Genomic DNA, 40,513 nt, shown 5'->3' on the forward strand with positions numbered 1-40,513 from the left:
GCCACGAAGGGATTGCGGTCGATCGTGGCGTCAAAATCGAGGATCGCCTGCTGATGCATGCCCTGGCGCTGGTAGAGCAGGCCGCGGGCATGAAGCGCCTCGGCCGATTCCGGCAGCAGACGGATCGCCACGCTCAGGTCGCTGAGAGCTTCCTGGTATTGACTCTGCGCACGCAGGAGATTGCCGCGGCCGATATAGGCCGGGCCGTAATTCGGGTCGGCCTGAATGGCGCGTGTGAAATCGGCCAGAGCCTGATCGTTGCGGTTGGTCTGGCGGAAGGCGAGCGCCCGGTTCGCATAGGCCGGGGCGTAGTTGGGATCGAGCTGAACCGCCTTGTTGAAATCGGCGATGGCGTCGCTGTAGCGGCCGACGCGGGCATAAGCGGCGCCGCGGGTGTTGTAGGCGCTCGGATCGCTTGGGTTGCGGTCGATCACGTCCGACAGGGAGGCGATGTTCACCTTGCTCGTGCCCTGCGTATCCTCCTCCACCACCGCGATGCGTCTGGCGGGGCCGCCGCCGACGGTTTCGCAGCCTGCGAGGCCAAGGGCGAGAAGGGTCAGGGTCAGGGGCGCGAATCGGCGAATCGTTGAGGCGAGCACCATCGTCTCCAGCTCAATTAATGGGGTGGGTTACGCTAACTGGTAAACCTTAACAGCCACGAAATAAAGCAGCAGAGACGGCAAGAGGGGTCCCTGACATGCAATCAGCGCCCCGCTTGCGCAGACGGGCGCCGATACACAATCGATAGACCAAAATTTTTTAAGCTTGCTGAAAAGCTTAGCGGGCCGGGCGGCCGGGAGCGGCGACCGTGCGGGGCTTCGAAGGCAGGAGGCCTTCGCGCTGCATGCGCTTGCGGATCAGCTTGCGGGCGCGGCGAACGGCTTCGGCCTTCTCGCGAGCCTTCTTCTCGGACGGCTTTTCGTAATGGCCGCGAAGCTTCATCTCGCGGAAGATGCCCTCACGCTGCATCTTCTTCTTGAGAGCGCGGAGCGCCTGGTCGACGTTGTTATCCCGGACAAGAACCTGCACGCGAATTCCTCGTATTGATCCGTTTCGATTGTGGCAAAAATAAATAAGGCGCGTCATGCGCACCTTGATCTGGCTGGCGTGACTATCAGAAGAAGCCTTGATTGTCCAGGCTTGTTCCCAACAAAAGCGCCGGTCGACTACGTTAACGGCTCAGGTCCGAAAAGGTTCAATCCTTTTCGGGAAAGATGCGGGTCACGTGCCCCATCTTGCGGCCGGGCCGGGCCTCGGCCTTGCCGTAGAGGTGCAGATGCGCCCCGGGCTCGGCCAGGATACGCTCCCAGGCCTCCACATCGTCGCCGATCAGGTTCTGCATCTCGACGCGCCCGAGCCGGGCCGTTTCGCCCAGGGGCCAGCCGCAGACCGCCCGGACATGCTGCTCGAATTGCGAGGTAACGGCTCCGCCCAGGGTCCAATGGCCTGAATTGTGAACCCGGGGTGCGATCTCGTTGACCACGAGGCGCTCGCCCTCGCCCATGAGCAGGAACAGCTCGACGGCGAGAATGCCCACGTAGTCCAGGGCATCGGCGATGGTGCGGGCGATGGCGATGGCCTGCCGCTCCGTTTCTCCCGAGACACTGGCCGGGACGCGGGTCGTGTCCAGGATATGGTTGCGGTGCTCGTTGGCGCACAGGTCGTAGGCCGCGAAGCCGCCGGAGGCCGTGCGGGCTGCAATGACCGACACTTCGCGCTCGAAAGGCACGAAACCTTCGAGGATCGCCGGAGCGCGCCCGATGGCTGCGTAGGCCGTAGCCGGATCCGTCTCCGGACTGATCATGGTTTGGCCCTTGCCGTCATAGCCGAAGCGCCGGGTCTTGAGCACGGCAGGCCGGCCGATCCGCGACAGGGCCTCCGCAAGATCGGCCTCGCTCGCCACCGCGGCGAAAGGTGCGGTGGCGATGCCGAGATCGGAGATGAAGGTTTTCTCCACCAGCCGGTCCTGCGACACGGCGAGCGCCCGGGCATTGGGGGCGAGCGGCGCATGGGCGCTCAGGATGGCGGCCGTCGAGCTCGGCACATTTTCGAATTCGTAGGTGACCACATCCACCGCCTTGGCGAAGCGCACGAGAGCCGCTTCGTCCTCATAGGACGCGACGGTATGCTCGGCGGCCACGTCGAAGGCGGGACTGTCCTGTTCGGGCGCATAGATATGCGTGCGCAACCCGAGTTCGGCCGCCGCCATCGCCATCATGCGGCCGAGCTGGCCGCCGCCGAGAATGCCGAGGGTGCTGCCGGGACGGACCATGGTTCTAGCTCTTCTCGCTTACGGGCCGCTCGGCCACGCTCTCGCTCTGGCGGGTGCGCCACTCGTCGAGACGTTTGGCGAGGGCGTGATCGTGAAGGGCGAGTACGGCGGCGGCGAGAAGCGCCGCATTGACCGCTCCGGCCTTGCCTATGGCCAGGGTGCCGACGGGGATGCCGGCGGGCATCTGTACGATGGAGAGCAGGCTGTCCTGGCCTGACAGGGATTTCGATTCCACGGGCACGCCGAAGACGGGCAGGGGGGTCATGGCCGCCGTCATGCCGGGAAGATGCGCTGCGCCACCCGCGCCTGCAATGATCACCTGGAAGCCCGCCGCCCTCGCGCCCTTGGCGAAGGCGACCAGCCGGTCCGGGGTGCGATGGGCGGAGACGATGCGCGCATCGTAGGGGATGCCGAGCGCATCCAGGGTTTCAGCAGCATGTTGCATGGTTGCCCAGTCGGACTGACTGCCCATGATGATGGCAACGGGAATTCCCGCCATTTTCCGGCTCCGGCTCTAGTCAATTCTCAGGCGGGCATAGCGAAGGCTTTAAGGCCAAGCAAGGCCGGCTCGCGCGATGCACCGATCTTCGGGAGCATTTTCCTGCCGGAGCAGAGAATCGAAAGCCGCCTCAGGCAATGATGTCGGGGGTGATCTGGTCCTCGATCCGCATGATGCGATCCTTCAGGACAAGCTTGCGCTTTTTAAGCCGCTGCACCTGCAACTGATCACCTGCGATGATGTGCTCGAGGGCTTCGATAGCCGAGTCGAGATCCCGGTGCTCCTGCTTCAGCCGCGAGAGGTCCGCTTCCAGTTCAGCCAAATCGTTCATTGAAAAAACCCGGATGGCCCATCCGCCTCCGGCGGTCGAGCGAGGGCGAAATTATGCTCTTGCGTGCAGCCCAGAGCAAGATCCGAGCCGGCCGTTTCGATACCGCAGCGCAGCATGCTTTGCCTTCGACTCGCCACTTTCTCTGTGTCACACTCCCGCCCGTCGGAAGTCGAACAGGAGGTACTGATATGCCGCTGCAGAATCATCTTGTGGAACTCGAACGGAAGCATCAGGCGCTCGAGCGTGAAATTCAGGATGCTCTCAATCACCCGTCCATGGATGACATTAGGCTGGCGGAACTGAAGCGAAAGAAGCTTCAGCTCAAGGATCAGATCACCCGGCTGAAGGGCACCCACGCGATGGTGCACTGACCGCAACGCCCCTCGCTTCAGCCAAAATCCCATCGAAAGGCTGTCGCTTTCCTACAGAAAGCGGCAGCTTTTTGCTTGAATGGGCGCCCTTAGAGCAGCGTGCACAAAAGTGGACCCGGTTTTGCGGCCATACGATGCTCTCATCTGATGCCCTAGAGCAGCGCCAGGGCACCATCGACGATGAGTTTGGCGCCGACCAGCACCAGAAGGCAGTAAACCAGGGTGTAGAACCGTTCGCCCGACACGCGCCGCACGAGCAGAACGCCCGCCCAGGTCGAGGCGATGGCTACCGGAAACAGCGCTCCGGCGGTGGCAAGGTTTTCCGTGGTGAACTGGCCGAGTGCCATATAAGGCGGCACCTTGATCCAGTTGTTGAGGGCGAAGAAGACCGCGCCCGTGCCGACGAAGACATCCCGCGGCAGCCTTTGCGGCATGACGTAGATCTGGAAGGGCGGCCCGCCGGCATGGGCAATCATGCTGGTGAAACCGATCACCCATCCCCAGAAAAGCCCGCGCGGCACATCGGCCTTCGCCACTTCCGGGGGCGTCGCGCGCCGTTCCAGCCTGAGGCGGCGCAGCGCGAAGGCGATCGAGATTACGCCCACGGCGAGCGTCACCGCCTCGTCGGAGACCTTCGCGGCCAGAAGATAGCCGGAGAGAATGCCGACAATGCCGCTCGGCAGGAGTATCATGACGTTGCGGCGGTCCCATGTGCGCCGATAGGCCCAGACCGTCACCACGTCCTGGACGATCAGGATCGGCAGCAGGATCGCAGCCGATTGCACGGGCGAGACGACAAGGGCCATGAGGGGCAGGGCGAGGAGCCCGAGCCCCGAAAAGCCGCCCTTGGCCAGACCCATCAGGATGACCGCCGGAATGGCTGCGGCAAAGAAAAGGGGATCGGTGATCATGGCAAACTCGCCGAAAGTCGCCGCTGACCACGGCTTGCCTGCCTGCTACCACGGCATAGCTTTGAAGTCTCATGCGGTGAGGACATTGGGGTAACGCCATGAAGTCAACCCAGGTGACATCGTCCCAAACGACATCGAGCCAGGGGGCATCGGCCCGAAGCCGCTATCACGAGGTCTATGCGCGCTGGAAATCCGATCCGGAATGGTTCTGGGCCGAAGCCGCCCGGGAAATCGACTGGATCAAGCCGGCGGACAAGGTGTTCGATGCATCCGCCGGGATCTGCGGCCGCTGGTTCGCCGGGGCCGAGTGCAATGCCTGCCACAATGCGGTCGACCGCCATGTGGAGGGTGGCCGGGCCGGGCAGGCGGCCCTCATCTATGACAGCCCGGTCACGGGCACGATCCGCACCTATACCTACCACGACCTGCGCGACGAGGTCGCGACGCTCGCGGCCGTGCTCCAGGATCTCGGCGTCGGCAAGGGCGACCGGGTCATCCTCTACATGCCCATGATCCCGGAGGCGGTGTTCGCCATGCTGGCCTGCGCCCGCATCGGCGCCGTCCACTCGGTCGTCTTCGGCGGCTTCGCCGCGCGGGAGCTGGCGACCCGGCTCGAGGATGCCCAGCCCAAGCTCGTCCTCTCCGCCTCCTGCGGCATCGAGGCCGCCCGCGTGGTTCCCTACAAGCCGCTCCTCGACGAGGCGATCACGCTCAGCCGCCACAAGCCGGAAGCCTGCCTGATTTTTCAAAGGCCGCAGGCCGCGGCACCCATAGTCGAAGGCCGCGACCGCGACTGGGCCGATGCCGTAGCGGAAGCCCGCATCGCCGGGCGGGCCGCGCCTTGCGTGCCCGTCGCCGCCACCGACCCGCTCTACATCCTCTATACGTCCGGCACGACCGGCCGGCCGAAAGGCGTCGTGCGCGATACGGGCGGCTACATCGTCGCCCTGAAGTGGTCGATGAAGAATCTCTACGGGGTCGATCCGGGCGAGGTCTATTGGTGCGCCTCCGATGTCGGCTGGGTGGTGGGTCATTCCTACATCGTCTACGGGCCGCTTCTGCATGGCTGCACGTCCATCCTCTATGAGGGCAAGCCCGTGGGCACGCCGGATGCGGGCGCCTTCTGGCGCGTCGCGGCGGAACACAAGGCCGTGGCCCTGTTCACGGCGCCGACCGCCTTCCGCGCGATCAAGAAGGAGGATCCCGACGCGAAACTCCTGAAGGACTACGACCTGTCGGATTTCCGCGCCCTGTTCCTGGCGGGTGAGCGGGCGGACCCCGATACGGTGCAGTGGGCCGAGCGGATCCTGGGCGTGCCCATCGTCGATCACTGGTGGCAGACGGAAACCGGCTGGCCCATCGCCGGAAACCCTCTCGGCCTCGGGGCGCTGCCGATCAAATATGGCTCGCCGACCGTGCCGATGCCGGGCTACGACGTACAGGCTCTCGACGAGGGCGGGAATCCTCTTCCCCCCGATACGATGGGCTCCATCGCCATCAAGCTGCCCCTGCCGCCCGGCTGCCTGCCGACGCTCTGGCACGCGGACGAGCGCTTCCGGGAGGCCTATCTCACCACCTATCCCGGCTATTACAACACGTCGGATGCGGGTTTCATCGATGCGGACGGCTATGTCTACATCATGGGCCGCACCGACGACATCATCAACGTCGCCGGTCACCGGCTCTCCACCGGCGGGATGGAGGAGGTGCTGGCCTCCCATCCGGCCGTGGCGGAATGCGCCGTGATCGGCGTCAAGGATTCCCTGAAGGGCGAGGTGCCCTGCGGCTTCGTGGTCCTGAAATCCGGCGTCGGCCAGTCGCCGGTGGAGATCGAGACCGAGCTGGTGGGTCTCGTGCGGGAAAAAATCGGCCCCGTCGCCGCCTTCAAGCTTGCGATCACGGTTGGGCGCCTGCCCAAGACCCGCTCGGGCAAGATCCTGCGCGGTACCATGAAGAAGATCGCCGACGGCGACAGCTGGACCATGCCTGCTACCATCGACGATCCGGCGATCCTGGAGGAGATCGGCGATGCTCTGCGGGGGAGGGGGTTGGGATCAGGAATATGAAAAAGCCTCTGCACGATACCGCTTCAGTGAACCAGCCGTCCGGAATTTCGCCCGCCGATTCCGGAGAGCGGTTCGAGGCGATGTTGAAACAGGTTCTTTCAGAGGAGGAAGCGCGCGCCCATCGGACCGCCAAGGACGAGCGGAGCGGGGACCGCGGTCACGCGGTGGACGCCAAGCTCTCCTTCGAGCTTAACCGGTCGCGTCCGCGCAAGCAGCGCAAGCGGGAGCCTAAGCGAAACGGTTAAGCTTCAAGGGACGCGCTTAAGGCCATCCTAAAGAAAAAGGCCCGGATCGTTCCGGGCCTTTCGCTTGAAATCTTACTCGTCGTCCTCGTCGTCCGACCGCTTGAGCTGCTTCAGCTTGGCGAAGACCGAGTTGACGTCGATTACTTCTTCCTTGACCGGCTTCGGCCGGCTCATATCGGCGAAGGGCTCGCTGCGCTCGGGCTCGGCCGTCGAGATCTCGGCCGGCATGAGCGTGCCGCCGGTTTCCGGGACTTCCACATGCGGACGGTCCTTCGCGGCGCGCTGCACCTCGAAATCGAGGTCGATCTGCGAGCAGAGGCCGAGCGTCACCGGATCCATGGGCGAAAGGGTCGCCGAGTTCCAGTGGGTGCGGTCACGGACCTGCTGGATCGTGGTCTTGGTCGTGCCGACGAGGCGCATGATCTGCGCATCCTTCAGCTCGGGATGGTTGCGTACGAGCCAGAGGATGGCGTTCGGGCGGTCATGGCGGCGGGACACGGGGGTGTAGCGCGGGCCCTTCTTGATGCGCTTCTGCTCCGGCAGCTTCACCCGCGACTCGGCCATCTTCAGGTGGTAATTCGGGTTCGATTGCGCCTTCTCGATCTCTTCGCGTGTCAGCTGGCCCGAGGTGATCGGATCCATGCCCTTGATGCCGGCGGCGACTTCGCCATCGGCGATGCCCTTCACCTCGAGGGGGTGAAGCTTGCAGAAATCGGCGATCTGTTCGAACGACAGAGACGTGTTTTCGACGAGCCACACGGCTGTCGCCTTCGGCATCAGCGGTCCCTGGGACATGGGCTAAACTCCTTCAAGCCGGGCGCCGGTTCTTCGGTGCCGCACGGCAAAACTCTCCTGCGCTCCGTCCCGGCCGGGCCGGAGCATCTCGTCTCACGTTGTGAGGGAAACGAGATGATTATAGGGAGCACACCCCAATGTTGCAAATCCTAAAGGCGTAAAACGATCTTTCCGATATGCTCGCCGCCATCCATGCGAGCATGGGCTTTGGCCACGTCTTCCAAGGCAAAGGTCGAGTCTATCTGCGGCTTGGCCCGGCCCTTTTCCAGGAGCGGCAGGACTTTTTCCTCCAGGGCGCGGGCGATCAGTGCCTTCTCGGCGACGGAGCGGGCGCGCAGGGTCGAGCCGGTATGGGTCAGGCGCTTGAGCATCAGGAGGCGGAAATCCACCTCCACCCTGCTGCCCTTCAGAAAGGCGATCTGGACGATCCTGCCGTCCCGCGCGGCGGCCTCGTAGTTGCGGGGAATGTAGTCACCGCCCACCATGTCGAGAATGACGTCCGCGCCCTTTCCGTTCGTGGCTTCCTTCACGGCGGCGACGAAATCCGTCTCGCGGTAATTGAACGCGAGGTCGGCGCCGAGCGCGAGGCAGGCCTCGCATTTCTCCCGGCTCCCGGCCGTGGCGATGACCCTGGCCCCGAACGCCTTGGCGAGCTGGATCGCCGTGGTGCCGATGCCCGAGGTGCCGCCATGGACAAGGAGAGTCTCGCCCGGCTGCAGGCGGCCCCGCTCGAACACGTTGGTCCAGACGGTGAAATAGGTCTCGGGGACCGCGCCCGCCTCCTCCAGGGAAAGCCCGGCCGGGACGGGGAGGGCATTGCTCTCATGGACCACGGCATAATCGGCATAGCCTCCGCCGGGCACGAGGGCCATGACCGGGGTCCCGACAGGAAAGCGGGTGGCGTCGGGGCCTGTCGCCGCCACCTCGCCCGCGATTTCGAGCCCCAACGTATCGGGGGCGCCGGGCGGGGGCGGGTAGCCGCCCTGCCGCTGCAGCACGTCGGGGCGGTTCACGCCCGCAGCCTTCACGCGCACGAGGATCTCGCCCTCACCCGGCTGAGGAACGGGGCGCCGGACGACTTTCAGCACATCCGGGCCGCCATGGCCCTCCGCCACTACCGCGCGCATCGTGTCAGAAATCGCCGCCATTCCGTCCTCCTTCGGTCAAAGGTTGATGGATATAGGGCAAGAGTGGCAAGGTAGGCATCACGTTCTAGTCTCAGGGACGTCGTTTGGAAGGAGGATGTCATGGCTTTCGATCCCTTCGCCGAGGAACCCCGGGTCAGCCCGATGGGCCTGGAGATCGGTCAGGACCTGTCGATGCTCTCCATCGACGAACTCGACGAGCGTGTCGCGATGCTCGAGCGAGAGATCGCCCGGCTGAAGGAAGCCAAGAGAAGCAAGGAGAATTCCCTTGCCGCCGCAAGCGCCTTCTTCAAGCTCGGTTCGGCCTGAGCCCCAGGGACGAAGCTTAACCGTTTTTTAAGGTTTCCAAAGGATTATTGGGGATATCCAGTTCTCTCTGGATGCCGAGTGGCTCCTGTCCACTCCTTTTGACGCCTCCCTGTTAAGACTTCGAGCCGCCCCGGGCGGCTCTATTTTTGGCCGGTTCGCCTGCGCTTAACCTTAAGAAAGGGTTAGCGAAGCATCGAACCCGGAGGCGCTCTATACTGTTCTCCTGACATGACGACATCCCGGACCGGGCCAGCCGGATGGGGGGATGAAATGCTTTGGGGAGACGGTCGGTGAGCGAACCCGACGTGATCATGCTTGGAACCGGCCCGGTCCGGTTCGGACACAGCTTCGTGCATTCGGATGCCTTCAAGGCGCTGTTTCAGGAAGGAATGGAGCTCGTCGAGGAGACGGCGGCCTATCTCGATGGCCCCGGCCGCGACGATTCCCGGCCCCTGCCACGTCAGGTCACTGTCGCCTATGCCACCGAGAGCATGCGGTTGACGACGCGCCTGATGCAAATTGCCTCATGGCTGCTGGTTCAGCGGGCCGTCGCCGAGGGCGAGATGACGCCCGATCAGGCGCGAATGGAAAAGAACCGGGTCCGCCTGGCCTCGCAGGATGCCACCACCGCGATCGCGGATTACGAAGCCCTGCCGGCCCGTCTCAAGGAGCTGATAGGCCTCGCCACCCGGCTCCATGCCCGGATCATGCATCTCGAACAACTGATTGCGGAGGCGGAAACGGCACCCGCCCGGACTAGCCCCAACCCGGTCGCAGCCCAGCACCGGATGCTGGAAAAGCTTTTTGGCGGAAACGATTAGGGTTTTGCCGCCGGCTCCCTTGTCATCCTCATCCTCAGGCTGAGCGTCAGCGAGAGAAGGGGATTCATTGCCACCTTCAAACATGCCCACCAAACAAAAAAGCCCCGCCGAAGCGGGGCTTTTCCATGCGGGCCGGAAGGCTCGACGACGATGCGTCGGCTTACTTCTTGCCGAAGGACATGTTGCCGAACTTCGAGTTGAAGCGCGACAGACGGCCGCCGCGGTCGAGCAGCTGCTGCGTACCGCCGGTCCAGGCCGGGTGGGTGTTCGGGTCGATGTCGAGGTTGAGGGTCTCACCCTCTTTGCCGTAAGTGGACCGGGTCGTGAACTCGGTGCCGTTGGTCATCACGACCTTGATGAAATGATAGTCGGGGTGGTCGGTTTCTTTGCGCGCCATTGCCATATCCTCTAGCGGCCAGCCATCGTGGTGCCCGCAGCCTGTGATCGAGCCTGTCTTGAAAGGTTGCGGGCCTATACCTTACTTGGAACCCTGAAACAAGCCGGGGCAAGGGAACGAAGCCCTCGCGCTCCCAGAATCCCGGAAATGAAACTTGATATGGCCGATCTCTCCAACGGATCCACCCGCCCGAAAGCGGCATTGAGCGCCCTCAAGCCGCTCGTGCCCTATGCACTCGCCTATAAAGGGCGGATCCTGGCCGCTTTCATCGCCCTCCTCGCCGCCTCGGCGGCGACCCTGGTGATGCCGATCGCGGTGCGCCGGGTCGTGGATATGGGCTTTTCGGACCAGGGCCGGGCGCTCATCAACGCCTATTTCGCGGTCCTGCTTCTGGTGGTCGGCGTTCTCTCTCTCGCCAGCGCCTCGCGCTACTATTTCGTCATCACCTTGGGCGAGCGGGTGGTCGCGGATCTGCGCTCCGCCGTATTCCGGCATCTCACGTCCCTCGATCCGGCCTTCTTCGACCAGACCAAGAGCGGCGAGATCGTCTCGCGGCTGACTGCCGATACCACACAGGTCAAGGCCGCCTTCGGAGCCAGCATTTCCATAGCGCTGCGCAACATCTTCCTATTCATCGGGGCCGTCGCCCTGATGATCGTCACCAGTCCGAAGCTCTCCGCCCTGGTGCTTCTGGCGATCCCGGTCATCGTACTGCCCCTCGTCATATCGGGCCGCGCCGTACGGCGCCGCTCGCGGGCCGCGCAGGACCGGCTTGCCGATGCCTCGGCCTATGCGGCGGAGGCCATCGGCGCGGTGCGGACGATGCAGGCCTTCGGCATGGAGCGGCAGACGGCCTCCCGCTTCGCCGCCGCCGCCGAGGAGGCTTTCGGCGCGGCGCGCCTGTCCACGACCATGCGGGCCTTCCTGACCGGGATCGGCCTGTTCCTGGTCTCCGCCAGCGTCGTCGGCGTGCTCTGGTACGGCGCCCAGGAAGTGCTTGCCGGGACGATGAGCGCTGGGCAGCTCTCGCAATTCGTCCTCTACGCGGTCTTCGCCGCAAGTGCTCTCGGCCAGCTTTCCGAGGTCTATGGCGAGCTGGCGCAGGCTGCGGGCGCGGCCGAGCGTCTTGGCGAGATCCTGGCCGCCGAGCCTGCCATCGAGGCCCCGCGTGACCCAAAGCCCCTGCCGGAACCGCCTTTAGGCACCGTGACCTTCGAGAACGTGCATTTCGCCTATCCCACCCGGTCGGAGCAGCGCGCGCTCCACGGCCTGACCTTCCGGGCCGCCTCGGGCGAGCGGGTGGCGCTGGTAGGGCCGTCCGGCGCGGGCAAGAGCACGGTGCTGCAATTGCTGCTGCGCTTCTACGACCCGCAGGAAGGGACGATCCTGGTCGATGGGGTTCCGATTGCGGAGACCAATCCCGTCGCCCTGCGCAGCCGCATGGCTCTCGTGCCGCAGGAGCCGACGGTTTTCGCGGCGAGCGTTCTCGACAATATCCGCTACGGGCGTCTCGACGCCACGGAGGAGGAGGTCCGTCACGCGGCGCGGCTCGCCTCCGCCGACGATTTCATCCGCGCCCTGCCGCAGAGCTACGATACCCTGATCGGCGAACGCGGCGTGACCCTCTCCGGTGGGCAGCGCCAGCGCCTCGCCATCGCCCGCGCCATCCTGAAGGATGCGCCGATCCTCCTGCTCGACGAGGCGACCTCCGCCCTCGATGCGGAAAGTGAAGGTCAGGTGCAGGCGGCGCTCGACCGCCTGATGGAAGACCGCACGACCCTCGTCATCGCCCACCGCCTCGCCACCGTGCGCTCCGCGGACCGGATCCTGGTCGTGGAAGGTGGGCGCATCGTGGAGGAGGGGACCCATGAGAGCCTGCTCGCCGTCGGCGGCCTCTATGCCCGTCTCGCCCGTCTCCAGTTCACCGACGAGGAAGGCCGCGTCCAGGCTGCCGAATAGGTTGGCGAAGAGATCGAACCGAAGCGGGCTCCCGCCGTTGAGGGAGAATCGACACCACCTCGGTGAGGGTCCTTTCGGGAGATCGGCATGGCGGACAATTTGGGCAAGAGGCACCCTCAGGATGCGTCCCGCATCAACATCCATGAGGATTGGGAGGTCCGTTACTGGACCGGTAAGTGGAACATCTCGCGCCAGCAGCTGATGGATACGGTGAAGCGCGTCGGCGTACAGGTAAGCGACGTCGCGAAGGCGCTGGGCAAAGGCTCCTGAGGCCGGGCCTCAGCGCTCCGTCAGCTTCAGCTCGATACGCCGGTTGCGGGCATAGGCCTCTTCCGTCGTGCCCAGATCGAGGGGCTGGAACTCGCCGAACCCGGCAGCGAGGAGGTGCTGGGGCTGGACGCCGCGCGAGGTCAGAGCCTGGACGACGGCGATGGCGCGGGCCGCCGACAGGGCCCAGTTGGACGGGAATTGCGGCGTGGCGATGGGACGGGCGTCCGTATGCCCGTCCACGCGAATCACCCATGGAATATCAGGCGGAATCTGCTTCTGGAGTTCCACCAGCGCGCTCGCGATCCGGTCGAGTTCGCCCGAAGCTTCCGGCTTCAGGGTCGCCTGTCCCACGGGGAAAAGCACCTCCGACTGGAAGACGAAGCGGTCGCCGACGATGCGCACGTCCGGCCGCGTGCCGAGGATCTGGCGCAGGCGGCCGAAGAAGTCCGACCGGTAGCGGGCCAGTTCCTGCACCCGCTGGGCCAGCGCCACATTGAGGCGGCTGCCGAGATCGGCGATGCGGGCTTGGCTTTCCTTGTCCCGGTTTTCGGAAGCCGCGAGAGCCTCCTCCAGGGCCGCGAGCTGGCGGCGCATGGCGGCGATCTGCTGATTGAGAATCTCGACTTGGCTGAGCGCCCGGCCCGTGGCCTGACGCTCCGCATCGAGCGCCGTGTTCAGCTCATTGGTCTTTGCCTGGGCATCGCCGCCGCTCTCGATGAGGCTCTGCAGCCGCGCCCGATCGACCTCGGCCGCCTGGAGGGTGCTTTGCAGGGCGTTGAAGTTTTCCTGGGCGGTGCGCCGGCTCGACCGTTCGAGGGAGAGAAGGTCGGTCAGTTCGGCGATCTGCCGGTTCAGCCGGTCGAGCACCGTGTCGCGGCTCGACAATTCCCGCGACAGGAAGAATTGTCCGACCATGAAGACCGAGATCAGGAAGACGATGGCGAGAAGCAGGGTCGAGAGCGCATCGACGAAGCCGGGCCAGTAATTGAGCTGGCCCTGGCGTCCGCGCCGCCGTCCGCCCGAGCCTGAGATCGGCATCAGGGCAGCCTTTCATGAGCGAGGCGGTCGAGCACCTGCTTGAGTTCCTTCTCGCGGGCGGCCTGTGCTTCCACCCAGTCGCGGATCATCTGCTGTTCGGCGCGCATGTGCTGGACGAGGCCCTGGACCCCTTCCGCCAGATTGGCCATGGCCTGGGTCGAGGCACGGCCTCCCGCGCCTTCGTTGACGGCGGCGGTGAGCCGGTTGAGGGCGATCGCCAGATCGTTCGGCGTGCCCGCGCGTACGGTCAGGTCGGCGCCCGTATCCGCGGTGGAGGTGGCGAGCCAGTCCTCGAGCTCCGTATAGAAGCGGTTCTGCGCCTGGCCGGCCTGAAGATCGAGAAAACCGAGAACGAGCGAGCCCGCGAGGCCGAAGAGCGAGGCGGAGAAGGACAGGCCCATGCCCTGCAGGGGGCCGGCAAGAGAATTCTTCAATTCGTCGAAGAGAACGGCCGTGTCCTGCCCGGTCCTGAGCGACGAGATGATGCGGCCGACCGATCCTACCGTTTCAATGAGGCCCCAGAAGGTGCCGAGCAGGCCGAGGAACACCAGCAGGCCCGCCAGATAGCGCAGGATCTCGCGGCTCTCGTCCAGGCGCGCGCCGATGGAATCCAGAAGCGACCGCATGGCGGCGACGGAGAGGAGCGATTGGGATGAGCGGTTGCTGATGAAGGTGGCGAGCGGCGCCAGAAGAACGGGGGAGGCGGGAGGAACGAGGCCTTCCTCCGCATGCCGCATGGTGTTGACCCAGCGCACCTCCGGAAAGAGGCGCCAGACCTGCCGGATGGCCAGCACGATGCCGATGAACATCACGCCGATGATCAGGCTGTTGAGGCCGGGATTCGCCATGAAGGCGTTCCAGATCTGCTTGTAGAGGATGAAGGCGACAAACCCCGCCAGAATCAGGAAAACCGCCATGCGGATAAGGTAGATCCGCGGTGGGGTAAGGGGTTGGTCTTCCATCTGGATCCTGCTCGCTGATGCCTCAAGACCGTTCTAATGTGACCGGAGGGGACCCTGGGATCAAGCGTTGCCGCTGGATCCGCAGTGTCGACAAACAGAAATATCAGCCTTTGGCCTTCTTCAAGAGCTTGAGCAACTCGCGATGGAGGATTTCGTTGCCGCAGGCCACGCTTCCCGTGGCCAGGGGATTGCTGCCGCCATCCGCATCGGAGATGAACCCGCCGGCTTCGCGGATCACCAGGATCCCGGCCGCGATATCCCAGGAGTTGAGCCCGCGCTCCCAATAGGCGTCTAGACGCCCGCAGGCCACATAGGCGAGATCGAGTGCCGCCGCGCCCCAGCGGCGCATGCCGCCCGCATATCCCATCACGGAAGCCGATTCGCGCAGGAACAGGCCGTGATCGCCCTTGCCGATATGCGGCAGGCCGCAGGCCACGACCGCATCGGCCATCTCGTTGCGGGCCGCCACGCGGATGCGGCGGTTGTTGAGATAGGCGCCCTTGCCCTTCTCCGCGATGAACAACTCGTCCTTGGCCGGGTCGTAGATCACGCCGGCAACGATCTGCCCGTCGCGCTCCAGACCGACGGAAATGGCGAAATGCGGCAGGCCGTGCAGGAAGTTCGTGGTGCCGTCGAGCGGGTCGATATGCCAGCGGTGGCTCGGATCCGTGCCCGCGACGACGCCGCTTTCCTCCATGACGAAGCCATAGCCGGGGCGGGCCTTTTCGAGCGCCTCGCGCAGGACCTGCTCCGCCTTGCGGTCGGCCGCCGAGACGAAGTCGCCGGGCCCTTTCCGGGACACCTGCAGGTTCTCGACCTCGCCGAAATCGCGCTTGAGGGAGCGCGATGCCTTCATCACGGCATCGGTCATGACGGTCATGAGGGGCGAGCGGATCATCGTCGGGCGGTCCTGAAACTGGGGCGGGAAAGGAAATATGGCCCGGATGGACCACGGGAGGGGATGAACGTCAAGCCGTTGCGGATCACCGCATGCCGAGGCGCTCCGCGGCTACCCGCTCGGCGCGGGTTCGTTCGTCGGCGGTCAGGTCCTTCAGGGCGTCGTCGAGCCAGGGGTCGTTGAAGCCCTGCGCGACCGAGAGCAGATGCCATGCGGCGGCGTCGATCTTGTTCTGCGGCACGCCCCGGCCGGTTGCGAGCATGCGTGCCAGACGATTCTGGGCGATGGCGTTGCCCTTGGCGGCCGCGCGGCGGAAATAGCGTGCGGCCCTGGATTCATTCCTGGTGACGCCTTCGCCGTTGAACAGCAGGATCGCGTATTCGACTTCGCCGACCGAGCTCCCGTTCTTGGCGGCCCGCTCGAACAGGAGAGCGGCCTCCCCGGCATCGCGCTCCACGCCCCGGCCTTTCAGATAGAGGACGCCGAGGGCATGCTGCGCATCGGGAATTTCCGCATCCGCGGCCTTGCGCAGAAGATCGGCGGCCCGGCGCAGATCGGCATCGAGGCTGCTCGACAGGAGCAGCAGGGCAAGATTGTAGCTCGCCACCGGTTCGCCCTTGGCGGCGGCCTGTTCGAGCCAGGCCTTGGCCTGATCCCTGTCCTTCTTGATGCCACGTCCGTCGAGAGCCATCAGGCCGAGGGAAGCGAGCGCATGGGCGTCGCCGCGCCCGGCGGCGAGACGATACCAGTCGGCGGCCTTTTCCGGGCTGAGGGGAATGCCGAGGCCCTGGTTGTAGAGCTCGCCGAGCAGGGTCATCGCGGCGGCGTCGTTCTTGTTCTTCTCCAGCCGCAGGGTCGCCTCGCGAAAGGCCGCCAGATAGTGGCCGCGCTGATAGGCGCCGTAGGCGAGATCGGGTGCGGCTTGAGCCGTAACGACGGACGCGCCGAGGAAAGCGGCGCCGACGAGCCAGGACACACGGGACACGCGCATCAATGCAGCGCCTCCTCGTCGGCGATCAGGGCGGCGGCTGCCGACAGGGCCTTCGCCGGGCCGTCCGGATGGGACCAGGCCGCATCGCCGAGCGCGATGAACTCCGCGCCGGTCGCCGCAAGTGCCTTCACGGCATCCAGGCTCGGCGCATACGCGACGCAGGGCGTCTCGAAGATTTCCGCCCACCAGGCGGCCCGCTCCGCCACACTCTCCAGGGTGGGCAGGGAGCCGTCGGGGCGCGGTTCGCCGAACATCAGGTAATCCACGCCCGCCTCGCCCAGATTCATGGCATCGTCCTTGGAGCGAATGCCGCCGGCACCGATGGCGCGCTCAGCCTTGAGGCGTTCACGCAAGTCCCGGATGCTTGTGGGATTGCCCATGACGTGAACCCCGTCCGCACCGCCGCGCGCGGCGATGGTGGCGAGGTCGGCCGCGCTGGGCGCCCCGCCCTGGATGGTCACGATGGCGGCGGCCCCGCTATCCTGGACAGCGGGGGCGAGCGCCTTGACCTGATTGATGAGGGTCCTCTCATCGGCGGGCGCGAGGCGCAGGAGCACGGCGGCGACCTGGCCGCCCGCGCAGGCCTCGGCAAGGCGCGGCGCGAAGGAGGCATCTTCCAGAATGGGTGTGACGAGATAGAGTCGGGCAGAAGGCTCGGCCATGGTCCACGGTCATGAAAAAATTAAAGACAGCTACGCCATAACGAAAACGGGGCCATCTTGCGAGGCCCCGTTTCTCGGTGACGATTAAGGCGAAAGCCTGATCGCTTATTCGGCAGCCTGTCGGCTCGCGCCGAACTTGGGATCGAGCTCGCCGGACGCATAGCGCTTGGCCATCTCCGCCGGAGTGAGCGCGCGCTTGATCTTCGAGGCTTGGCCGGCGGTGTTGAACTCCTGCAGGCGCTGCTTGCAGAGTTTCGTCATCGCCTCCATGGCGGGCTTCAGATACTTGCGCGGATCGAACTCGCCCGGGTTCTCGGACAGAACTTTACGGATCTGGCCCGTCATCGCCATGCGGTTGTCGGTGTCGATATTGATCTTGCGCACGCCGTGCTTGATGCCGCGCTGGATCTCCTCCACCGGCACGCCCCAGGTCTGGGGCATCTTGCCGCCATACTTGTTGATGATGTCCTGAAGATCCTGCGGCACGGAGGACGAGCCGTGCATCACGAGGTGGGTGTTAGGCAGGAGGCGGTGAATTTCCTCGATGACGTTCATGGCGAGGATCGCGCCGTCCGGCTTGCGGGTGAACTTGTAGGCGCCGTGCGAGGTGCCCATGGCGATGGCGAGCGCGTCCACCTTCGTCTCGGCCACGAACTTCACGGCCTCTTCGGGATTGGTGAGGAGCTGGTCGTGGCTGAGCTTGCCCTCGGCGCCATGGCCGTCTTCCTTGTCGCCCATGCCGGTCTCGAGCGAGCCCAGCACGCCGAGTTCGCCTTCCACCGAGATGCCGCCGAGATGGGCCATGTCGGTCACCTTCTTGGTGACGCCGACATTATAGTCCCAATCGCCCGGCGTCTTGCCGTCGGCCTTGAGCGAGCCGTCCATCATTACCGAGGTGAAACCGGCCTGGATCGCCGTCATGCAGGTGGCGGGCTCGTTGCCGTGGTCGAGATGCACGCAGACCGGGATATGCGGATAGATCTCGGTGACCGCGTCCATCATGTGCTTGAGCATGATGTCGTTGGCGTAGGATCGCGCGCCGCGGCTCGCCTGGATGATGACCGGCGCATCGACGGCGTTGGCCGCTTCCATGATGGCGAGCGCCTGCTCCATGTTGTTGATGTTGAAGGCCGGAACGCCGTAGCCCTGTTCGGCGGCGTGATCGAGAAGCTGTCTGAGGGTGATGCGTGCCATGGTTTTCCTCCTGATTGCTTTTAGAACCCGCCGAAGCTGAACCGGGCGTTAAACGCGCAGCGCCTCGACGCCGGGCAGCGATTTTCCTTCAAGCCATTCGAGAAATGCGCCGCCTGCCGTCGAGACATAGGTGAAGTCGTCCGCCACGCCGGCATGGTTGAGCGCCGCGACCGTGTCGCCGCCGCCGGCCACCGAGACGAGCTTGCCTTCCTTGGTGCGCTTGGCCGCATGGCGGGCCGCCGCGACCGTACCCTGATCGAAGGGCGCGATCTCGAAGGCGCCGAGCGGGCCGTTCCAGACCAGAGTCCTGGCGTCGTTGATCGCCGCATTGACGCGCTCGACCGATTGCGAGCCCACGTCGAGGATCATCTGATCCTCGGGAATCGCGTCGATGCCGTAGGTGTGATTATGGGCTCCGGCCTTGAACTCATAGGCGCAGACGCCGTCCACCGGCAGGATGATGGCGCAGTTGGACGCGCGCGCCTGTTCGATGATGCGAAGCGCGGTATTCGCCAGATCCCTCTCGACCAGGGATTTGCCTACGCCGAGCCCCGTCGCGAAGAGAAAGGTATTGGCCATCGCGCCGCCGATGACGAGGGCATCGACCTTCTTCACGAGATTTTCGAGCAGGTCGATCTTGGTCGAAACCTTCGCGCCGCCGACGATGGCGACGAGGGGGCGCTGGGGTGCCTCGAGACCCTTGGTCAGGGCTTCCAGCTCAGCCTGCATGGTGCGGCCGGCATAGGCGGGGAGCGCATGGGCGAGGCCCTCCGTGGAAGCATGCGCGCGGTGCGCCGCCGAGAAGGCGTCGTTGACATAGAGGTCGCCGAGCTTTGCGAGTTCGGCGACGAAAGTCTTGTCGTTCTTCTCCTCGCCCGCATGGAAGCGGGTGTTTTCGAGAAGCAGCACGTCGCCGTCCTTCAAGGCGGCGACGGCCTTTTGCGCCACTTCGCCGATCGTGTCCTCGGCGAAGGCGACGGCTTTCTTCAGATGCTTTGCGACCGCCTCGGCGACGGGCTTCAGGGATTCTTTGAGATCGCGCCCCTTAGGGCGTCCGAAATGGGCGAGAAGGATGACCTTCCCGCCTTTTTCGGCGATCTCCTGGATGGTGGGGAGGACGCGCTCGATGCGCGTCGCATCCGTCACCCTTCCGTTCTCCATCGGGACGTTGAGATCGACCCGGACGAGAACGCGTTTTCCCTTGACGTCGGCCTGATCGAGCGTGCGGAAGGCGGTCATGAAAGCCTCCGTCAGATGAGCTTCGCCATGGCGACGGCGGTATCCGCCATCCGGTTGGAGAAGCCCCACTCGTTATCATACCACGACATGACGCGAACGAAGTTGCCGTCCATGACCTTGGTCTGGTCCATGTGGAAGGTGGACGAGGCCGGGTTGTGGTTGAAGTCGATGGAGACGTTCGGATCGTTCGTGAAAGCGAGGATGCCCTTCAGCTCCTGTTCGGAGGCGCGCTTGATGGCATCATTGACCTCGGCGACCGTCGTCGGCTTCTTGGCGATGAACTTGAAGTCGATCACGGAGACGTTCGGGGTCGGCACCCGGATCGAGGTGCCGTCGAGCTTGCCGTTGAGTTCCGGCAGCACGAGGCCGACGGCCTTCGCGGCGCCGGTCGAGGTCGGGATCATTGACAGGGCCGCCGCGCGGGCGCGGTAGAGGTCCTTGTGCATCTGGTCGAGGGAGGGCTGATCGTTGGTGTAGGAATGCACCGTCGTCATGAAGCCCTTCTCGATGCCGACCGCGTCGTTGAGCACCTTCGCGACGGGCGCGAGGCAGTTCGTGGTGCAGGAGGCGTTCGAGATGACGATGTGGTCCTTCGTCAGCTTGTCGTGGTTGACGCCGTAGACCACCGTGAGGTCGGCGCCGTCGGCGGGGGCCGAGACGATGACGCGCTTGGCGCCCGCGGTCAGGTGCGCCGCGGCCTTCTCGCGCGAGGTGAAGATGCCGGTGCATTCGAGCGCGATGTCGACGCCGAGCTCCTTGTGCGGCAGGGTCGCCGGATCCTTGATCGCCGTGACCTTGATCTTCTGGCCGTTGACGACGATGGAATCGCCCTCGACCTTCACCTCAGCCGGGAACCGGCCATGGACGGAGTCGTAGCGAAGCAGGTGAGCATTCGTTTCGACCGGACCGAGGTCGTTGATGGCGACCACCTGAATGTCCTTGCGGCCGCTCTCCACGATGGCGCGGAGGATGTTGCGCCCGATGCGACCGAACCCGTTGATCGCGACCTTCACCGTCATAGTCTTAGCTCCCTTGTGAGGTGAGGCTCAAATGGCTTGAAGCCTCATAGATTGTGCGTTCTGAGGATGTGTTCCGCAACGGCTTCGGCGGTAATGCCGAAGTGCTTGTAGAGATCCTTGTACGGCGCGCTGGCGCCGAAACCGTGCATGCCGACGAAAATCCCATCGGGGCCGATAACGGCATCCCAGCCGAAGCGGACAGCCGCCTCGACCGCGACCTTGACCGGAGCATCGCCGATGATGCGGGCGCGGACCTTCTCGGGCTGGGCCAGGAAGAGATCGAGCGACGGCACCGAGACAACGCGAACGGCGAAGCTTTGTTCGGCGAGAATCTTCTGCGCGGCGAGCGCGATCTCGACCTCGCTGCCGGAGGCGAAGATCGTGGCGCGGGCCTTTCCTTCCGCCGGGGACAGTTCGTAGGCTCCGGTGGCCGACAGGTTTTCGCGGCTTGCTTCCTTACGCACCTGCGGCAGGTTCTGGCGGGTCAGCGCGAGCAGGTTCGGGCCATCGGTGCGCTCGAGCGCCATCTGCCAGCATTCGGCGGTCTCGATCGCGTCGGCCGGGCGGTACACGCGCATCTTCGGCATGGAGCGCAGCGAGGCCAGATGCTCCACCGGCTGGTGGGTCGGGCCGTCCTCGCCGAGGCCGATCGAGTCGTGGGTCATCACGTAGGTGACCGGGATGCCGGCGAGCGCGGCGATACGCATGGCGGGGCGGGCGTAATCCGCGAAGACGAGGAAGGTCGCGCCGGCCGGAACGAGGCCCTTATGCAGCGCCATGCCGTTCATGGCCGCGGCCATGCCGTGCTCGCGGATGCCGTAATGGATATAGCGGCCCGCATAATTGCCGGGCGAAATGGCGGTGAGGTTCTTGGTCTTGGTGTTGTTGGACGGCGTCAGGTCGGCCGAGCCCAGCACCAGTTCCGGCACGGCCTCGGTGATGACCTCGAGCGCGATCTCGCTGGCCTTGCGGGTAGCGACATTCTGCGGCTCGGCGATGAGCTTGTCCTTGAGCTTGGCGATGGCCTCTGACAGGCCCTGCGGACGCATGCCTTTCATGCGGCGCTCGAACTCGGCGCGCTTCTCGGCCGGCAGCGCCTTCAGGCGCTCGGCCCAGGCCTTGCGATGGCGGCGGCCCTTCTTGCCGGCCTTGGCCCAGGCGTCGCGGATGTTCTCCGGAATCTCGAAGGGGGCGTGCTTCCAGCCGAGGGCGGCCTTCGCGCCCGCCAGCTCCTCGGCGCCGAGCGGCTCGCCATGGGCCTTGGAGGTGCCGGCCTTCTTCGGCGCGCCGAAGCCGATGGTGGTCTTGCACGCGATCATGGTCGGGCGATCCGACTTCTGGGCGCGGGAAAGGGCGCGGGCGATGGCCTTGTCGTCATGGCCGTCCACGCGCACGGCGCGCCAGCCGGCGGCCTCGAAGCGCTTCACCTGATCGACGGAATCGGAAAGCGACAGCGGGCCGTCGATGGAGATGCCGTTATCGTCGAAGAGCACGATGAGGCGGTTCAGCTTCAGGTGCCCCGCGAGGGCGATGGCCTCATGGCTGATGCCTTCCATCAGGTCGCCATCAGAGGCAATCACATAGGTGCGGTGATCGACGAGATCGTCGCCGTACTCGGCGTTGAGCATGCGCTCCGCGATGGCCATGCCGACCGCCGTGGCGATGCCCTGGCCGAGCGGACCCGTCGTCGTCTCGACCCCGGGAGTCATGAAGTTCTCGGGGTGTCCCGGCGTCTTCGAATCGAGCTGGCGGAAGCGCTTCAGCTCGTCGATGGTCATTCCCTTCACGCCCGTGAGATGGAGCAGGGAATAGATCAGCATCGAGCCGTGGCCGGCGGAGAGCACGAAACGGTCGCGGTCGGGCCAGGTCGTGTCCGTGGCGTCGTATTTCAGAAACTTGGTGAAGAGCACCGTCGCCATGTCGGCGGCGCCCATGGGCAGGCCCGGATGGCCCGACTTGGCTTGCTCCACGGCATCCATGGAAAGGGCGCGGACGGCATTCGCCAGATCGGAATGGGTGACGCGATCGGCGGAGACGGAGTTGGGCACGGCTTGATCCATAAATCTGGAGGGCAGCCCTTTCGGGCGAGCCTATCGAAAAAGCGTGGGCTCCTTAACACGGGGCAGGGGCGAGTCAAAGGCTCAACCGCCTCAAACCCCTTCAAGCCCCCCTTAAGACCCTGCGAGCACCGTTGCCGGTGCGGGGCGAGGGCCGTAGTGTCGGTGACGATTCCCGGAGGCATGATGACCCCCATTCTCGACGATGCGATGAAACGGCTCGAGGTTGCCTTGGGCCTGCTCGAGGCTTCGGTTTCGCGCCGGCTGGAGACGGAGAGGCGGCGCGGCGATCTCGAAACCGAACTGCAGCTCATGCAGGACGACCGGGCTCGCCTGGCCGTCGAGCTGGACGGAGCCTTGACCCGCCTTCAGCGCTATGAGGCGGCGACGGACGATGTGAGCCGCCGCGTCCGCCAGGCCATCGGCACGATCCAGACCGTGCTGGTCCGGGCCGGACAGCTCGAGCCGGAGGAGGGGTGAGATGGCCCAGGTGATGGTGACGATCGCCGGAAAGACCTACCGCATCGCCTGCGCCGATGGCGAGGAGCGGCATCTCGAAGGTCTCGCCGCCTCCTTCGACGCCAAGATCGAGGACATGCGCGCCGCCTTCGGCGAGATCGGCGACATGCGCCTCCACGTCATGGCAGCCATTACCCTGGCGGATGAGATGCACGAGACGAAGAAACGTATCGCGGCCCTGGAGACCGAACTCGCCGAGCTGCGGAGCTTCGCCTCCGCCGGCGATGAGCGCACGCAAGTCATTGAAGCCCGGCTCGCGGAAGGCGTGCACAAGGCTGCCGAGCGGATCGAGCGTCTGGCACGGAGCCTGAATTCACCGGGGCAGGGATAGTTGCTATCGTCTCCCGGGTTCGGCTGCGTGGCCCAGAGATGACAAAGGAACGGTGCCTCCAACTTTCCTCTTCCCCACGGCTCCCATCCCCCCTACATAAGGAAGGCGGGGCTGCGGGGCTCGTTAGGAGTTCATTTCCCCGGGGCCTTATCGATCCTTAGGGAGCTGTCCCTACCCGGTCCGTGGACCGGGATACACGGCGCCCACCTACTTATGTAGGTTCCCGGGATCGCTTCTCCGACGGCTTTTGTGGCTCCGCACCCGATGACATCTCTCTCCCGTCCCGATCTCAAGGAAAGGCTTCGCCGCGAGGCCTTCACCCGCCGCGACGCCCTCGACGAGGCATTCCGCCACGAAGCCTCGCATCGCATTTCCGAGCGGGCCCTGGGTCTAAGCCACCTGAAGGAAACCAACCCGGTCGGCGGCTATTGGCCTATCCGCAGCGAGGCCGATCCGCGTCCCCTCATGGAGGCGCTCACCGCCCGCGGGCAGGATGTCGCCCTGTCCCAGATCCTCCATCCGCATTTGAGCTTCCGCCTCTGGCGGCCCGGCGATCCGCTGGTGAAGGGCGGGTTCGGGGTGCATGAGCCCGGACCCGATGCGCCGGAGGTTTTCCCCAACGCCTTGCTGGTGCCCCTCCTGGCCTTCGACCGGCGCGGCGGGCGGATCGGCTATGGCAAGGGGCATTTCGACCGGGCCATCGCGGCCCTCGAATCCCGCCATTCCATCTTGACCATTGGCCTCGCCTATGCGGTTCAGGAGATCGAGCAAGTTCCGGTCGAGCCCCATGACCGGCCACTCGATGTGATCGTCACAGAAACCGAACTCATTCGGACCAAGCCTCTTTAAAGGACTTCTCAATGCGTCTTCTCTTCCTCGGAGATGTGGTCGGACGGGCCGGCCGCAATGCGGTCGTCGAACGCCTGCCGTCTTTAAGGGAGCGCTGGCGGCTCGATTTCGTGGCCATCAACGGGGAGAACGCGGCGGGCGGCTACGGCATCACCGAAGCGATCTGCGACGACCTGCTGAATGCGGGCGCGGATGCCGTCACCCTCGGCAATCATACCTGGGACCAGCGCGAGACCCTGGTCTTCATCGAGCGCCAGCCCAGGCTCATCAGGCCCGTGAACTACCCGCCCGGCACGCCCGGACGGGGCGCCAACCTCATCGATACCCCGTCAGGCCGGCGCGTCCTCGTCATCAACGTGATGGGCCGCCTGTTCATGGACGCGCTCGACGATCCCTTCGCGGCGGTGGACCGGGAACTCGACGCCTGCCCTCTGGGTCAGGTGGCGGACGCGGTCATCGTGGATATTCATGCGGAGGCGACCAGCGAGAAGGAGGCGATGGGGTATCACATCGACGGCCGCGCCAGCCTCGTGGTCGGCACCCATACCCATGCCCCGACCGCCGACCACCGGGTCCTGCCGGGCGGCACCGCCTACATGACCGATGCGGGCATGTGCGCCGATTACGATACCGTCATCGGCATGCAGAAGGAGGAATCCCTCCGCCGCTTTCTCCAGAAGACGCCTGGGCCGCGCATGGAGCCGGGTCTCGGCGAGGCCACCCTCTCAGGGGTTGCGGTCGAGATCGACGACCGCAGCGGCCTTGCCACCCGCGTCGCGGCTCTGCGCCTTGGCCCGCATCTCGAGGAATCCTGGCCGCGATTCTGGGATTAGAGGCTTGGGAAGAGTTCGGGTGCCGTTTCAGGGCTCGATTCAGCTGCTCTTGGCTTGCGGCGAAATATGCCCATCTGTCCTCTAACGGAGGAAGCAGGTGGACGCCGAAAATCAGCAACGTCTTCAAGCCGCGCGTGAGAACGGCACCTCGCCGGAGGCCGCGGAGCATAAGAGCGTATCCGCCATCCTACGCGCGGTGATCGATCAGGCCAGGGGCGAGACGATCACCATCGGCGAAATCATCGATGCCTTCGGCGAGCGCGCCTTCGGGCTGGTGCTGATCCTGTTCAGCCTGCCGAATTGCGTACCGGCGCCTCCAGGCATCGCCGGCATCGTCGGAACGCCCGTTCTCATCTTCGGCATCCAGATGATGCTCGGCCACAGGCATCCCTGGCTGCCCGGCTTCATCAAGCGCCGCTCCGTCTCGGTCGAGAAGTTCAAGCGCCTGATCGACGTCGCGGAGCCCAGGCTTCAATGGCTCGAGAGTTATTGCAAGCCCAGGCTGACGCAGCTTTTCAGCGTGGTCGGCGACCGGATGGTCGGCCTTTTCGCCTTCCTGGTGGCCCTGTCGGTGCTGATCCCGTTTCCGGGCACCAATTTTCCACCCTCCATCGCGCTCGTCATCGTCTCCATCGCGGTCATCGAGGAGGATGGCTATCTCCTGCTCTTGGGATATCTCATCGGTTTGGCGGGCTTGGCCTATACGGTCACGGTGCTGGGCGCGTCCTATCACCTGATCCGGGCGGGGCTCGCGAGCTGGTTCGGAATTTGAAGCATTTTCCGCAAAAGTGGATGCCGGTTTTGCGGCGGAAAATGCGTCTTTCAAAAAGAGAGCCTTGTCGCGAGCCGGAATTCGCGACAAGGCTCCAGAACAAAGAGGGGCCGAGGGGCTTTGCCTCGGGCGCTACACCGTTTTATAAGCCCGCTATCGTCAACATCCGCGGCCTGATGGGTTCTTGAACGCCAAGACGCTCTCGGTCGCGATCGCGGAGGCCCTATGGCCGGACATTCACAGTTCAAGAACATCATGCACCGCAAGGGGCGCGCGGACGCGGTGCGCTCGAAGCTCTTCTCCAAGCTCGCCCGCGAAATCACGGTCGCGGCCAAGATGGGCATGCCCGACCCCAACATGAACCCGCGCCTGCGCGCCGCGATCCTGGCCGCCCGCGCCGAGAACATGCCCAAGGACAATATCCAGCGCGCCATCAACAAGGCCGCCGGTAACGACGGCGAGAACTACGAAGAGATCCGCTACGAGGGCTACGGCCCCGGCGGCGCGGCGCTTATCGTCGAGGCCATGACCGACAACCGCAACCGCACGGCTTCCGATATCCGCTCCTACTTCACCAAGAGCGGCGGCAACCTCGCCGAGACGGGCGCCGTCTCCTTCATGTTCGACCGGGTCGGTCTGGTGGAGTTCGCTCCCGAGGCTACCGATGCGGACACCATGCTGGAAGCCGCCATCGAGGCCGGCGCCGAGGATGTGGTCTCCTCCGAGAGCGGCCACGAGATCTATTGCGACCAGGGCTCCCTCAACGAGGTGACCAAGGCGCTGGAAGAGAAGTTCGGCGAGCCGAAGGCCTCCAAGCTCGTCTGGAAGCCCCAGACCCCCGTCGCCGTCGACGACGAGGCCGGCGAAAAGCTGATGCGCCTGATGGAGACGCTCGAAGAGCACGACGATGTGCAGAACGTCTACGGCAATTTCGAATTGTCCGAGACGCTCATGCAGAAAATGGCGGAGTAAGGTTCCTTCCCTCTCCCCTTTGCGGGAGAAGTGTGGCGAACGAAGTGAGCCGGGAGAGGGCTTTTGACAGAACGCGTCCGCATCCTCGGCCTCGATCCCGGCCTGCGCAACACGGGCTGGGGCGTCATTACCATCGAGGGGACGAAACTCTCCTACGTGGCCTGCGGGGTCGTGACCTCGGACGGAGACCTGGCCCTTGCCCTTCGCCTGAAGCAGCTTCACGACCGGCTGACCGAGGTCGTCGCCACCTGGACGCCCGACGAGGTCGCGGTGGAGGAAACCTTCGTCAACAAGGATGCGCAGGCGACCCTGAAACTCGGTCAGGCCCGCGCCATGTCCCTGCTGGTCCCGGCGCTGCACGGGCTGCCCGTGGCGGAATACGGCGCCAACCAGGTCAAGAAGACCGTGGTGGGCGTGGGACACGCCGAAAAGGATCAGGTGCAGGCCATGGTGAAGATCCTGCTGCCCAAGGCCGATTTCAAGAAGGCCGACGCCGCCGATGCGCTCGCCATCGCCATCGCCCATGCGCATCACCGCAAGGCGCGCGCTTTGGCGGCGAGTTTTTAAGTGTTACAGAGCAACCAACGTCATTCCGGGGCGGCGCAGCCGAGCCCGGAACCCATAGCCCCTCCCGCGCTCGCTGACGCGCCGGCAGTGATTATGGATCCCGGCCTCCGCCGGGATGACGGGGAGGGTGGAGAAGAACGTTGATCGGCAAACTCAAGGGCATCATCGATGCCTATGGCGATGATTTCGTGATCGTCGATGTGCAGGGCGTCGGCTATGTCGTGCATTGCTCCTCGCGCACGCTCCAGAACCTGCCTCCGGTTGGCGAGGCGGCCTCGCTCTCCATCGAAACCCATGTCCGCGAGGACATGATCCGCCTGTTCGGCTTCCGCTCGGATGCGGAGCGCGAGTGGTTCCGCCTCCTGCAATCGGTGCAGGGGGTCGGCGCCAAGGTGGCGCTCGGCATCCTCTCGGTGCTCGATCCCGGAAGCCTTGGCACCGCCATCGCCACCGGCGACAAGGCGGCGGTGGCGCGCGGCCCCGGCGTCGGCCCCAAGCTCGCCCAGCGCATCGTTTCGGAACTGAAGGACAAGGCTCCGGCCTTTGCGAGCGTCGATCCGGCCCTCATCCGCCTGTCCGGCGCCATCGAGGACAAAAGCGCGCCGCTTCCCGTCTCGGACGCCATCTCGGCGCTGGTCAATCTCGGCTATCCCCAGGCCCAGGCTTCCGCCGCCGTCGCCGCCGCCTTGAAGCAGGCGGGCGAGGAGGCTGAGGCGAAAACACTCATCCGCCTGGGCCTGCGAGAGTTGGCGCGCTAGGAAAGCCTGCTTATATCAAGCCTTTGAAAGGTAAGATTCTTTGACCGATTCCCGCCGCCTGCTGACCCCCGAGAAACGCGAGGATGATACCGAGACGTCCCTGCGTCCGCTGGCGCTCGACGATTTCACGGGCCAGAAGGCGGCGCGGGCCAATCTGCAGGTCTTCATCAACGCCGCGAAATCGCGGGGCGATGCGCTCGATCACGTGCTCTTCGTCGGCCCGCCGGGTCTCGGCAAGACGACCCTGGCGCAGATCGTGGCGCGGGAGCTCGGCGTCAATTTCCGCTCGACCTCCGGCCCCGTCATCGCCAAGGCGGGGGACCTCGCGGCGCAGCTCACCAACCTGGAAGAGCGCGACGTGCTCTTCATCGACGAGATTCACCGCCTCAACCCGGCGGTGGAGGAAATCCTTTATCCGGCGATGGAGGATTACCAGCTCGACCTCATCATCGGCGAAGGCCCCGCCGCGCGCTCGGTGAAGATCGAATTGCCGAAATTCACCCTTGTGGGTGCAACCACCCGCGCAGGGCTCCTCACCACGCCTTTGCGCGACCGTTTCGGCATTCCAATCCGGCTCGAATTCTACACGGTCGAGGAGCTGGAGCTGATCGTGCGCCGCGGCGCGCGAGTGCTCGGCATCGGCATGAGCGACGACGGCGCGAACGAGATCGCCCGCCGCTCCCGCGGCACGCCGCGCATCGCGGGCCGTTTGTTGCGCCGCGTCCGCGATTTCGCCATCGTCGAAGGGATGGCCACCATCAGCCGCGAGCTTGCGGATAATGCGCTGCGCCTCCTCGATGTCGATCCCATCGGCCTCGATCTGATGGACCGCAAATATCTCACCACCATCGCGCTCTCCTTCGGCGGCGGCCCGGTCGGCATCGAGACCATCGCTGCGGCTCTCTCCGAGCCGCGCGACGCCATCGAGGAAATCATCGAGCCCTATCTGATCCAGAAGGGTTTCGTGCAGCGCACCCCGCGCGGCCGCATCCTCACTCCCCACGCCTTCCGCCATCTCGGCATGCCCGAGCCCAGCCGCGAGACGGCGCAATTCGGGCTGTTCAACGGGGACGAGGATGAGTGAGAAGCGCGACCAGTCCCCCTCCCCCTTGTGGGGAGGAGAGCAGGAGAGCACCCATTCTCTCCTCTCCGGCCGCCTCGACGGCGATGCCCATATCCTTCCCGTTCGTGTCTATTATGAAGACACGGATTTTTCGGCGCGCGTCTATCACGCCAGCTATCTCCGGTTCATGGAGCGGGGCCGGACAGAGTTGTTGCGGGCGGCGGAGGTGGCGCAATCCGACCTTCACAGCGAGATGGGCGGGCTCGCCTTCGTGGTGCGCAAGATGACCATCGATTTTCGCGGTGCGGCCCTGATGGACGATGTGCTTACCATCGTGACGCGCCCGAAGGAGATGCGGGGCGCCTCGATGACGCTCGCTCAGGAGATACGCCGGGGCGACGATGTCCTCGTCACCGCCGACGTCACCGTTGCGGCGGTCCGAGGGGGACGAGCCGTGCGCATCCCGGACAGCCTGCGAGCTGCTCTGGCATCCCGAGCCTGACGACGGCACGGACCCCGCCCTCAATGGGCGATGAGGAGCGGAATGGCCGCGTGATGCAGGAGATCGTATGTCACGCCGCCGAGGAGCCATTCGCGCAGGCGTGAATGGCCGTAGCCTCCCATCACCAGGAGTTGGGCGCCTGATCGTTGCGCCTCCTCCATCAGGGCAGCCGCGACGTCGCCGCCTCGGCTTTTGACCTCGTGCAGCGACGCTTCGATGCCATGATGCTTGAGGTGCTTGATCGCGGCCTTCCCGGAAACGGTCGCCCATCCCGTCAAGCTATCGTCGTCCACGACGACAACCGTCACGGTCCGGGCCTTGCGCAGATAGGGCAGGGCCTCGGTCAGTGCGCGGACGGATTCCCGGCTCGCGTTCCAGCCTACGACGGCGCGCTCGAAGCCGTCCGCCGTCCACTCGCGCTGGGGCACCAGAAGGATGTGGCGGCCGGATCCGAATAGAACACTTTCGACGACACGGTGCGTTTCCGGCGGCGCGCCTTGCGTGTTCGGGCGGACGGTAATGAAGGTGTCGGCCAGACGCGCCTCCCGGGTGGCCGTATCGGCGATTTCGGCGGCGAAGACATCGCGCCGCCGGACCTCAGCCGGACAGGGCAGGCGGGACAGCCGTTCGATCAGGGTCGCCTCGATCCTGTCTCCGATCTCCCGCGTCCGGTCGATCCGCTCGACGGCCTCGATGGCGCCGATATCGTCCCCCTCCACCGGCATGGTCAGGGGCAGAAGGTTCAGGAAGAGCCCGGTCACGTGGCCCTGGAAGAGTTCCGCGATCATCGCGGCAGCCGCCAGGGGGCCATCGTCGGCCGGGCTTCCGTCAAGCCGCACCATCACGTCCTTGAGCATCGCTCCCTCCCGCTGACCCGGCTGATTCCATACCTAGAGCATGATCCGGCGAAGGGGATTCCAGCCTTCCGAGAAGTTCACGCGGCATCAGAGGCCTGGAGACCGATCATGTTCACAGAAGCGTGACCGGACTCTAGATCACGCGCCGGGATGCCGCCGCTCAAGCAGGGGAGTGGGCGGATCAGGCGGGATATCGCCCTTGGGCCCGACCCGCTTAAACCAAGCCTTAACCTTACTCTGTGCTTAACAGGCAACGGACGAGAAAGATCGGCGTCTCAAAGCCGTACGCCCTTATTTTCGACAGATTCGCGGGCGAACGAACGGTGATACGCACAAGATTTTCCTACGAACGCGGTTGAGTCCAGTTCCTGGGCTGCTCGAAGAGCGAGGACGCGAATTATGAATCCGGCCGATGTGGCCCAGGCTGTCCCTGTGGCACACGACATGTCCCTTTTTGGCCTGTTCTGGCAGGCGCATTTCATTGTCAAGCTTGTGATGATCGGACTTCTGGGCGCCTCCGTCTGGTGCTGGGCCATCATCATCGACAAGACCCTTCTCTACGCCCGCACCAAGCGCGCCATGAACCGCTTCGAGGAGGTGTTCTGGTCCGGCCAGTCCCTGGAGGAGCTGTTCCGCTCGCTCCAGAGCCGCTCGGCGACCGGGCTCGCCGCCGTCTTCGTCGCCGCCATGCGCGAGTGGAAGCGCTCCTTCGAGGGCTCCGGCCGCTCGTTCCAGAGCTTGTCCCAGCGCATCGACAAGGTGCTGGACGTCACCATCCAGCGCGAAGTCGAGCGACTCGACTCGAAGCTCACGGTCCTCGCCTCCATCGGCTCGGCCGGTCCCTATATCGGCCTGTTCGGCACGGTAGTGGGCATCATGAACTCCTTCACCTCCATCGCCGCCTCCAAGAGCACGAGTCTCGCCGTCGTGGCGCCGGGCATCGCGGAGGCGCTGTTCGCCACCGCCATCGGCCTGTTCGCGGCCATTCCGGCGGTGCTCGCCTACAACAAGCTGCAAAGTGAGGTCAGCAAGCTGCAGTCGCGGCTCGAGGGCTTCGCCGACGAGTTCTCCGCCATTCTCTCGCGCCAGATCGACGAGCGCATCGCGCTCGCGGCTTAAGGGAGTTCGGGGATGGCATCGGCAGCAGGCATGGCGAAAGGCGGTGGACGCCGCCGGCGGCGCGCCCGCCGCAGCGGCGCAATGAACGAGATCAACATGACGCCGTTCATCGACGTCATGCTCGTCCTGCTCATCATCTTCATGGTGGCGGCGCCCATGATGACGGTGGGCGTGCCCCTCGACCTGCCGCAGACGAAGGCTGCTCCGCTCAACATGGATTCCAAGCCCGTGACGCTGTCCATCAAAGCGACGGGGCAGGTGTTCCTGGCGGATGCGGAACTCTCCGACGAGGCCATCGTCGGCAAGCTCGCCGAAGTGTCGAAGCAGGGATTCGACGAGCGCATTTTCGTCCGGGGCGACAAGAAGGTCGATTACGGCCGCGTGGCCCAGATCATGTCCATCGTGTCGGGGGCCGGCTACAAGCGCGTCGCGCTCGTAGCGGAGCCTGCTCAACGTTGAGCGGGAACAGGGCAGGGGCGAGATCGTGGCGTTGAAGCTCAAATTCAACTCCTCCGAACCGGGCTTCTGGGTCTCGGGCACCACGCACGTGGTGCTCCTGGCCGCGGCCATGGTCGGGCTCTCGTCCGTCAGCGAATTCCCCGAGGCGCAGGAAGGCATTCCCGTCGAGGTCATCACCGACAACCAGTTCTCCCAGATTACCAAGGGCGAGCAGACCGCCAAGACCGTTTTGCCGGCGCCGAAGCCGCGCGCGGATCGAGCAGCCGACAAGACCGAATTGCGCGATCCCGGCGAGGACAAGCGCGATGCGCCCGCCCCGCCGAAGCGCCCAGAAGAGATGAAGGTGGCCGACAAGGAGGAGCCCGTCGCGGCTCAACCCCCGCCGCCGCCTCCGCCCCCGAAGCCCTCCCAGGCTGAAGCCGAGGCGAAAGCCAAGGCCGAGGAAGAGAAGAAGCTGGCCGAGGCCAAGGCAGAGGCGGAAGCCATCGAGCGCGCCAAGGCTGCCGAGAAGGCAAAGGTCGAGGCGGAAGCGAAAGCCAAGGCGGAAGCGGAGGCGAAGGCTCAGGCTGAAGCCAAGAAGATTGCCGAAGCGAAGGCAAAGGCGGAAGCGGAAGCCAAGGCCAAAGCTGAGGCCGAGGCCAAGAAGGTCGCGGAAGCCAAGGCGAAAGCCGAAGCGGAGGCCAAGGCCCGCAAGGAAGCACAGGTCGCTAAGAAGCTCGACATGGGCGATCTGAAGCAATTCCTGGAGAACAAGGAAAAGCACCAATCGACCGGCGCGACCGGGGCGGAGGTTCAGAAACAGGCCTCGCTCGGCACCGCGACGGGAACGGCTGCGAAGCTCAACCCGAGTCAGAAAGATGCTTTAATGGGCCTGCTGCGCGAGCAAATCGCCCGTTGCTACACGGCGCCGATCAGCGCTTCTGCGGGCAGCGTGGTCCCGCCTATCCTCGATATCCGCCTCAATCAGGATGGATCGCTCGCGAGCGAGCCGTCCGTGATGCGCGGCGGAACCAACTCCACCGACCGCGCGGTCGCCGACGCTGCGCTGCGCGCGGTACGACGCTGCGCGCCTTATCGCGTTCCCGCCCAATTCGCCCCTTATTACTCGGACTGGAAGACGTTGAACGTCCAGTTCGATCTCACCTGATCTGAAGCCCCCACCGCTTGAGACCTGCCCTCATGATCATTCGCTTGCTGTCCCGTCTTCTTGTCGCGCTCGCCCTTGTGGCGCCGATGGTCGCCATTGCTCCTGACGCTTATGCGCAATTGAGCTTCCGGGTCGGGCCAGGAGGGCAGTTTCAGCCCATGCCCATCGCCGTCGCCGATTTCGCGGGCGAGGGCGATCTCGGCCAGCGAGTGTCAGGCATCATTGCTAGCAACCTGCAGCGCTCGGGCTATTTCATGCCCCTCGACAAGTCGCGCTTTCCGGAGCGCCCGGCTTTCGATGTCGCGCCGCGTTTCGATGCCTGGAAGATGGCGGGTGCGCAGGCGCTCGTGACGGGCCGCGTGACGCGCGATCCGTCAGGCCGCCTCAAGGCGGAGTTCCGCCTGTGGGATGTGGATTCGGGCCAGCAGCTCACCGGCCAGCAATATGTCACCGATCCCAATTTCTGGCGCCGCGTCGGCCACATCATTTCCGATGCGGTCTATACCAAGGTCACCGGCTTCGGAGGCTTCTTCGATACGCGCATCGTGTTCGTCGACGAATCCGGCCCGAAGGAGAACCGCCGCAAGCGGCTCGCCATCATGGATCAGGACGGCGCAAACGTCCGCTTCCTGACTCAGGGCGACAGTCTCGTCGTCACGCCGCGCTATTCGCCCGCCACCCAGGACATCACCTACATGTCCCAGGCCGACGGGCAGCAGCCGCGCGTCCAGGTGATCAATCTCGAGACCGGCTCGCGTCAGGTCGTCGGCAATTTCCCCGACATGACCTCGAGCCCGCGCTTCTCGCCCGACGGTCAGCGCATTGTCATGAGCTTCCAGCAGGGCGGCAATGCGAACATCTTCATGATGAACCTGGGCTCCCAGGCCACGACGCGGCTGACCTCGACCGCCGCCATTGACACCTCGCCGTCCTTCTCGCCGGACGGCCGCGAGATCGTGTTCGAGAGCGATCGCGGCGGCCAGCAGCAGATCTACGCCATGGCAGCGGACGGCTCGAACCAGCGCCGCATCTCCTTCGGTGACGGCTCCTATTCGCAGCCGGCTTGGTCGCCGCGCGGCGACTACATCGCCTTCACCAAGCGCCGCGCGGGCGGGTTCGCCATCGGCATCATGAAGCCCGACGGTTCGGGCGAGCGCATCCTGACGGAAGGCTTCCACAACGAGAGCCCGACCTGGGCGCCGAACGGCCAGTACATCCTGTTCTTCCGCGATCCGGGCGGGCAGGCGGGCGGTAAGCTCTACATGGTCGATATCACCGGCCGCGTGGAGCAGCCGATCGCGACGCCGTCCTTCGCGTCGGATCCCACATGGTCACCGTTGCTGAGCGGAGAACGTCAGCAGAATTGAAGAAGCGGGGCGCTTTGAGCGCCCCGTTCAGTTTCGCGCGTCATACGCCGCGCGGGGCGGCGGTGTGCTCCATGCGGTCCTTGTGGCCCTTCAGCTTGAAGGCGAGCATGAGAAGCGTGATGCCGAAGACCAGAGCATAGGCCCCGAGCCACCAGGTGAGCACCACCGCGCCGACGAGCGGAGCGACCAGTAGCGCGACGCCGAACAGAACCGATACGATACCGCTGAAGATCAGCCAGCCGCGGCCATAGGCCGGGTTCAACTTGAAGGCGGCGCCGATCATGAGCGCACCCGTGATCAGTGACCAGACGGCCATCAGCGTGACGAAGAACAGAACCGTCAGCCCCGGCCAGACGAAGGCGATGACGCCGACCGCGATATCCACGAGCCCTTCGAGAACCAGAAGGCCCCATCGCTGGTTCTGCGAGGCCGCCCGCACGGCGGCGACGATGCCGAAAACGCCGTCGACCAGCATGTAGGCCGAGAAGAACAACACCAGGGAGAGCAGCGTCGCTCCCGGAAGGAAGAAGGCGATCAGGGCAAAGATGATGGCGAAGACCCCGCGCAAGGCCATCGCCCACCAATTCTGGGCGAGGAGCACGCTCATGGACTGCGCGCGATCGAAGGATTCGGAGGAGCTGGAAGAACCGGTCGCCATGGCTATCTCCTTTGAGAGCGCAGGCATCACCATCGCGCCTGCCCCTATGGAAGGTATCTGTTCAACGCTAGAGCTTGGCGGCCGGTTTCATCCCCTCCTCGGGGAAGCCGGCCTGTCCTTGTCGCGTCCCGGCTTGCGCCTGAGCTCCAGCTTGCGGCGCCGCACACGGACGCGCTGCTTGAGGCGGAGAGCCCGAATGAGAAGGGCAAGCCCCAGCCAGGTCAGGCCGATGACGAGGGGTGCGACGATCAGGACCGGAAACAGGGTGATGATCGCCGCCAGTCCCAGCAGGACGCCGCCGATCATGGCGATGCTACTGGCCTCGGTGGCGGTCAGCGAGCGCGCATTGACCGACTTGCCGATGCTGTTGCTGAGCGCGAGAGCGCCCGCCGCGAGCCGCCGCACACCGCCTTTCTTGGGACGGCGAAGGCGGCGGGCGCGCATCTTCTGGACCTGTTTGCGCCGGGTCAGCGAGCCCGGGACGATCTCGGTCGCGTTGGCGAGATCCTCCAGATACATCGCCTCCATCGCCTCCGCGAAGGCTGGATCCTCGACAACCACGTCGAGCTCCCAGTTGGTCGCCCAGCTCGCGAGGTTGAGATTGGTCGAACCGACCCGCGCCCAGCGCCCGTCCGCCACGGCGGTCTTGGCGTGGAGCATCGAGCCGTTCCACTCGAAGACGCGGATCCCGGCCTCGATCAGGGAGCGGTAGCCCGCGCGTACGATCGGCTGCAGCACGGGCACGTCGCTCGAACCGGGTACGAGCAGGCGCACATCGACACCGTCCCGCGCCGCCTCTCCGAGCGCCTGCACATAGGATGTGGTGGCGACGAAATAGGCATCCGTGAGCCAGAGGTTGCGCTGCGCCGTCGCCGCGATGAACTGGTCGAACCGGTAGGTGCGGAACATCCCTGGCTGGCCGCAGATCACCCGCGCCGGCACGGTCCCGGCTTCGGGAATGGTGCGCGGATCGTCGAATTCGCTCCGGTCGATCGGCTCTCCCGCACGGGCCCAGCTATCTGCGAAGGCAGCGTCGAGATCGGCCACGACGGGCCCTTCGAGGGACAGGCCCGTATCTCGCCAAGGCTCGGCGCCGTCGGTGCCCTCCCAGGAATTGGACACGCACAGCCCCGCGACGAAGCCCTTGCGCCCGTCCACGGTGACGACCTTGCGGTGGTTGCGCCGGATCCAGAACGGATCGGTCAGCCGCGGCGGGTTGAAGACGCGCACCTCGATCCCGGCCCGCCGCAACCTGTTCCAGAATGCAGGCAGGGCGCGCCAGGAGGAGCCGAGCCAGTCGTAGAGCACGCGCACCCTGACCCCGGCCTGCGCCCGCTCGATCAGGGCATTCGCGAAGGTGCGGCCGGTCTCGTCGTCGGCGATGATGAAATTCTCGAAATGGATAACGCTTTTCGCGTCGCGGATGGCGGCAAGCCATGCCGGATAGTTCTCCCCCGCATCCCGCAACAGCCTGACGGCGTTGCCGGTGCGCAGATCACTGTCCGCGATACGGGCGAAGGCACGCTCCAGACGGAAGTCCGTCAGGTTCGACTCTTGCTGCTGCTCGAGTTGTCTGAGCTGGGCTGTAATCTGTCTCATGTCCCCATAACGCGCGAGAGAGCCATTCGGCCTCCAGTTGCCTGTCGATATCGATTGCGAGGGTGTGGAGCGGAACGGGTCATGCCACCTCTTTGCCGCATTTACTCCGAATTAACCCTAAGCCCAGGTTTCACGGCCTGGCTGTGATTCACCTTAATCCAACTCCTTCCCTCACGGTTGACGGAACCCTCCCTTAACCATCCCCCGATATAGATCACACAACGTTCGGCAGACGTATGTGTAAGGAGTATTGCCAATGATGACGTTGCGCGCCGTTAAATTCGCCGCTGCCATCGTCCTCGCCCTCGGGGCGGCGGCGTGTTCGTCCAATAAAGATGGGATGGCCGACGGGGCCGGTGGCGGCTTCGGGGCCGGCGGGGCCGCAACCCCGGGTAGTGCCCAGGATTTCGTCGTCAATGTGGGCGACCGGGTGTTCTTCGAGACCGATCAGACGGACCTGACCCCCACGGCCGCCGCGATCCTCGACAAGCAGGCCCAGTGGCTGACCCGCTATCCGAACTACACCTTCATCATCGAAGGTCACGCGGACGAGCGCGGAACCCGCGAATACAACTTCTCGCTTTCCGCCCGCCGCGCCCAGAACGTGCGCGACTATCTCGTGTCGCGCGGCATTCCGGCCTCGCGCTTCCGCACCGTATCCTACGGCAAAGAGCGTCCGGTCGCGGTCTGCAACGACATTTCCTGCTGGTCGCAGAACCGCCGCGCCGTCACCGTGCTGAATACGGGCGCGGGCTCTTAAGCTTTCGGGTTAGAACAGTGTCCCTCCTTTGGAGGGGAACGTGCGCGCCGCCACAATCTCGCCGTGGCGGCGCTTTTGTGTTATCGGCACAGTCATTGTGACCCTCACGGTACCTATCATGTTGCGCCGCCTGATTGTCTTTTTTGCCTTCGTCACGGCCTTGGCCGGGCCTGCCGCCGCGCAGGATGCCGCCGATGCGATCGTGCGTCTTAACCGGCTCGAGAACCAGTTCCGGCAGATGTCCGGCCAGATCGAGCAGCTTCAATACGAAAACCGCCAGCTGAAGGAGCAGGTCCGCAAGTTCCAGGAGGATGTAGAGTTCCGCTTCCAGGAAAATCGCGGCGGCGCCAAGGCTTCTCCATCGACCACGGCGCCCGTCCGTCCGGCGCAGCCCCAGCCCCAGCGCCGCAGCGACATGTTCGATCCGGCCGTGGACCCGAATGCGCCCGGTGCGCCTCGTCCGCTCGGATCCACGCCTCCTTCCGCTCCCTTGACCGCCGAGGTGGGCCGCCCCATGCCGCTTCCCGGCGGCCAGGCATCGAGCATGGATGAGCTGATCCAGGAAGACGATGTGGCGATGGATGCCGCGCCGCTCGACCTGAATCCGGCTGGGCGTACGGCTGCGATCCCCTCAGGGGCGATTCCCTCGGCTCCCGCGACCGTTCCCGTTGCGCGCGGTCCGAGCGTTGCGGCGACCAGCGTCGGCGACCCGCGCTCGGATTTCGAGACGGCCTACGCCTACTTCACCCAGCGCCAATACGAGGAGGCAGAGATGGGTTTCCGCCGCTTCCTCCAGTCCAACCCGCGCGACAGGCTGGTGCCGGAAGCCTCCTACTGGCTCGGCGAGACCTATCTCCAGCGCAGCCGCTACCGGGAAGCCGCGGAGCAGTTCCTGAACGTTTCGACAGACCATCCCAATGCGACCAAGGCCCCCGATGCCCTGCTGAAGCTCGGCGTTTCTCTCAACGGCCTCGGCGCCCGCGACCGGGCCTGCGCTGTCTTCGCCGAACTCGACCGCAAATATCCCCAGGCCTCCGCCAACGTGCGCCAGAGCTCCGAGCGCGAGCAGCGCCGCTCCAAGTGCAGCTAAGGTGCAGCTGAGCGCCCGGCAAACAGGCCCCATTCGAGGCGTGACCTCTTCCTCAGCCCCGTCTGAATTTCTCGAACCCGGTCGGCTGGAGCACCTTTTCACGCCTTTGGAACATGCCGGAGGCATTCTCGCCGCTGTATCCGGCGGGCCCGATTCCATGGCCCTGATGCATCTGCTGGCGCGCTGGAGCGCGGCAGGCGCCCGCCCCTCCATCACTGTCGCTACCGTCGATCACGGGCTACGCCCCGAGGCGGCCGAGGAGGCTGCCTTCGTGGCCCAGGAGGCGGCCGCTCTCGGCCTATTCCACCACATTCTCGGCTGGACCGGACCCAAACCCAAGACCGGCCTGCAGGAAGCTGCCCGCGAGGCGCGCTACAGCCTGCTCCTGCAATGCGCCCGCGAGATCGGCGCATCCCATCTCCTCACTGCCCATACCCGGGACGATCAGGCCGAGACGGTCCTGATGCGTCTGGCGCGCGGCTCGGGCCTTGCGGGCCTTGCCGGGATGCGGGCCGAGCGGGAGCGGGGCGGCATTCGCCAAGTCAGGCCGCTGCTCGATTGCCCGAAAGCCACGCTTCTGGATCTGTGTCTGGGCGAAGGCTGGCCCTTCGTCACCGATCCGTCCAATGCGGATGAGCGCTTCGCCCGGGTGCGTTGGCGCCGCCTCATGCCAGGGCTCGCCGCCGAAGGGCTGACCGCGGAACGGCTGGCGGGCTTTGCCCGCCGAGCCTTTCGGGCCGAGGAGGCGCTGGACGGGAAGGCTCGCGACGCTTTGGCGCGCACACGGCTTGTGCTCGATGAGAGGAAGCTTACCCTCGATGCGGCCCCCTTGGCCGAGGAGCCCTTCGAAATCGCCTTGCGCATGTTAGCGCAGGCCCTGCTCGAGGCGGGGATTGACCTGGAGAACAGCCGCCTGCAACGCCTTGAGGCCTGCACGGAGCGCCTCAGGGAGGCTCTCTCGCGCGGGGAGGGGCTCCGCCTTACGATCGCCGGAGCGCTGGTCCATCTCGACCGCGAAGGGCGGGTGTCCATCGGGGCGGAACCACCCCGCAGGCGCGGCCGTTAGCCAATTCTCTTAATCAAAGTCTGCCGGATGTGCCGCATGGCCGCCGCATTCCCTTGGCAAGGGGGAAGGGCGCGCCTACATTGAGTTTAGCCGCGCGAGGACTTTCCTCGCGCTTCATCTCCCTCTGGGGCAGAATCTGATCCGATGAATTCAAATTTCCGCAACTTCGCCTTGTGGGTTGTCATTTTCCTTCTGGTACTGGCGCTTGTGACGCTGTTCCAGAGCCCAGGCCACCGAGGCGGCGGCAGCGACATTGCCTATAGCCAGCTTCTCAACGAGGCGGATGCCGGCCGCATTTCGAACGTGGTGATCTCCGGACCGGAGATCAGCGGCACCTATACGGATGGCCGCACCTTCACGACCTATGCGCCGAACGACCCCGCCCTGGTGTCGAAGCTGCAGCAGAAGGGCGTGCAGATCACGGCCCGTCCGCAATCCGACTCGACCCCCTGGTTCATCGCCGTTCTCATGAACATCCTGCCCATCGCGCTGTTCATCGGCGCATGGGTGTTCCTGTCGCGCCAGATGCAGAACGGTGCGGGCAGGGCCATGGGCTTCGGCAAGTCCAAGGCGAAACTCCTCACCGAGGCGCATGGTCGCGTGACCTTCGACGACGTCGCAGGTGTCGACGAGGCCAAGGAGGATCTGCAGGAGATCGTGGAGTTCCTGCGCGATCCGCAGAAGTTCCAGCGCCTCGGCGGCCGCATTCCGCGCGGCGTGCTGCTCGTCGGCCCGCCCGGCACCGGCAAGACCCTGACCGCCCGCGCGGTCGCC

At 65.1% G+C, this 40,513-nt stretch carries 46 protein-coding genes and 1 other RNA gene (1 of these 47 running past the window's edge); 26 read left to right on the forward strand and 21 right to left on the reverse strand.

Annotation, left to right across the window (positions count from 1 at the left end; translation table 11 throughout):
• From AB4Y97_RS16830 to AB4Y97_RS16850, 5 genes are all read right to left on the reverse strand, one after another.
• Positions 1-602, reverse strand: the 5' portion of a protein-coding gene (locus AB4Y97_RS16830; RefSeq protein WP_442000194.1) for a tetratricopeptide repeat protein. 235 nt of this gene lie to the left of the window's left edge; 602 of the gene's 837 nt are visible here — the first part of the coding sequence; the start codon lies at positions 600-602; the stop codon falls past the left edge of the window.
• Between the two features lie 175 nt (positions 603-777).
• Entirely contained in the window at positions 778-1,029 is a 252-nt protein-coding gene (rpsU, locus tag AB4Y97_RS16835) for a 30S ribosomal protein S21 (protein ID WP_442000195.1), read from the reverse strand.
• A gap of 166 nt (positions 1,030-1,195) precedes the next feature.
• Entirely contained in the window at positions 1,196-2,272 is a 1,077-nt protein-coding gene (locus AB4Y97_RS16840; protein WP_442000196.1) for a 5-(carboxyamino)imidazole ribonucleotide synthase, read from the reverse strand.
• Positions 2,273-2,276: 4 nt separating this feature from the next.
• On the reverse strand, positions 2,277-2,771 hold the full coding sequence (purE, locus tag AB4Y97_RS16845) for a 5-(carboxyamino)imidazole ribonucleotide mutase (RefSeq protein WP_442000197.1): 495 nt from the start codon (positions 2,769-2,771) through the stop codon (positions 2,277-2,279).
• A 130-nt stretch (positions 2,772-2,901) separates the two neighbouring features.
• Positions 2,902-3,102, reverse strand: a complete 201-nt coding sequence (locus AB4Y97_RS16850; RefSeq protein ID WP_442000198.1) for a YdcH family protein — start codon at positions 3,100-3,102, stop codon at positions 2,902-2,904.
• Between the two features lie 188 nt (positions 3,103-3,290).
• On the opposite strand from AB4Y97_RS16850, the gene AB4Y97_RS16855 reads away from it, so the two are divergent.
• Positions 3,291-3,473 carry a YdcH family protein gene (locus AB4Y97_RS16855; protein ID WP_442000199.1) on the forward strand — a complete coding sequence of 61 codons (183 nt, stop codon included), beginning with the start codon at positions 3,291-3,293 and terminating at the stop codon, positions 3,471-3,473.
• A gap of 152 nt (positions 3,474-3,625) precedes the next feature.
• Here the strand turns inward: AB4Y97_RS16855 and AB4Y97_RS16860 are convergent, their stop codons facing one another.
• On the reverse strand, positions 3,626-4,384 hold the full coding sequence (locus AB4Y97_RS16860) for a sulfite exporter TauE/SafE family protein (RefSeq protein ID WP_442000200.1): 759 nt from the start codon (positions 4,382-4,384) through the stop codon (positions 3,626-3,628).
• Between the two features lie 98 nt (positions 4,385-4,482).
• On the opposite strand from AB4Y97_RS16860, the gene AB4Y97_RS16865 reads away from it, so the two are divergent.
• Complete coding sequence (locus AB4Y97_RS16865; RefSeq protein WP_442000201.1) at positions 4,483-6,450, forward strand: propionyl-CoA synthetase; 1,968 nt, start codon at positions 4,483-4,485, stop codon at positions 6,448-6,450.
• Positions 6,447-6,695, forward strand: coding sequence for a hypothetical protein (locus tag AB4Y97_RS16870; RefSeq protein WP_442000202.1), 249 nt, complete (start codon positions 6,447-6,449; stop codon positions 6,693-6,695). The genes AB4Y97_RS16865 and AB4Y97_RS16870 overlap by 4 nt, the downstream gene beginning before the upstream one ends.
• Before the next feature lie 72 nt (positions 6,696-6,767).
• Here AB4Y97_RS16870 and AB4Y97_RS16875 read toward each other — a convergent pair whose 3' ends face one another.
• Positions 6,768-7,490, reverse strand: a complete 723-nt coding sequence (locus AB4Y97_RS16875) for a DUF1013 domain-containing protein (RefSeq protein WP_442000203.1) — start codon at positions 7,488-7,490, stop codon at positions 6,768-6,770.
• Positions 7,491-7,639: 149 nt separating this feature from the next.
• Positions 7,640-8,638, reverse strand: a complete 999-nt coding sequence (locus tag AB4Y97_RS16880) for an NAD(P)H-quinone oxidoreductase (RefSeq protein WP_442000204.1) — start codon at positions 8,636-8,638, stop codon at positions 7,640-7,642.
• 99 nt (positions 8,639-8,737) lie between these two features.
• Between AB4Y97_RS16880 and AB4Y97_RS16885 the strand changes: the two genes are divergently transcribed.
• Positions 8,738-8,944 carry a DUF1192 domain-containing protein gene (locus tag AB4Y97_RS16885; RefSeq protein ID WP_442000205.1) on the forward strand — a complete coding sequence of 69 codons (207 nt, stop codon included), beginning with the start codon at positions 8,738-8,740 and terminating at the stop codon, positions 8,942-8,944.
• Positions 8,945-9,255: 311 nt separating this feature from the next.
• On the forward strand, positions 9,256-9,765 hold the full coding sequence (gene rcdA / locus AB4Y97_RS16890; protein WP_442000240.1) for a protease adaptor protein RcdA: 510 nt from the start codon (positions 9,256-9,258) through the stop codon (positions 9,763-9,765).
• 160 nt (positions 9,766-9,925) lie between these two features.
• On the opposite strand, the gene rpmE is transcribed toward rcdA, so the two are convergent.
• A complete protein-coding gene (gene rpmE, locus AB4Y97_RS16895; protein ID WP_442000206.1) occupies positions 9,926-10,162 on the reverse strand; it encodes a 50S ribosomal protein L31 in 237 nt (78 codons plus the stop codon).
• Positions 10,163-10,309: 147 nt separating this feature from the next.
• Between rpmE and AB4Y97_RS16900 the strand changes: the two genes are divergently transcribed.
• Both AB4Y97_RS16900 and AB4Y97_RS16905 read left to right on the forward strand, forming a co-directional pair.
• Positions 10,310-12,121, forward strand: a complete 1,812-nt coding sequence (locus AB4Y97_RS16900) for an ABC transporter transmembrane domain-containing protein (protein ID WP_442000207.1) — start codon at positions 10,310-10,312, stop codon at positions 12,119-12,121.
• Positions 12,122-12,208: 87 nt separating this feature from the next.
• The gene (locus tag AB4Y97_RS16905) at positions 12,209-12,391 is read left to right on the forward strand and encodes a DUF3606 domain-containing protein (protein WP_442000208.1); all 183 of its coding nucleotides are present in this window, start codon (positions 12,209-12,211) and stop codon (positions 12,389-12,391) included.
• A 9-nt stretch (positions 12,392-12,400) separates the two neighbouring features.
• On the opposite strand, the gene AB4Y97_RS16910 is transcribed toward AB4Y97_RS16905, so the two are convergent.
• The 9 genes from AB4Y97_RS16910 to tkt form a co-directional block, all read right to left on the reverse strand.
• Positions 12,401-13,429 (reverse strand): peptidoglycan -binding protein, encoded by a 1,029-nt coding sequence (locus tag AB4Y97_RS16910; RefSeq protein ID WP_442000209.1) that lies wholly within the window; start codon positions 13,427-13,429, stop codon positions 12,401-12,403.
• A complete protein-coding gene (locus tag AB4Y97_RS16915) occupies positions 13,429-14,391 on the reverse strand; it encodes a flagellar motor protein MotA (protein WP_442000210.1) in 963 nt (320 codons plus the stop codon). Before AB4Y97_RS16915 ends, AB4Y97_RS16910 begins: the two co-directional genes overlap by 1 nt.
• A gap of 103 nt (positions 14,392-14,494) precedes the next feature.
• Complete coding sequence (locus AB4Y97_RS16920) at positions 14,495-15,289, reverse strand: inositol monophosphatase family protein (RefSeq protein ID WP_442000211.1); 795 nt, start codon at positions 15,287-15,289, stop codon at positions 14,495-14,497.
• A gap of 85 nt (positions 15,290-15,374) precedes the next feature.
• Positions 15,375-16,280, reverse strand: a complete 906-nt coding sequence (locus tag AB4Y97_RS16925; RefSeq protein WP_442000212.1) for a tetratricopeptide repeat protein — start codon at positions 16,278-16,280, stop codon at positions 15,375-15,377.
• Complete coding sequence (locus tag AB4Y97_RS16930; protein WP_442000213.1) at positions 16,280-16,942, reverse strand: thiamine phosphate synthase; 663 nt, start codon at positions 16,940-16,942, stop codon at positions 16,280-16,282. Before AB4Y97_RS16930 ends, AB4Y97_RS16925 begins: the two co-directional genes overlap by 1 nt.
• A gap of 105 nt (positions 16,943-17,047) precedes the next feature.
• Positions 17,048-18,136 carry a class II fructose-bisphosphate aldolase gene (gene fba, locus AB4Y97_RS16935; protein WP_442000214.1) on the reverse strand — a complete coding sequence of 363 codons (1,089 nt, stop codon included), beginning with the start codon at positions 18,134-18,136 and terminating at the stop codon, positions 17,048-17,050.
• Positions 18,137-18,184: 48 nt separating this feature from the next.
• Complete coding sequence (locus AB4Y97_RS16940) at positions 18,185-19,375, reverse strand: phosphoglycerate kinase (protein WP_442000215.1); 1,191 nt, start codon at positions 19,373-19,375, stop codon at positions 18,185-18,187.
• 11 nt (positions 19,376-19,386) lie between these two features.
• Positions 19,387-20,394 carry a type I glyceraldehyde-3-phosphate dehydrogenase gene (gene gap, locus AB4Y97_RS16945; RefSeq protein WP_442000216.1) on the reverse strand — a complete coding sequence of 336 codons (1,008 nt, stop codon included), beginning with the start codon at positions 20,392-20,394 and terminating at the stop codon, positions 19,387-19,389.
• Positions 20,395-20,438: 44 nt separating this feature from the next.
• On the reverse strand, positions 20,439-22,454 hold the full coding sequence (tkt, locus tag AB4Y97_RS16950) for a transketolase (RefSeq protein WP_442000217.1): 2,016 nt from the start codon (positions 22,452-22,454) through the stop codon (positions 20,439-20,441).
• A gap of 180 nt (positions 22,455-22,634) precedes the next feature.
• On the opposite strand from tkt, the gene AB4Y97_RS16955 reads away from it, so the two are divergent.
• From AB4Y97_RS16955 to ybgC, 11 genes are all read left to right on the forward strand, one after another.
• Positions 22,635-22,931: a DUF4164 domain-containing protein gene (locus AB4Y97_RS16955; protein WP_442000218.1), complete on the forward strand. Its 297-nt coding sequence runs from the start codon at positions 22,635-22,637 to the stop codon at positions 22,929-22,931.
• Position 22,932: 1 nt separating this feature from the next.
• Entirely contained in the window at positions 22,933-23,301 is a 369-nt protein-coding gene (locus AB4Y97_RS16960; RefSeq protein ID WP_442000219.1) for a cell division protein ZapA, read from the forward strand.
• A 105-nt stretch (positions 23,302-23,406) separates the two neighbouring features.
• A non-coding RNA gene (gene ssrS, locus AB4Y97_RS16965) (6S RNA) lies at positions 23,407-23,561 on the forward strand.
• A gap of 4 nt (positions 23,562-23,565) precedes the next feature.
• Complete coding sequence (locus tag AB4Y97_RS16970) at positions 23,566-24,150, forward strand: 5-formyltetrahydrofolate cyclo-ligase (RefSeq protein ID WP_442000220.1); 585 nt, start codon at positions 23,566-23,568, stop codon at positions 24,148-24,150.
• A gap of 11 nt (positions 24,151-24,161) precedes the next feature.
• Positions 24,162-24,983: a TIGR00282 family metallophosphoesterase gene (locus AB4Y97_RS16975; protein ID WP_442000221.1), complete on the forward strand. Its 822-nt coding sequence runs from the start codon at positions 24,162-24,164 to the stop codon at positions 24,981-24,983.
• 97 nt (positions 24,984-25,080) lie between these two features.
• Positions 25,081-25,755 carry an exopolysaccharide biosynthesis protein gene (locus AB4Y97_RS16980; protein ID WP_442000222.1) on the forward strand — a complete coding sequence of 225 codons (675 nt, stop codon included), beginning with the start codon at positions 25,081-25,083 and terminating at the stop codon, positions 25,753-25,755.
• Between the two features lie 225 nt (positions 25,756-25,980).
• Complete coding sequence (locus tag AB4Y97_RS16985) at positions 25,981-26,727, forward strand: YebC/PmpR family DNA-binding transcriptional regulator (RefSeq protein ID WP_442000223.1); 747 nt, start codon at positions 25,981-25,983, stop codon at positions 26,725-26,727.
• 63 nt (positions 26,728-26,790) lie between these two features.
• Positions 26,791-27,294, forward strand: a complete 504-nt coding sequence (ruvC, locus tag AB4Y97_RS16990; RefSeq protein ID WP_442000224.1) for a crossover junction endodeoxyribonuclease RuvC — start codon at positions 26,791-26,793, stop codon at positions 27,292-27,294.
• A 140-nt stretch (positions 27,295-27,434) separates the two neighbouring features.
• On the forward strand, positions 27,435-28,052 hold the full coding sequence (gene ruvA / locus AB4Y97_RS16995) for a Holliday junction branch migration protein RuvA (RefSeq protein ID WP_442000225.1): 618 nt from the start codon (positions 27,435-27,437) through the stop codon (positions 28,050-28,052).
• Between the two features lie 40 nt (positions 28,053-28,092).
• Complete coding sequence (ruvB, locus tag AB4Y97_RS17000) at positions 28,093-29,136, forward strand: Holliday junction branch migration DNA helicase RuvB (RefSeq protein WP_442000226.1); 1,044 nt, start codon at positions 28,093-28,095, stop codon at positions 29,134-29,136.
• Positions 29,129-29,617, forward strand: a complete 489-nt coding sequence (gene ybgC, locus AB4Y97_RS17005; RefSeq protein ID WP_442000227.1) for a tol-pal system-associated acyl-CoA thioesterase — start codon at positions 29,129-29,131, stop codon at positions 29,615-29,617. Before ruvB ends, ybgC begins: the two co-directional genes overlap by 8 nt.
• Before the next feature lie 20 nt (positions 29,618-29,637).
• On the opposite strand, the gene AB4Y97_RS17010 is transcribed toward ybgC, so the two are convergent.
• The gene (locus tag AB4Y97_RS17010) at positions 29,638-30,474 is read right to left on the reverse strand and encodes a universal stress protein (RefSeq protein ID WP_442000228.1); all 837 of its coding nucleotides are present in this window, start codon (positions 30,472-30,474) and stop codon (positions 29,638-29,640) included.
• A gap of 399 nt (positions 30,475-30,873) precedes the next feature.
• Between AB4Y97_RS17010 and tolQ the strand changes: the two genes are divergently transcribed.
• From tolQ to tolB, 4 genes are read left to right on the forward strand one after another with little or no spacing between them, the layout of a single operon-like run.
• A complete protein-coding gene (gene tolQ / locus AB4Y97_RS17015; protein WP_442000229.1) occupies positions 30,874-31,593 on the forward strand; it encodes a protein TolQ in 720 nt (239 codons plus the stop codon).
• A 12-nt stretch (positions 31,594-31,605) separates the two neighbouring features.
• The gene (locus tag AB4Y97_RS17020) at positions 31,606-32,052 is read left to right on the forward strand and encodes an ExbD/TolR family protein (protein WP_442000230.1); all 447 of its coding nucleotides are present in this window, start codon (positions 31,606-31,608) and stop codon (positions 32,050-32,052) included.
• A 31-nt stretch (positions 32,053-32,083) separates the two neighbouring features.
• Complete coding sequence (gene tolA / locus AB4Y97_RS17025) at positions 32,084-33,199, forward strand: cell envelope integrity protein TolA (RefSeq protein ID WP_442000241.1); 1,116 nt, start codon at positions 32,084-32,086, stop codon at positions 33,197-33,199.
• 32 nt (positions 33,200-33,231) lie between these two features.
• Positions 33,232-34,566 (forward strand): Tol-Pal system beta propeller repeat protein TolB, encoded by a 1,335-nt coding sequence (gene tolB / locus AB4Y97_RS17030; RefSeq protein ID WP_442000231.1) that lies wholly within the window; start codon positions 33,232-33,234, stop codon positions 34,564-34,566.
• Between the two features lie 40 nt (positions 34,567-34,606).
• On the opposite strand, the gene AB4Y97_RS17035 is transcribed toward tolB, so the two are convergent.
• Positions 34,607-35,224 carry an HdeD family acid-resistance protein gene (locus tag AB4Y97_RS17035; protein ID WP_442000232.1) on the reverse strand — a complete coding sequence of 206 codons (618 nt, stop codon included), beginning with the start codon at positions 35,222-35,224 and terminating at the stop codon, positions 34,607-34,609.
• Between the two features lie 87 nt (positions 35,225-35,311).
• Positions 35,312-36,691, reverse strand: coding sequence for a phospholipase D-like domain-containing protein (locus tag AB4Y97_RS17040; RefSeq protein ID WP_442000242.1), 1,380 nt, complete (start codon positions 36,689-36,691; stop codon positions 35,312-35,314).
• A 388-nt stretch (positions 36,692-37,079) separates the two neighbouring features.
• Between AB4Y97_RS17040 and pal the strand changes: the two genes are divergently transcribed.
• The 4 genes from pal to AB4Y97_RS17060 all read left to right on the forward strand — a co-directional run.
• Entirely contained in the window at positions 37,080-37,583 is a 504-nt protein-coding gene (pal, locus tag AB4Y97_RS17045; protein ID WP_442000233.1) for a peptidoglycan-associated lipoprotein Pal, read from the forward strand.
• Positions 37,584-37,701: 118 nt separating this feature from the next.
• The gene (gene ybgF, locus AB4Y97_RS17050; RefSeq protein ID WP_442000243.1) at positions 37,702-38,673 is read left to right on the forward strand and encodes a tol-pal system protein YbgF; all 972 of its coding nucleotides are present in this window, start codon (positions 37,702-37,704) and stop codon (positions 38,671-38,673) included.
• A 40-nt stretch (positions 38,674-38,713) separates the two neighbouring features.
• Positions 38,714-39,739 carry a tRNA lysidine(34) synthetase TilS gene (tilS, locus tag AB4Y97_RS17055; RefSeq protein WP_442000234.1) on the forward strand — a complete coding sequence of 342 codons (1,026 nt, stop codon included), beginning with the start codon at positions 38,714-38,716 and terminating at the stop codon, positions 39,737-39,739.
• Positions 39,740-39,883: 144 nt separating this feature from the next.
• Positions 39,884-40,513, forward strand: a 630-nt coding sequence (locus AB4Y97_RS17060) for an ATP-dependent metallopeptidase FtsH/Yme1/Tma family protein (protein WP_442000235.1), incomplete at its 3' end; no start/stop codon positions are given.

Origin of the sequence: Microvirga sp. 2TAF3 (assembly GCF_052114965.1) — a bacterium.
Lineage (GTDB): Bacteria > Pseudomonadota > Alphaproteobacteria > Rhizobiales > Beijerinckiaceae > Microvirga.

What these genes read in the sequence shown, in the direction of transcription:
- AB4Y97_RS16975 (WP_442000221.1), top strand. Translation starts at nt 24,162, where the DNA reads ATGCGTCTTCTCTTCCTCGGAGATGTGGTCGGACGGGCCGGCCGCAAT.
- ybgF (WP_442000243.1), top strand. Translation starts at nt 37,702, where the DNA reads ATGTTGCGCCGCCTGATTGTCTTTTTTGCCTTCGTCACGGCCTTGGCC.
- AB4Y97_RS16905 (WP_442000208.1), top strand. Translation starts at nt 12,209, where the DNA reads ATGGCGGACAATTTGGGCAAGAGGCACCCTCAGGATGCGTCCCGCATC.
- AB4Y97_RS16920 (WP_442000211.1), bottom strand. Translation starts at nt 15,289, where the DNA reads ATGATCCGCTCGCCCCTCATGACCGTCATGACCGATGCCGTGATGAAG.
- AB4Y97_RS16865 (WP_442000201.1), top strand. Translation starts at nt 4,483, where the DNA reads ATGAAGTCAACCCAGGTGACATCGTCCCAAACGACATCGAGCCAGGGG.
- AB4Y97_RS16860 (WP_442000200.1), bottom strand. Translation starts at nt 4,384, where the DNA reads ATGATCACCGATCCCCTTTTCTTTGCCGCAGCCATTCCGGCGGTCATC.
- AB4Y97_RS16900 (WP_442000207.1), top strand. Translation starts at nt 10,310, where the DNA reads ATGAAACTTGATATGGCCGATCTCTCCAACGGATCCACCCGCCCGAAA.
- AB4Y97_RS16850 (WP_442000198.1), bottom strand. Translation starts at nt 3,102, where the DNA reads ATGAACGATTTGGCTGAACTGGAAGCGGACCTCTCGCGGCTGAAGCAG.
- AB4Y97_RS16875 (WP_442000203.1), bottom strand. Translation starts at nt 7,490, where the DNA reads ATGTCCCAGGGACCGCTGATGCCGAAGGCGACAGCCGTGTGGCTCGTC.
- rpmE (WP_442000206.1), bottom strand. Translation starts at nt 10,162, where the DNA reads ATGGCGCGCAAAGAAACCGACCACCCCGACTATCATTTCATCAAGGTC.
- AB4Y97_RS16940 (WP_442000215.1), bottom strand. Translation starts at nt 19,375, where the DNA reads ATGACCGCCTTCCGCACGCTCGATCAGGCCGACGTCAAGGGAAAACGC.
- tolB (WP_442000231.1), top strand. Translation starts at nt 33,232, where the DNA reads ATGATCATTCGCTTGCTGTCCCGTCTTCTTGTCGCGCTCGCCCTTGTG.
- AB4Y97_RS16930 (WP_442000213.1), bottom strand. Translation starts at nt 16,942, where the DNA reads ATGGCCGAGCCTTCTGCCCGACTCTATCTCGTCACACCCATTCTGGAA.
- gap (WP_442000216.1), bottom strand. Translation starts at nt 20,394, where the DNA reads ATGACGGTGAAGGTCGCGATCAACGGGTTCGGTCGCATCGGGCGCAAC.
- AB4Y97_RS16855 (WP_442000199.1), top strand. Translation starts at nt 3,291, where the DNA reads ATGCCGCTGCAGAATCATCTTGTGGAACTCGAACGGAAGCATCAGGCG.
- AB4Y97_RS16840 (WP_442000196.1), bottom strand. Translation starts at nt 2,272, where the DNA reads ATGGTCCGTCCCGGCAGCACCCTCGGCATTCTCGGCGGCGGCCAGCTC.
- fba (WP_442000214.1), bottom strand. Translation starts at nt 18,136, where the DNA reads ATGGCACGCATCACCCTCAGACAGCTTCTCGATCACGCCGCCGAACAG.
- AB4Y97_RS16885 (WP_442000205.1), top strand. Translation starts at nt 8,738, where the DNA reads ATGGCTTTCGATCCCTTCGCCGAGGAACCCCGGGTCAGCCCGATGGGC.
- rcdA (WP_442000240.1), top strand. Translation starts at nt 9,256, where the DNA reads ATGCTTGGAACCGGCCCGGTCCGGTTCGGACACAGCTTCGTGCATTCG.
- AB4Y97_RS16910 (WP_442000209.1), bottom strand. Translation starts at nt 13,429, where the DNA reads ATGCCGATCTCAGGCTCGGGCGGACGGCGGCGCGGACGCCAGGGCCAG.
- AB4Y97_RS17010 (WP_442000228.1), bottom strand. Translation starts at nt 30,474, where the DNA reads ATGCTCAAGGACGTGATGGTGCGGCTTGACGGAAGCCCGGCCGACGAT.
- AB4Y97_RS16970 (WP_442000220.1), top strand. Translation starts at nt 23,566, where the DNA reads ATGACATCTCTCTCCCGTCCCGATCTCAAGGAAAGGCTTCGCCGCGAG.
- tkt (WP_442000217.1), bottom strand. Translation starts at nt 22,454, where the DNA reads ATGGATCAAGCCGTGCCCAACTCCGTCTCCGCCGATCGCGTCACCCAT.
- AB4Y97_RS16985 (WP_442000223.1), top strand. Translation starts at nt 25,981, where the DNA reads ATGGCCGGACATTCACAGTTCAAGAACATCATGCACCGCAAGGGGCGC.
- ybgC (WP_442000227.1), top strand. Translation starts at nt 29,129, where the DNA reads ATGAGTGAGAAGCGCGACCAGTCCCCCTCCCCCTTGTGGGGAGGAGAG.
- AB4Y97_RS16955 (WP_442000218.1), top strand. Translation starts at nt 22,635, where the DNA reads ATGATGACCCCCATTCTCGACGATGCGATGAAACGGCTCGAGGTTGCC.
- AB4Y97_RS16925 (WP_442000212.1), bottom strand. Translation starts at nt 16,280, where the DNA reads ATGCGCGTGTCCCGTGTGTCCTGGCTCGTCGGCGCCGCTTTCCTCGGC.
- AB4Y97_RS17020 (WP_442000230.1), top strand. Translation starts at nt 31,606, where the DNA reads ATGGCATCGGCAGCAGGCATGGCGAAAGGCGGTGGACGCCGCCGGCGG.
- AB4Y97_RS16915 (WP_442000210.1), bottom strand. Translation starts at nt 14,391, where the DNA reads ATGGAAGACCAACCCCTTACCCCACCGCGGATCTACCTTATCCGCATG.
- purE (WP_442000197.1), bottom strand. Translation starts at nt 2,771, where the DNA reads ATGGCGGGAATTCCCGTTGCCATCATCATGGGCAGTCAGTCCGACTGG.
- AB4Y97_RS16960 (WP_442000219.1), top strand. Translation starts at nt 22,933, where the DNA reads ATGGCCCAGGTGATGGTGACGATCGCCGGAAAGACCTACCGCATCGCC.
- tolQ (WP_442000229.1), top strand. Translation starts at nt 30,874, where the DNA reads ATGAATCCGGCCGATGTGGCCCAGGCTGTCCCTGTGGCACACGACATG.
- AB4Y97_RS16870 (WP_442000202.1), top strand. Translation starts at nt 6,447, where the DNA reads ATGAAAAAGCCTCTGCACGATACCGCTTCAGTGAACCAGCCGTCCGGA.
- pal (WP_442000233.1), top strand. Translation starts at nt 37,080, where the DNA reads ATGATGACGTTGCGCGCCGTTAAATTCGCCGCTGCCATCGTCCTCGCC.
- AB4Y97_RS16880 (WP_442000204.1), bottom strand. Translation starts at nt 8,638, where the DNA reads ATGGCGGCGATTTCTGACACGATGCGCGCGGTAGTGGCGGAGGGCCAT.
- AB4Y97_RS17035 (WP_442000232.1), bottom strand. Translation starts at nt 35,224, where the DNA reads ATGGCGACCGGTTCTTCCAGCTCCTCCGAATCCTTCGATCGCGCGCAG.